50 protein-coding genes and 1 tRNA gene (1 of these 51 cut by a window edge) are annotated in these 56,659 nt (G+C 65.2%); 22 read left to right on the top strand and 29 right to left on the bottom strand.

Annotation, left to right across the window (positions count from 1 at the left end; translation table 11 throughout):
• Window positions 1–781: the 3' portion of an SDR family NAD(P)-dependent oxidoreductase gene (locus DCM79_RS22480; RefSeq protein WP_257176389.1), read on the top strand. Its footprint begins 65 nt before the window's first position; the window shows 781 of its 846 coding nt (coding positions 66–846); the start codon falls outside the window, past its left edge; it ends in the stop codon at window positions 779–781.
• A gap of 152 nt (window positions 782–933) precedes the next feature.
• Here the strand turns inward: DCM79_RS22480 and DCM79_RS22475 are convergent, their stop codons facing one another.
• From DCM79_RS22475 to DCM79_RS22465, 3 genes are all read right to left on the bottom strand, one after another.
• Window positions 934–1,140: a hypothetical protein gene (locus DCM79_RS22475; protein ID WP_257180823.1), complete on the bottom strand. Its 207-nt coding sequence runs from the start codon at window positions 1,138–1,140 to the stop codon at window positions 934–936.
• 177 nt (window positions 1,141–1,317) lie between these two features.
• Window positions 1,318–1,593, bottom strand: a complete 276-nt coding sequence (locus DCM79_RS22470) for a YiaA/YiaB family inner membrane protein (RefSeq protein WP_257176388.1) — start codon at window positions 1,591–1,593, stop codon at window positions 1,318–1,320.
• A 39-nt stretch (window positions 1,594–1,632) separates the two neighbouring features.
• Window positions 1,633–2,328, bottom strand: coding sequence for a PspA/IM30 family protein (locus tag DCM79_RS22465; RefSeq protein ID WP_257176387.1), 696 nt, complete (start codon window positions 2,326–2,328; stop codon window positions 1,633–1,635).
• A gap of 99 nt (window positions 2,329–2,427) precedes the next feature.
• On the opposite strand from DCM79_RS22465, the gene DCM79_RS22460 reads away from it, so the two are divergent.
• Window positions 2,428–3,036, top strand: a complete 609-nt coding sequence (locus tag DCM79_RS22460; RefSeq protein ID WP_257176386.1) for a TetR/AcrR family transcriptional regulator — start codon at window positions 2,428–2,430, stop codon at window positions 3,034–3,036.
• 90 nt (window positions 3,037–3,126) lie between these two features.
• Window positions 3,127–4,398, top strand: a complete 1,272-nt coding sequence (locus DCM79_RS22455) for a DUF892 family protein (RefSeq protein WP_257176385.1) — start codon at window positions 3,127–3,129, stop codon at window positions 4,396–4,398.
• Between the two features lie 60 nt (window positions 4,399–4,458).
• Here DCM79_RS22455 and DCM79_RS22450 read toward each other — a convergent pair whose 3' ends face one another.
• Window positions 4,459–5,793 carry a glycoside hydrolase family 3 N-terminal domain-containing protein gene (locus tag DCM79_RS22450; protein ID WP_257176384.1) on the bottom strand — a complete coding sequence of 445 codons (1,335 nt, stop codon included), beginning with the start codon at window positions 5,791–5,793 and terminating at the stop codon, window positions 4,459–4,461.
• Between the two features lie 188 nt (window positions 5,794–5,981).
• On the opposite strand from DCM79_RS22450, the gene DCM79_RS22445 reads away from it, so the two are divergent.
• From DCM79_RS22445 to DCM79_RS22435, 3 genes are read left to right on the top strand one after another with little or no spacing between them, the layout of a single operon-like run.
• Complete coding sequence (locus tag DCM79_RS22445) at window positions 5,982–7,490, top strand: DUF4173 domain-containing protein (protein ID WP_257180822.1); 1,509 nt, start codon at window positions 5,982–5,984, stop codon at window positions 7,488–7,490.
• 12 nt (window positions 7,491–7,502) lie between these two features.
• A complete protein-coding gene (locus DCM79_RS22440) occupies window positions 7,503–8,207 on the top strand; it encodes a response regulator (protein ID WP_257176383.1) in 705 nt (234 codons plus the stop codon).
• Window positions 8,204–9,790 (top strand): ATP-binding protein, encoded by a 1,587-nt coding sequence (locus DCM79_RS22435; protein WP_257176382.1) that lies wholly within the window; start codon window positions 8,204–8,206, stop codon window positions 9,788–9,790. Before DCM79_RS22440 ends, DCM79_RS22435 begins: the two co-directional genes overlap by 4 nt.
• On the opposite strand, the gene DCM79_RS22430 is transcribed toward DCM79_RS22435, so the two are convergent.
• Window positions 9,787–9,927 (bottom strand): hypothetical protein, encoded by a 141-nt coding sequence (locus DCM79_RS22430; RefSeq protein WP_018321489.1) that lies wholly within the window; start codon window positions 9,925–9,927, stop codon window positions 9,787–9,789. The genes DCM79_RS22435 and DCM79_RS22430 overlap by 4 nt on opposite strands.
• A gap of 81 nt (window positions 9,928–10,008) precedes the next feature.
• Between DCM79_RS22430 and DCM79_RS22425 the strand changes: the two genes are divergently transcribed.
• Both DCM79_RS22425 and DCM79_RS22420 read left to right on the top strand, forming a co-directional pair.
• Window positions 10,009–10,578 (top strand): alpha-ketoglutarate-dependent dioxygenase AlkB, encoded by a 570-nt coding sequence (locus tag DCM79_RS22425; RefSeq protein ID WP_257176381.1) that lies wholly within the window; start codon window positions 10,009–10,011, stop codon window positions 10,576–10,578.
• A 240-nt stretch (window positions 10,579–10,818) separates the two neighbouring features.
• The gene (locus DCM79_RS22420) at window positions 10,819–11,748 is read left to right on the top strand and encodes an alpha/beta hydrolase (RefSeq protein WP_257192557.1); all 930 of its coding nucleotides are present in this window, start codon (window positions 10,819–10,821) and stop codon (window positions 11,746–11,748) included.
• 251 nt (window positions 11,749–11,999) lie between these two features.
• Here DCM79_RS22420 and DCM79_RS22415 read toward each other — a convergent pair whose 3' ends face one another.
• Complete coding sequence (locus DCM79_RS22415; protein WP_257176379.1) at window positions 12,000–13,562, bottom strand: adenylate/guanylate cyclase domain-containing protein; 1,563 nt, start codon at window positions 13,560–13,562, stop codon at window positions 12,000–12,002.
• Window positions 13,563–13,751: 189 nt separating this feature from the next.
• Between DCM79_RS22415 and DCM79_RS22410 the strand changes: the two genes are divergently transcribed.
• A complete protein-coding gene (locus DCM79_RS22410; RefSeq protein WP_257176378.1) occupies window positions 13,752–14,843 on the top strand; it encodes an enolase C-terminal domain-like protein in 1,092 nt (363 codons plus the stop codon).
• Between the two features lie 85 nt (window positions 14,844–14,928).
• On the opposite strand, the gene DCM79_RS22405 is transcribed toward DCM79_RS22410, so the two are convergent.
• From DCM79_RS22405 to DCM79_RS22390, 4 genes are all read right to left on the bottom strand, one after another.
• Window positions 14,929–16,134: an efflux RND transporter periplasmic adaptor subunit gene (locus tag DCM79_RS22405; protein ID WP_306556714.1), complete on the bottom strand. Its 1,206-nt coding sequence runs from the start codon at window positions 16,132–16,134 to the stop codon at window positions 14,929–14,931.
• Window positions 16,131–18,494, bottom strand: coding sequence for an ABC transporter permease (locus tag DCM79_RS22400; RefSeq protein WP_257176377.1), 2,364 nt, complete (start codon window positions 18,492–18,494; stop codon window positions 16,131–16,133). Before DCM79_RS22400 ends, DCM79_RS22405 begins: the two co-directional genes overlap by 4 nt.
• Window positions 18,491–19,228: an ABC transporter ATP-binding protein gene (locus DCM79_RS22395; protein ID WP_257176376.1), complete on the bottom strand. Its 738-nt coding sequence runs from the start codon at window positions 19,226–19,228 to the stop codon at window positions 18,491–18,493. Before DCM79_RS22395 ends, DCM79_RS22400 begins: the two co-directional genes overlap by 4 nt.
• Before the next feature lie 266 nt (window positions 19,229–19,494).
• Window positions 19,495–19,968 (bottom strand): hypothetical protein, encoded by a 474-nt coding sequence (locus DCM79_RS22390; RefSeq protein ID WP_257176375.1) that lies wholly within the window; start codon window positions 19,966–19,968, stop codon window positions 19,495–19,497.
• A gap of 534 nt (window positions 19,969–20,502) precedes the next feature.
• Here DCM79_RS22390 and DCM79_RS22385 point away from each other — a divergent pair.
• The gene (locus DCM79_RS22385; protein WP_257176374.1) at window positions 20,503–20,691 is read left to right on the top strand and encodes a hypothetical protein; all 189 of its coding nucleotides are present in this window, start codon (window positions 20,503–20,505) and stop codon (window positions 20,689–20,691) included.
• An 89-nt stretch (window positions 20,692–20,780) separates the two neighbouring features.
• On the opposite strand, the gene DCM79_RS22380 is transcribed toward DCM79_RS22385, so the two are convergent.
• From DCM79_RS22380 to cpdR, 5 genes are all read right to left on the bottom strand, one after another.
• Window positions 20,781–21,890 carry an ABC transporter substrate-binding protein gene (locus DCM79_RS22380; protein ID WP_257180820.1) on the bottom strand — a complete coding sequence of 370 codons (1,110 nt, stop codon included), beginning with the start codon at window positions 21,888–21,890 and terminating at the stop codon, window positions 20,781–20,783.
• Between the two features lie 170 nt (window positions 21,891–22,060).
• Window positions 22,061–22,615: a DUF488 family protein gene (locus tag DCM79_RS22375; RefSeq protein WP_257180819.1), complete on the bottom strand. Its 555-nt coding sequence runs from the start codon at window positions 22,613–22,615 to the stop codon at window positions 22,061–22,063.
• 31 nt (window positions 22,616–22,646) lie between these two features.
• Window positions 22,647–22,874, bottom strand: coding sequence for a DUF2945 domain-containing protein (locus DCM79_RS22370; protein ID WP_028134241.1), 228 nt, complete (start codon window positions 22,872–22,874; stop codon window positions 22,647–22,649).
• Window positions 22,875–23,013: 139 nt separating this feature from the next.
• Window positions 23,014–23,088: transfer RNA gene (locus DCM79_RS22365), tRNA-Val, on the bottom strand.
• 75 nt (window positions 23,089–23,163) lie between these two features.
• Window positions 23,164–23,523 carry a cell cycle two-component system response regulator CpdR gene (gene cpdR, locus DCM79_RS22360; RefSeq protein ID WP_007597092.1) on the bottom strand — a complete coding sequence of 120 codons (360 nt, stop codon included), beginning with the start codon at window positions 23,521–23,523 and terminating at the stop codon, window positions 23,164–23,166.
• Window positions 23,524–23,856: 333 nt separating this feature from the next.
• On the opposite strand from cpdR, the gene DCM79_RS22355 reads away from it, so the two are divergent.
• Window positions 23,857–24,747: an N-formylglutamate amidohydrolase gene (locus tag DCM79_RS22355; protein WP_257176373.1), complete on the top strand. Its 891-nt coding sequence runs from the start codon at window positions 23,857–23,859 to the stop codon at window positions 24,745–24,747.
• Window positions 24,748–25,271: 524 nt separating this feature from the next.
• Window positions 25,272–26,054, top strand: coding sequence for a histidinol-phosphatase (gene hisN, locus DCM79_RS22350; RefSeq protein WP_257176372.1), 783 nt, complete (start codon window positions 25,272–25,274; stop codon window positions 26,052–26,054).
• Between the two features lie 88 nt (window positions 26,055–26,142).
• Here the strand turns inward: hisN and DCM79_RS22345 are convergent, their stop codons facing one another.
• The gene (locus DCM79_RS22345) at window positions 26,143–27,033 is read right to left on the bottom strand and encodes a LysR substrate-binding domain-containing protein (RefSeq protein WP_257176371.1); all 891 of its coding nucleotides are present in this window, start codon (window positions 27,031–27,033) and stop codon (window positions 26,143–26,145) included.
• Window positions 27,034–27,121: 88 nt separating this feature from the next.
• On the opposite strand from DCM79_RS22345, the gene DCM79_RS22340 reads away from it, so the two are divergent.
• Window positions 27,122–27,874 carry a sulfite exporter TauE/SafE family protein gene (locus tag DCM79_RS22340; RefSeq protein ID WP_257176370.1) on the top strand — a complete coding sequence of 251 codons (753 nt, stop codon included), beginning with the start codon at window positions 27,122–27,124 and terminating at the stop codon, window positions 27,872–27,874.
• Window positions 27,875–27,876: 2 nt separating this feature from the next.
• On the opposite strand, the gene DCM79_RS22335 is transcribed toward DCM79_RS22340, so the two are convergent.
• Both DCM79_RS22335 and DCM79_RS22330 read right to left on the bottom strand, forming a co-directional pair.
• The gene (locus tag DCM79_RS22335; RefSeq protein WP_257176369.1) at window positions 27,877–28,287 is read right to left on the bottom strand and encodes a GFA family protein; all 411 of its coding nucleotides are present in this window, start codon (window positions 28,285–28,287) and stop codon (window positions 27,877–27,879) included.
• A 171-nt stretch (window positions 28,288–28,458) separates the two neighbouring features.
• A complete protein-coding gene (locus DCM79_RS22330) occupies window positions 28,459–29,091 on the bottom strand; it encodes a LysE family translocator (protein WP_257176368.1) in 633 nt (210 codons plus the stop codon).
• A gap of 220 nt (window positions 29,092–29,311) precedes the next feature.
• Here DCM79_RS22330 and DCM79_RS22325 point away from each other — a divergent pair, with 220 nt between their 5' ends.
• Together DCM79_RS22325 and DCM79_RS22320 are read left to right on the top strand one after the other, a co-directional pair.
• The gene (locus DCM79_RS22325) at window positions 29,312–31,108 is read left to right on the top strand and encodes an adenylate/guanylate cyclase domain-containing protein (RefSeq protein ID WP_257176367.1); all 1,797 of its coding nucleotides are present in this window, start codon (window positions 29,312–29,314) and stop codon (window positions 31,106–31,108) included.
• 182 nt (window positions 31,109–31,290) lie between these two features.
• Window positions 31,291–34,050: a di-heme-cytochrome C peroxidase gene (locus DCM79_RS22320; RefSeq protein ID WP_257176366.1), complete on the top strand. Its 2,760-nt coding sequence runs from the start codon at window positions 31,291–31,293 to the stop codon at window positions 34,048–34,050.
• A 137-nt stretch (window positions 34,051–34,187) separates the two neighbouring features.
• Here DCM79_RS22320 and DCM79_RS22315 read toward each other — a convergent pair whose 3' ends face one another.
• Window positions 34,188–35,135, bottom strand: coding sequence for an alpha/beta fold hydrolase (locus DCM79_RS22315; RefSeq protein ID WP_257176365.1), 948 nt, complete (start codon window positions 35,133–35,135; stop codon window positions 34,188–34,190).
• 220 nt (window positions 35,136–35,355) lie between these two features.
• Here DCM79_RS22315 and DCM79_RS22310 point away from each other — a divergent pair, with 220 nt between their 5' ends.
• Window positions 35,356–35,829: an Hsp20 family protein gene (locus DCM79_RS22310; RefSeq protein WP_028134231.1), complete on the top strand. Its 474-nt coding sequence runs from the start codon at window positions 35,356–35,358 to the stop codon at window positions 35,827–35,829.
• A gap of 148 nt (window positions 35,830–35,977) precedes the next feature.
• On the top strand, window positions 35,978–36,748 hold the full coding sequence (locus DCM79_RS22305; protein ID WP_257176364.1) for an alpha/beta fold hydrolase: 771 nt from the start codon (window positions 35,978–35,980) through the stop codon (window positions 36,746–36,748).
• A 138-nt stretch (window positions 36,749–36,886) separates the two neighbouring features.
• Here the strand turns inward: DCM79_RS22305 and DCM79_RS22300 are convergent, their stop codons facing one another.
• Complete coding sequence (locus DCM79_RS22300; protein WP_257176363.1) at window positions 36,887–37,657, bottom strand: hypothetical protein; 771 nt, start codon at window positions 37,655–37,657, stop codon at window positions 36,887–36,889.
• A gap of 493 nt (window positions 37,658–38,150) precedes the next feature.
• Between DCM79_RS22300 and gltB the strand changes: the two genes are divergently transcribed.
• Together gltB and DCM79_RS22290 are read left to right on the top strand one after the other, a co-directional pair.
• Entirely contained in the window at window positions 38,151–42,896 is a 4,746-nt protein-coding gene (gltB, locus tag DCM79_RS22295; RefSeq protein WP_257176362.1) for a glutamate synthase large subunit, read from the top strand.
• A 144-nt stretch (window positions 42,897–43,040) separates the two neighbouring features.
• Window positions 43,041–44,492: a glutamate synthase subunit beta gene (locus tag DCM79_RS22290; RefSeq protein ID WP_257176361.1), complete on the top strand. Its 1,452-nt coding sequence runs from the start codon at window positions 43,041–43,043 to the stop codon at window positions 44,490–44,492.
• A gap of 198 nt (window positions 44,493–44,690) precedes the next feature.
• On the opposite strand, the gene DCM79_RS22285 is transcribed toward DCM79_RS22290, so the two are convergent.
• Window positions 44,691–46,448 (bottom strand): outer membrane beta-barrel protein, encoded by a 1,758-nt coding sequence (locus DCM79_RS22285; RefSeq protein ID WP_257176360.1) that lies wholly within the window; start codon window positions 46,446–46,448, stop codon window positions 44,691–44,693.
• Window positions 46,449–46,635: 187 nt separating this feature from the next.
• Between DCM79_RS22285 and DCM79_RS22280 the strand changes: the two genes are divergently transcribed.
• On the top strand, window positions 46,636–47,649 hold the full coding sequence (locus DCM79_RS22280) for an SIS domain-containing protein (RefSeq protein WP_257176359.1): 1,014 nt from the start codon (window positions 46,636–46,638) through the stop codon (window positions 47,647–47,649).
• A gap of 144 nt (window positions 47,650–47,793) precedes the next feature.
• Here the strand turns inward: DCM79_RS22280 and DCM79_RS22275 are convergent, their stop codons facing one another.
• Window positions 47,794–48,351: a carboxymuconolactone decarboxylase family protein gene (locus DCM79_RS22275; RefSeq protein ID WP_257176358.1), complete on the bottom strand. Its 558-nt coding sequence runs from the start codon at window positions 48,349–48,351 to the stop codon at window positions 47,794–47,796.
• 72 nt (window positions 48,352–48,423) lie between these two features.
• On the opposite strand from DCM79_RS22275, the gene DCM79_RS22270 reads away from it, so the two are divergent.
• On the top strand, window positions 48,424–48,750 hold the full coding sequence (locus tag DCM79_RS22270) for a helix-turn-helix domain-containing protein (protein ID WP_257176357.1): 327 nt from the start codon (window positions 48,424–48,426) through the stop codon (window positions 48,748–48,750).
• 34 nt (window positions 48,751–48,784) lie between these two features.
• On the opposite strand, the gene DCM79_RS22265 is transcribed toward DCM79_RS22270, so the two are convergent.
• The 3 genes from DCM79_RS22265 to hemH all read right to left on the bottom strand — a co-directional run bounded on the left by DCM79_RS22265 (window position 48,785) and on the right by hemH (window position 51,539).
• Window positions 48,785–49,228, bottom strand: coding sequence for an NfeD family protein (locus tag DCM79_RS22265; protein WP_257176356.1), 444 nt, complete (start codon window positions 49,226–49,228; stop codon window positions 48,785–48,787).
• A 53-nt stretch (window positions 49,229–49,281) separates the two neighbouring features.
• Window positions 49,282–50,286, bottom strand: coding sequence for an SPFH domain-containing protein (locus DCM79_RS22260; RefSeq protein ID WP_257176355.1), 1,005 nt, complete (start codon window positions 50,284–50,286; stop codon window positions 49,282–49,284).
• A 215-nt stretch (window positions 50,287–50,501) separates the two neighbouring features.
• Window positions 50,502–51,539, bottom strand: coding sequence for a ferrochelatase (gene hemH / locus DCM79_RS22255; protein ID WP_257176354.1), 1,038 nt, complete (start codon window positions 51,537–51,539; stop codon window positions 50,502–50,504).
• An 82-nt stretch (window positions 51,540–51,621) separates the two neighbouring features.
• Between hemH and DCM79_RS22250 the strand changes: the two genes are divergently transcribed.
• The gene (locus tag DCM79_RS22250) at window positions 51,622–52,020 is read left to right on the top strand and encodes an MAPEG family protein (RefSeq protein ID WP_257176353.1); all 399 of its coding nucleotides are present in this window, start codon (window positions 51,622–51,624) and stop codon (window positions 52,018–52,020) included.
• Here DCM79_RS22250 and DCM79_RS22245 read toward each other — a convergent pair.
• The 4 genes from DCM79_RS22245 to DCM79_RS22230 all read right to left on the bottom strand — a co-directional run bounded on the left by DCM79_RS22245 (window position 51,986) and on the right by DCM79_RS22230 (window position 56,525).
• Window positions 51,986–52,462 (bottom strand): thioesterase family protein, encoded by a 477-nt coding sequence (locus tag DCM79_RS22245; protein WP_257176352.1) that lies wholly within the window; start codon window positions 52,460–52,462, stop codon window positions 51,986–51,988. The genes DCM79_RS22250 and DCM79_RS22245 overlap by 35 nt on opposite strands.
• Before the next feature lie 222 nt (window positions 52,463–52,684).
• Window positions 52,685–53,803, bottom strand: coding sequence for a nickel/cobalt transporter (locus tag DCM79_RS22240; RefSeq protein ID WP_257176351.1), 1,119 nt, complete (start codon window positions 53,801–53,803; stop codon window positions 52,685–52,687).
• Window positions 53,800–54,432, bottom strand: coding sequence for a DUF1007 family protein (locus DCM79_RS22235; protein ID WP_257176350.1), 633 nt, complete (start codon window positions 54,430–54,432; stop codon window positions 53,800–53,802). The genes DCM79_RS22240 and DCM79_RS22235 overlap by 4 nt, the downstream gene beginning before the upstream one ends.
• A gap of 11 nt (window positions 54,433–54,443) precedes the next feature.
• On the bottom strand, window positions 54,444–56,525 hold the full coding sequence (locus DCM79_RS22230; protein ID WP_257176349.1) for a M3 family metallopeptidase: 2,082 nt from the start codon (window positions 56,523–56,525) through the stop codon (window positions 54,444–54,446).
• Window positions 56,526–56,659: the final 134 nt, after the last annotated feature.

Raw genomic sequence — 56,659 nt, 5'->3', positions numbered from 1 at the left:
GCTTGCCGCCGCCGCGGCGTTTGCGCGCACCGGCATGAAGGTGTGCATCGCCGATGTCGATCAGGGACGCCTGGCCGAGGCCGCAACAAAGCTGTCATCCATCGCCGGTGCCGCGAACGTGATGACGGCCGCGGTCGACGTCAGCAAGACAGAAAGCCTGACGGAACTCGAGCGTGCCGTGTGCGAGCGGTTCGGCGGCACTGACGTCCTCATGAACAATGCCGGCATCCAGCCGGGCAGCACGCTATTCGGCGAGCCCGATCATTGGCAGCGCATCATCGCCGTCAACATGTGGGGCATCATCAACGGCTCGCGCATCTTCGCACCCAACATGATCGCGCGCGGCAGGTCGGGCCTCATCATTAACACCGGTTCCAAGCAGGGCATCACCACGCCGCCGGGCGATCCCGCCTACAATGTCTCCAAGGCCGGCGTGAAAGCGTTCACCGAGGCGCTCCAGCATGAGCTGCGCAACACGAAGGATTGTCGCATCACGGCGCATCTGCTGATCCCGGGCTTCGTGTTTACCGGCCTCACCGCGAAGGGACGCACCGAAAAGCCGGCCGGCGCCTGGACGCCGGAGCAGACGGTCGATTTCATGCTGGCGCGGCTGGAGGCCGGCGACTTCTACATCCTGTGCCCGGACAACGACGTGCCGCGCGCACTCGATGAGAAGCGCATGCTGTGGGCCGCCGGCGACATCGTCGCGAACCGCCCGCCGCTGTCGCGCTGGCATCCGGATTACGCGGATGCGTTCAAGAAGTTCGTGGAGGAGGAGTAGCTGCCTTCCTTCTCCCCTTGCGGGAGAAGGTGGCGCGAAGCGCCGGATGAGGGGTTCTCTCAACTCGCGCAATTGTCCGTGAGGAGAGAACCCCTCACCCGGCTTCGCTCTCGCGAAGCCACCCTCTCCCACAAGGGGAGAGGGCGAGAAACCTACAACGTCTCTTGCTGATGGCCGCAATTCTTGCAGGCGAACTTGACGCGGCTCTGGCCCTTTTCCGCTTGCACCCGGTTCGGGGCGCCGCACTTGCCGCAAACAGAATCGATGCGGGTCGTGCCCTGCTTGACGACGATGGACTTCTTTTCCATCGATTCGCGGATCAGGCGCTCGGCCTCCTCGCGCAGCGATTGTTTCGACAAAGCTCGTCTCCGCCTCTGAACGCGCGAGAGCCATATCGCACCTGCAGCCGAAGCACAATGCGCGATGCGGGCCGCAACGATCAAGGCGTCATTCCCGATGGTTGCGGACGCGAGAGCCGCGGCGCGTATTGCTCCGCGGCTCTCCTGCTTGTCTCCCGGATCGGCTCAAGGCGCTTTTCATGCGGCCTTGGACACCTCCATCAAGAGCCGCTCGGCCTTCGCATCCTCGATGCGGTTGACCAGCCGGCTGCTCTCGTGATTGTCGCGCACGGTCTTGGTCAGGGTGATGCAGGTCTGAACCAGCATGACGATGCCCATGGTGAGATAGCCTTTCATCCAGACGTCGACCGGCAGAAAGAACACGCCGATGGCGACGAGGAAGGCGGAAGCTGCGAAGGACGCGTATGTGAAGGTCACCCAGGCGCTGCTGTGGGGCTGGCCATTCTGGTTCATGATGGTCTCCTGTGAGGACGAATGATGAAGGGGTTACGATCAGGCCGACGCCGGGCGCTTGGACTTCAGCCGCGCCAGCACGTCGTCTGCGGTGGTCTTCAGCCGCGGGCCAAAGCCCTGCTCGGCCAATCTTTCGGCGACGGCGATAGGACCGGTGGCCGCATCGAGCTCGACCAGCGCATCGTCGGCCGCCTGAGCTTCCATCTGCCGATCGCGCAAGCGCCGCAAAGTGGTTTCAGCTTCCGGCAGCGTGGATTCGTACGGACGCGCGGCCTCGATGCCGCTCCGGCGTAACGAGCGGACCGCCTCCGAGGCACGGGCAACGCGGCGACCGCGATCGAGCTCGGTGATGCGGGCCTGCGCGTTTGCGACGTGCCGCTTCAGCCGCGCGATCTCGGTCGCGAACAACGCGCGGGCCGTCATCGCGGCATCGCGGTCCGCCTCCAGGCCGGCGATGGCTTCGGCGGCACCCCTGGCGAGGTCGTCACGGCCGCCGTCGAGCGCCGCAACCGCGCGGGTCTCGAGATCGGCGATGCGGGCGAGGGTCGCCTCGAGCTTGCGGCCTTCCTGCTGGTCCTGGGCGATCGCCAGCGCCAGCGTCCGCTTGCTGCGCTCGACGGCGGCAGCCGCATCGCGCATCTGCTGGTCGAGGATCAGCAGGGCCGTCCGGTCTTCCAGCTCTTCGCCCGCGGCGGCCACGCTGCCGCGGAACAGTGTCACTACAGTCTTGAACATCTTCAGCTCCCTGTTATGAGCGTTGCTCACAGATGTTTTGTAGCAAGAAACTTGAACAAAGTTCAAGAAAAAAAGAGCAACGCTCAAGATTTGGCCAAGATGTCTAAGGCCTTGGAACGGCGAGAGAAACTCCGCTCCGATCTGATCCTCGCGGCGGAGCGGATGATTGCCGATCGCGGATTGTCGGGGGTGAAGACCCGCGATCTCGCCCGCGAGATCGGCTGCGCCAATGGCGCGGTCTACAACCTCGTGGCCGACATGGACGAGCTGATCCTGCGTGTGGGCTCGCGTACCCTGCACCGGCTCGACCAGGCGCTCAGCGCCGCGGAAAGCGCGGGCGAGCCGTCGCCGCAGGAGACGCTGGTCCGCATCGCCCTCGCCTATTGCGATTTCGCGGCCGACAATCTCCAGCTCTGGCGCGCGCTGTTCGAGCACCGCATGGAAGCCGACAAGGTCGTCCCCGACTGGTCCGTCCAGGATCAGATGCAGCTGTTCCGCCACATCTACCAGCCGCTGGCCGCGTTGTTTCCGAAGCGCAGCCGCGAGGAGCTCGGCATCACGGCGCGCAGCCTGTTCTCGGCGGTGCATGGCATGGTGGCGCTCGGACTCGAGCAGAAGCTGGTTGCCGTGCCGCTGCCGGCGCTGCGCAAGGAGATCGCGGCCCTGGTGCGCGCGATGATCGACGGATTGATCGCGCGAGAGGCGTAGAAGCGCGAATTGAATCTCAAGCTCGGTTAGGAACGAACATTCCGAGCACCGGTTGACGCGCATCGTTTCCCTCACAGCGCGAGTCATTTCATGTATCACCACGTCAAGAAGCTGATGTTCACCGTGCGCGTCGACGAGCCCGACCCGCGCTTCGGCAATATGCTGCTCGAGCAATTCGGCGGCGCCAACGGGGAACTCGCGGCTGCGATGCAATATTCGATTCAAGGGCTGAACTGCGAGGACCCCGACCGCAAGGATCTCTTGATGGACATCGGGACCGAAGAGCTCAGCCATCTCGAAGTCGTCGGCTGCCTTGCAAGGATGCATCTTGCGCCTTCGAAGAACGACCGCCAGGCAGCCGAAGCCGATCCGCTCATCGCGATCGCCGGCGGGGGCGGTGTCAACCTGTTCAATTCGCAAGGCAATCCCTGGACCGCCGACTATCTCAAGATCACCGGCGAGCTCGATGTCGATCTTCGCAGCAACATCGCCGCCGAGGCGCGGGCGAAGATCGTCTACGAACGGCTGATCAATTTCTGCGACGACGCCGGCTCCAAGGACGCGCTGCAATTCCTGATGACGCGCGAGATCACGCATATGAAGGCCTTCGCGCGCGCGCTCGAAAGCCTGTCCAAGCCTGCCTTCAGTGTCGGCAGGATCGCGCCGACGCCCGGCCTCGTGAACCAGTACTTCAACGACTCCACCGGCAGCGGCGACCACGGCGAGATCGACACCCGCGGCCCCTGGAACGAAGGAGAGGACTGGGTGTTCACCGAATCGCCCGCGCTTCAGTCCTCGGATCCCGGCACCGCCAGCCCGATTGTCGCGGAGAGTTCATCGCCCGTCGACGAGGCCGGTCTGACCGATCTCCTGCTCCACGAGCTGCGTGACATTCTCCATGCCGAGAAGCAGTTGACCAAGGCGCTGCCCAAGATGGCGCAATCCGCCCGCTTCGACCAGTTGCGTGAACTGTTCGAGCAACACCTGGCCGAGACCGAAAATCAGGTCGAACGCCTTAACGAGTGCTTCGAGCTGCTCGGCGAGACCGCTCGCGCCAAGCCTTGCAAGGGCATGATGGGCCTGATCGAGGAAGGCCAGGAGGTCATGAAGGAAGGCGAGGACAAGGAGGATGCAGCCGCCGACCTCGCGCTGATCTCGGCGGCCCAGCGCGTCGAGCACTACGAGATGTCCGGCTACACCACGGCACGCAACCTGGCGCAGCAGCTCCGGCATAGCGCGATCGTTGCCCTGCTCTCCAAATCCCTCGCCGAGGAGGAGAATTCCGATCTCCTGCTCAACCAGATCGCGCGATCGCTCATGTCGGTAGCGAAGATGCCCGCCGCGCTGGAGCAGGCGGAATAGGACAGCTGCGACGGCAGCACTCGATCGCCTCGCGCCATCTCGCGCGGGGCGATACCTCGACTAACCCCGCGTACTGCTTCTCTTGAGCGACGCGGCTCCCGTCTTCCCGGACGGAAGGCCCCTCGCCAGCCTCGTCTCACTCGCCTGCAGCATGGCCGCGTCGAGCCTGCCCTGCCGCGCCCCATCCAGGGCACAGCCGAACACGCGATAGAACTGCGCGCCGTCATAAGCGACCAGCAGCAGATCGACGCCGCCATTGATCGCCTCGACCACGGCCTTGCAGACGTCGTTCTGGTAGATCGCGCCCATCATGAGGTCGTCGGTCATCACCACTCCCTGGTAGTTCCACTTGTCGCGGATGATGCCCTGGACGACGGCTTTCGAGTGCGAGGCGGCGCGATCGGGATCGACGGCGGTGAGCGTGACGTGGCCGACCATCAGCGCGCTGCGCGAATGCGATAGCACCTCGCGGAACGGAAGCCAGTCGGTCGCTTCCAGCTCCTCGACCGGCGTGTCGAGATTGGCGCTGAAATGATGGGTGTCGGCGCGCACGCGGCCGATACCCGGAAAATGCTTGAGCGTGGCGCCGACGCCGGATGCTTCCAGCCCGCGCACATAGGCCCTCGCGATCGTGCTGACGACGGCCGGATCGCTCGCGATCGCGCGCTGGCCGATCAGCGTGTGGAAATCGAGCCGGTTGCGCCGCGCCGGCGGCTTGAGATCGAGCACCGGGGCGAGATTGAGATTGACGCCAAGCGCTGCGAGCTCGCCGCCATGGATGCGGCCGAACTCCTCAGCCTTGGCCTGCTGGTCGTCGGGCGCAAGCCCTGTGAGCGTCGCCAGGGCCGGCACTTTCGTCAGCGGTGGCGCCAGATGCCCGACGATGCCGCCCTCCTGGTCCGCGGCGACGAGCAGCGGCGGCAGGCCGGCAGCGCGCCTGATGTCCTGGAGCGCGGCGATCTCGCTCCGCAGCGTCTCGACCGTGCCGCCGCGGAGGTTGTGCCGGGTGACATAGACGCCGCCGATCAGTCCCTGCCTGGCAAGGCGCGCCACCTCCGGGAAGGAGGAATAGCCGACCATGAAGTGAGCCCCGAGCTGGCGCGCCTCGGCGGCGTTGAGAACGTCGTGCCTGCGCAACTCGAACTTCAGATGCGCAGCGGACATCAGGAGCGGCGGCAGGCACCAGAGCATGACGAGCAGCTTGCCCGCGATGCTGCGCCAACCTCCCCACCGGAGCAGAACGGCGACGATCAGCAGGCTTGCGACGACAAGCGCGATGTTTCCGGCGCCGCGCAGCACGAGCAGATAGGGATCGTTCTTGTTGACGGCCGCGAACGCGACCACAGGCGCGGCAAGCCACAGCAGAATGAGACCGAGACGACGGAGGATTTGCATGATGTGCCACATGCTATGAGGGCGAATGCTTCGCACCTATCAAAGCGATTGGCGCTGCGCGAGAGGCAAAAGCGCTCCTGCACGAAATCTGCAAAAGACTCCTGAAGCCGTGCAGACGATGGTCCCGCCTTCTGCACGAGAGCCGTTCACGATGCGTCATGCCAACCACCACGAAAGGTCTTCTGGACATGACGAGCCTGGCGTCGACGATCGCGGACGAAATCAAGCCGATCGGTCATTCCTCGATCCCGGCCAAGGTCGGCGTCGCGCTGTTGCTGGCCGCGCTCGCCGACTGGCTGTTCTACGGGCAGCGGGCCGGGCTGTCGCTGGCACTCTTTGCGATCGCGATCGCCGGCGTGTCGGTGCTCTTCAATCATGCGGCCCTGGACTTGCGCCGCGCCATGATCGGTTCGGCCGTTCTCGCCGCCGGTCTCGTGCCCGTTATCGAGGAGCTCAACACGCTGTCGTTCCTGATCCTCGTCGCCTCGCTGGCGATCGCGTTGCTGCTCGCGACCAATGCGGAAACGACCGGGCTCGCCGACCGCGGCCGCGCGCTGCGCAACCTCGTCTTGCTCGGTCCCTTCAGGTTCTTTCTCGATACGCCCCAGGCGTTCAACGCGTCGGCGCTCACCCGCGGCATCGCGCGCTGGCTGCTGCCGGCGGCGCTCAGCGCCGTCTTCGTCGCGCTCTTCGCCGCGGCCAATCCGGTGATCGAGCAATGGGTGTCCCTGTTCAATCCGAAACTCATCCTTCATTATGTCAGCATCCCGCGCGTCCTGTTCTGGGCCTTGATGCTGGCATTGGTCTGGCCGTTCATTCACGTGCGCTGGCGGCGCAAGCCGATCATCGACACCGAGGTGGCCGACGGCCTCGCGCCGCCGCCGCTCCCACCCGTTGTCGCAGCCGAATTCCTCGGTCCCTCCACCATCCTGCGCTCGCTGATCCTGTTCAACCTGCTGTTCGCGGCGCAGTCCGTTCTCGATGGCATCTATCTCTGGGGCCATTTGGCACTGCCCGACAATCTGACCTATGCGGGCTATGCGCATCGCGGGGCCTATCCGCTGATCGTAACTGCCCTGCTCGCCGCGGCCTTCGTGCTGGTGGCGATGCGCCCGGGCGGGCCGGCCGAGAAATCGACGGTGATCCGGCCGCTGGTCTACCTCTGGGTGGGACAGAACGTGCTTCTCGTCGCCTCCTCCATCTTGCGCCTCGATCTCTACGTGAACGTCTACATGCTGACCTACTGGCGCATCGCGGCTTTCATCTGGATGGGGCTGGTCGCGCTTGGACTGGTGCTGATCGTGGCCCGCATCGCCCTCCAACGGTCCAACAAATGGCTCGTCGGCGCCAATCTGATCGCGCTCGCGACCGTGCTTTATGGCTGCTCGCTGGTGAACTTCGATGCCTTCATCGCCGACTATAATGTCACGCACAGCCGGGAAGCGTCGGGCAACGGCCTGCAAATCGATATCGACTATCTCCTGACGCTCGGACCACAGGCACTGCCCGCCATCGACAGGGCCATCGCGCTCCGGCCCGGCTCGAGCGAGAGCTGCCTTGTGTCGCGACGCGACCGCCTTGTAGAACAGCAGCGCCAGGATCTGGCCTGGCGGAGCTGGGGCTTTCGGAGCTGGCGGCTTCAGCGCAGGCTGGATGCGCTGGCAAAGGATCATTCCGGCAGCCGGCCGGCGGGGTGAGCGGAGAGTCTTTTGGCGCATCGCATTCTCATCGTCGACGACGAGGGCCACATCCGCGAGGTCATCCGCGTCGCCCTGAAGAAGGCCGGCATGGACGTGATCGAGGCCCGCGACGGCAAGGAGGCGCTCGGCCGGGCGGCCGCCGACAAGCCCGACCTGATCGTGCTCGACATCGGCATGCCCGAGTTCGACGGCCTCGACGTCTGCCGCGAGATCCGCAAGACGTCCGACGTGCCGATCCTGTTCCTGTCGGCACGCGACGAGGAGATCGACCGCATCCTCGGCCTCGAGATCGGCGGCGACGATTACGTGACGAAGCCGTTCAGCCCGCGCGAGCTGGTGGCGCGAGTCAACGTCATCCTGCGTCGGCTCAACCCGCGCAACGGCGAGACCAAGGCCGGCCCCGCCGCGCTGGCCCAGGGCGGCCTGCTGATCGACCCCGAGCAGCATGTCGCGACCTTCGCCGGCACGCCGCTGAGACTGACCGCGATCGAGTTCGGCATCCTGCGCGCGTTCCTGACCCGGCCGACGTCGGTCTTCAATCGCGAGCAGCTGATGCGGGCGGCTTATCAGCTCAACATCCAGGTCTCCGACCGCACCATCGACAGCCACATCCGCAACATCCGCGCCAAACTCGCGGCGCTAGCCTGCGACAACGTGATTGAGACTATCCACGGCGTCGGCTTCAAGCTCGGCCGCTGCGAGAAAGAGGCATGAAGGCGGCGCCCGACAAATGGCGGCCGTCGCTCGGCCTCGTGATCTTCACGGTGCTGGCCACCGTCGCCGTGCTGCCGCTGGTCGGCCTGTTCTTCTTCCGCCTCTACGACAATCAGCTGATCCGCCAGACCCAGGCCGAGCTGATCGCGCAAAGCCGCGTGCTGGCGACGATCTACGCGCAGGAAGTTTTGGCGCGACTGGACAGCGGGCTGACGCTCGGGGCCGAAGTGCCGCCGAACGTGCTGCCCGATCCCGGCGACCCCGTGACGCCGATCCGGCCCGCACTCGATCTCACCGCCAACGATCTGCTGCGGCGCCGACCGGATGCGCAGCCGGCATCGCGGCCCGCACAGCCCGGCTATATCGAGATCGGCGCGAGACTGACGCCGATCATCCGCGAGACCCAGAAGGTGACACTGGCGGGCTTTCGGATCCTCGATCCGCAAGGCGTCGTCATTGCCGGGCGGCAGGAGGTGGGGCAGTCGCTCGCCCATATCGAGGAGGTCGCGGACGCGCTGCACGGGCAATACCGCGCGACCTTGCGCAACCGCGTGCCGGACAAGCCGCCGCCGCCGATCTATTCCTTCAGCCGCGGCCTCGGCATGCACGTGTTCTCGGCCATGCCCGTCATCGTCAACAACCGCGTCGCGGGCGTGATCTACACGACGCGGACGCCGAGCAACATCTTCGATCATCTCTACCAGGAGCGGGCCAAGTTCGTGCTGGCCGGTCTCGCCGTCGTCCTCGGCACCATCGCGATCGGCCTCGTGTTCTCGCGCACCATTACCCTGCCGATGCGTGAGCTGATGGACCGCGCCGCGCGAATCGGCCGTGGCGACCGCGAGGCGTTCCAGCCGCTGCGGCACTACGGCACGCGCGAGTTCGCCCAGCTCTCACACAGCTTCCTCGGCATGGCCGAGCAGCTGGCGCGGCGCTCGGACTATATCGCGACATTCTCGGCCCACCTCACCCACGAGCTGAAATCGCCGCTGACCTCGATCAAGGGCGCGGCCGAGCTGTTGCAGGATTCGGTTCAAGGCAAGGCAGGCAGCCTGACGCCGGCCGAGCAGAACACGTTCATCGCCAATATCCTGTCCGATACCCAGCGGCTGGAGGCGATGGCGCAGCGGCTGCGCGAGCTCGCCCGCGCCGAGAGCCTGCCGCAGAACGAGCGCACCGAGCTCGCGCCGGTGATCGCCGATCTCAGGAGCCGGTTTCCGGAAAGCGCGATCGCGGCCAGTGGCAGCCTCGACCGCTCCATCGCCATGTCGGGCGAGAAGGCGCTGATCGTGCTGTCGCATCTCGCCGACAATGCGATGCGGCACAAGGCGAGGGAGATCCGGCTGGAGGCGGCCTTCGAGCGCACGACCCTGCGCCTGACGGTGAGCAATGACGGCGAGCCGATCTCGGCGCCGAACCGCAACAGGATTTTCGATGCGTTCTTCACCACCCGCCGCGACCAGGGCGGCACCGGGATGGGGCTTGCGATCGCCCGCGCGGTGATGGCGAGCCATGGCGGCTCGATCAGCCTCAAGCCGACCGAGAAGGGCGCGGCCTTCGAGCTCCAGTTTCCGGTCGGCTAGATCGCAAACACCCAGGCGGCGACGATGGTCCCGATGGTGACCAGGCCGGCGATGGTCCAGCCGGCGGCGTATTCCAGTTCGGGATGACCGGTCGCCCGCATGATCTCTGCCGGATCTGCGGTATGCTTGTGTGCCATGACAGCCTCTCGCACGTTACTTCCCGCGCCCTATGTAAGTCGCTTGGGGCGGCAAAAGGTTCCGTCACGGAAATGCGAGGAATGACGCAGCTCGGATTGTTCAATGAGCCGGAAGCTGGGCCTTCCGGGCTTCGCCATGTCGACAATTTTATCGAAGCCGCCCTTGAGCAGGATCTGATCGGCCGCATCGCAGCATTGCCGCTCCAGCGCTTCCAGTTCGGGGCGTTCGAGGGCAACCGCCGGGTGGCGTCCTTCGGCTACCGCTATGACTATTCGCTGCAGCGGCTGACCGAGGCGGAGCCGATCCCGGACTGGCTGCTGCCGATCGCGCGCCGGGTCGAGGCCTGGGCGGGGCTGCCCATAGCCAGCGTCCGGCAGGTGCTCTGCACCGAATACGACATCGGCGTCGGCATCGGCTGGCACCGCGACAAGCCGCAGTTCAAGGAGGTCCTCGGGCTGTCGCTGGGCTCGGCCTGCAAGTTCCGCTTCCGCCGCCGAAGCGGCGACAAATGGCAGCGCCACACGCTCGAGGCGCAGCCGCGCTCTCTTTACATGATGCAAGGCGAGGTGCGCTCGCAATGGGAGCACAGCATCCCGCCGGTCGAGGCGCGACGTTACTCCATCACGTTCCGGACCATGAACCGGGCCTGACAGGCCCTCCAAGCTAAAATTGCGAAAACAACCCCATGCACAGTAGAGCGCAAGCGTTCTGTGCCCTCGAAGGTGCCCTTCTGGCGCGGCCGCTTGCCGCACCGGCAGCCCGTTCCGCGGCCGGCCGCGGGTCTGCCGAAGGTGCCGCGAATTCGCCTCAAGGCCGGCTGACTAATGAGGCGAATTGAAAAGACGGGCCACATCAGCGGGCCGATATGGGCCCCGAAGGCCGGCATCACCATGAAGAATTACCTGACGATTTTCCTGCTCCTGACCATGACGGCGGCGTCTGCCCATGTCGTGTCGCCGGCCAGGCTGACGGGCCCCTCAGACTTCGTCCGGGTCGGCCTCACCGATTCCGACACCACCGCCGGCGGCACCGCGCGGCTGTGCGAGCAGGTCACCTTCACGCGCGGCCTGCGCTACGGCGAGAGCGAAGCCAACGTGCTCGATGTCGCCGCCAGCGCCACCAAGGCGGACACGCCGCGGCCGGTGCTGCTGTTCGTGACCGGCGACACGTTCACCGGCGACCACGCCGCGCCGGAATTGTCGCGCCAGATCCAGGACCAGGCGATGTGCTTTGCCGCGCGCAACGACATGATCGGCGTGCGCGTCAACTACCGCCTGGCGCCATTGGCGACCTGGCCGGCCGGGGCGAGCGACGTGGCGGCGGCGCTGTCCTGGGTTCACGGCAATATCGACCTGTTCAACGGCGACGCCCGCGAGATCGTTGCGGTCGGCTACGGCGCCGGCGCCTTCCATGTCGCCACCCTGCTGGCGCATCCCGAGTTTCAGACCGACCGCGCCGATGTCGCCGCCGTTGTCCTGGTGTCCGGCATCTACCGCGCGGGCAAGGACGCGAGCGACAGCGAGAAGGCCTATCTCGGCAGCGATTCCGGCCAGTACAACAAGCGCTCGGTTTTCCCGGGCATTCTCAACGTCGATGTGCCGATCGTGCTGGCCTGGGCCGCCGACGATTCCGCTGGCACCGTGGCACAGGGCGAAACCCTGAAGAAGACGCTCTGCGGCGCCGGCCATTGCCCGCGCAGCGCGCTGCTGCGCAGCCGCGACGGCATCGCGAGCGCCTTCGGTCTCGACGGCTCCGGCGACAGCCTCGCCGAGCCGACGCTGCTGCTGGTGAAGCAGCTGGAGGCACGGGGGCTGCCGTAGGCCTCTTGGCGACGTGATCGAGACGGCGTCCACGGAAGGGGCGGCGATGTGAGGTGGCCTAGCGCGCGCGGTGACGAACCTCTTACCCTCCCCTGGAGGGGGAGGGTCGGCACGCGATCGAGCGAAGCGAGATTGCGTGACGGGGTGGGGTGATGTCTCCACGCAGACACTGCCCGTGTTGAGAGATCACCCCACCCCGCTCGCGCTGCGCGCGATCGACCCTCCCCCTCCAGGGGAGGGTAACAAGAATCTCACGCCGGCTTCAGCGAGGCCAGCGCGTTCTCCAGCAGAGAGCGGACCCGGGCAGCATCGCCTGACTTCACCACCGCGGGATCGAGATAGAGCTCGAGCCCCGGCGCGCGCTCGGTGATGATGCCGCTTCGCTCCGCCGCCCCGTCATCGAGCGCATCGACCGAATAGGGAATGACCTCGCGGCTGATCCCCTTCATCGTGATCGCCGGCAAAGCGTGGGCGCGGACGATGTCGCTGACCAGCGCGAAGGTCTCGTAGCTCAGCACGATGCCGCCGGGCTCGGCGATCGACTGCAGGCGGGCGGCGAGGTTCGCCTCGGCGCCGATGATGGTGTAGTCCATGCGGTCGGCGCTGCCGAAATTGCCGACATTGCAATAGCCCGAGTTGATGCCCATGCGCGAGCGGAACGGCTGCTCGATGCCGGACGCCCGCCATTTCGCATTGAGCTCGGCCAGGCGCTGCTGCATGCGCCAGGCCATCTGCAGGCAGGCCTGCGCATCGGCGCGATCGCCCCTGGTCTCGGGATCGCCGAAGAAGATCAGCATGGCGTCGCCGATGAACTTGTCGATGGTGCCGCCATGATCGTGGGCGATCGTCGACATCTCGGTGAAGTATTCGTTGAGGAGCTGGGTCAGCTGCTCCGGCTGCAGCCGCTCCGCGGTGGCCGTGAAATTCTGTATGTCGGAGAAGAAAATGGTGAGCTTCTTGCGCTCGGTGTGGATGGTGACGTCCTTCTGACCGGAGAAGATGCTCTTGTAGACCTGCGGCGGGATGTAGCGGGAGATCTTCATCGAGAGCGAGGCCAGGAAGTCGTTGGCGGATTCGAGCTCCTTGTTCATGCCCTTGATGCGGCGCGCCTGACGGCGCTGCAGCGACAGGAACGCGAGGCCGCTACCGGCTGCGATCACGAAGTAGGCCAGCAGGAACTTGAACGAGAAGATGTTCGCGGCGATCGGCTGCGCGATGATCACCTCCTGGATGCCTCTGACGTCGCCGACCTTCCAGTCCTTCTTCGGGCTCTCGGGGTGGCTGTTGTGGCAGCTCACGCAGGCCGGGCCCATCGTGACCGGCGCGACCAGGCGGACCTTGTCGTTGAACAGCGATGTCTCGGAGTCCACAATCTTCTGCTCGGGGTCCTTTCGAAGCGCCTCCAGCGCGTCCTTCTCGAACTTGTCGAGCTGGTGCGCCGCGCGGTTCTGGAACGGGAAGTCCGAGACGAACCGGTAGGTGATGTTCTCCTGCTGCGCGCCGATCACCCGTCCGAGCTCCAGCGACAGCGTCGCCGGGATCGGGATCGCGCCGGGGACGGATTCGTAATTGTGCACGACCTTCGTGGTCCCGTCGGGGTTGGCCAGCACGCGCCCGACCACGTTGGAGGCGTAATAGCCGCGCACGCTCGTGATCACCGAATTGAGATCGATCGCCTGCCGGCGCAACGCCGTCTTGCTGAGCTCGGTCAGGTCCAGCCACACTGCGAGCGGCAGAGCGAGCAGGAGGAAGGCGATCACGGCCCCGGTGAGGATGCCGTTCTTGCGCTGCTCTTCGGAGATCTCTCGTTTCACGCAGTGGCTCCGTTCTGTGCGATTTGCCGCAAATTGCCAGAATCCGTGGCAGGGAATGCGGCGGCACAGAGCCCATAATTGCAGGCCGGCGCAACCCCATTTTATGATGTCGCAGCAAATCGCTTTTCGTTTGATCACGGATGCTTAAGATCGGCATCGATCTGCAATCCGCCCGGCCGGGAGAAGCCCATGACCGAAACCATCCGCATCAAGCGCTTCCAGGCGCGCCCCGTGATCGTGCCGATGAACCTGCCGCTCCAGACCGCGACCGGCGCGGTCGCCAGGGCGCCGCTGGTGCTGATCGACTGCGAGACCGATCAGGGCGCGGTGGGCCATGCCTATCTGTTCTCGCTCACGCCCTCGGCCCTGAAGCCGCTGGCGGCGATGGTCACGGAGATGTCAGATCTCCTCGCCGGAGACGAGCTGCTGCCGATCGAAATCGAACGCAAGCTGGCGCAGCGCTTCACGCTGCTGGGCCTCGCCGGCTTGCAACGACTGGCCCAGTCCGGCATCGACATGGCGGTCTGGGACGCGCTCGCGCGCACACGCGGCCTGCCGCTGGCGCGCCTGCTCGGCGGCGCGCCGAAGCCGGTCAAGGCCTACAATTCGAAGGGGCTCGGCATCATGCCGGCAGGCGCCGCCGTCGAGGAGGCCCACAAGCTGCTGGCCGAAGGCTTCCAGGCTGCTAAGATCCGCGTCGGCCGTCCCGATGCGCGGGAGGATCTTGCCGTCGTTCGCGCGGTCCGCAAGGCGGTCGGCGACCAAGTGACGCTGATGTGCGACTACAATCAGGCGCTGACGGTGACCGAGGCCATCCGCCGCGGCGAGATGCTCGACGACGAGGGCCTCACCTGGATCGAGGAGCCGATCCGCCATGACGATTATGCCGGCTGCGCCCGCATTGCAGACGCGCTGCATACGCCGGTGCAGATCGGCGAAAATTTCGACAGCGCCTTTTCGATGCAGGCTGCACTGTCGGCGGAAGCGTGCGACTACGTGATGCCCGACGTCCAGCGCATCGGGGGCGTCACCGGCTGGCTGCGCGCCGCTGCGCTCGCGCATGCTGCCGGCATCGAGATGTCCTCGCATCTGTTCTCGGAAGTCAGCGCGCATTTGCTCTGCGTGACACCGACCGCGCACTGGCTGGAATATGTCGACTGGGCCGACGCGGTGCTTTCGACGCGGCTGCAAATCAAGGACGGCTTTGCGCTGCCGAGCGAGCAGCCCGGCAACGGGATCGCATGGGACGAGGCGGCGGTGAAGAAGTATCTGGCCGGGTAGGTCGAGGGCGGAGGCTCTCAATATCTCCGTCATTGCGAATGTCGGCGGATGAGGGCGACTGCATTCCCCGTCATTGGCGACCTCGTCAACGTGATCGGGGTGCGATACGCACGTCCGGCGCAACGCGGTCGCTGGGATAGACGATCACCTCTTCACCAGGGGCGAGGCCGGAAGCGACAGCCGCGAAGCGGCCGGAGCGGCGCAGGAGCTCGATTTGGCGCAGTTCGGCCCGCCCGCCCTTCGCAACATAGACATTCCAGCCTTCGCCGCGACGAAACAGCGCGCCGGATGGGACGATCGTGGCTTCGTCCCGCGCGAGGACGGTGATCTGAACGTCCACCCGATAGCCATCTCCCAGTCGGGCCCACTGCTTCGCGGGCGACAGGATGTCGACGAGGACATTGACCCTCTGCTCCTCGACTCCGAGCGTGGAGACCTTCGTGAAAGCTGCCGGCTCGACCCGGCGGACCCGACCCGTCAGCTTTTCCTCCCTACCCCAATGGTCGATGCTGACATCGGCTCCGGGACGGATCTCCACCGCATCGGTGCTGAGAACGTCGGCCACGATCTCGAGATCGCTGGCGTCGCCGACGTCAAGCAAGAGCGTACCCGGCTGCACGATCGTTTCGCTTTCCTGCGCGACCTTCAGCAACACGCCGGCGACGGGCGACACAACGTTCCAGCTATCCGGGTGACCGTTGCCATCGTTGCCGTAGCGGGCCAGCAATGCACGCATCTGGCTGATCTCATGCTCGGCGGCATGATTCTGAAATTCCGCCGCCCGCAGGTCCCGGTCGGCGAGACGCACCGCAAGCTCTGCACGTTCGAGCGCCTGCGTCGTCGCGGCTCCTTGCTGGACCAGTGTCCGCGCCCGGGTCAAATCGGTATTGGCTTGATCGCTCTGGGCTTTGGCCCGTTCGACGACCGCCCTGGCGCGCTCCAGATTGGCTTCGGCCACTCCCAATCTTTCCTCGACCTCCCGGCGAGTCCGCGAGTCCATCAGGGGAGCCGGGGATGGGGTGATCGTGGCGACGGCGTCGTCGACCTGAACTTGATCGCCAACCTTGAACCGGATCCGGCTCAGCCGCCCCGCAAGCGGTGCAGCGACCGCGTACCGCTCGCGGACGCGCGCCTTGCCATCCTCATCGACGGTGGCGGTGAACCTCCCCTTTGTCACAGCCGCCGTCTCGACCGGCACTGAGGCTGGAATCAGGAGCCATGCCGTAAATCCGGCGGCGGCCAAGAGTCCGGCAACAATTGCGGCATGACGGCCCGTGACGTGCATGTTCATTCCCTGGTCTTGAGAGCTGCGACCAAGTCGATTCGATCAACACGGCCTTTGACAATGCGAGCGCTGGCGGCAGCAGCAACGATGACGACGCCGACGGCAATGAGATTGGTCTGCGGGGCGATCACGGCAGGTATCTGGAAGCTCTCGTTGGAGTGAAATCTGGCGATCAGTCCGATAACGGCATGAGAGAGCGGCAGGCCGATCAGAATCCCCAGCACGATCTCGATAGCGAACTCGGCAAACAGGATGCTCGCAACCTCGCCGCGCGTAAAGCCCAGCACCCTGAGGCTGGCCAGCTCCCATGCGCGCTCCTGCAAGCTGATGCGCGCGCTGTTGTAGACGACCCCTACCGTGATGATGGTGGCGAAGGCCGCAAGGATGCCGGCGGTTACGAAAACGAGACTGGCGATCTTCTCCATGAATGAAGAGAGCGCATACGCCTTCATCGTCACTGATTCGATGGTGGGTAAGCTCTTGAACCTTTGCCCCAAGGCCATCATCGCAGTCGGCTCAACGTACAGGCTCGCCGCGGAAATCACGGCACCCTCGCCGGTAAAGCGATTCAGGGTCTCGATCTCCATGTAAGATGCCATTCCGATCGCCTCGTCGACGATGGCACTGACCGGCAGATCACGCTTGCGTCGTCGTCCTTCCATCGCCTCGACCGTGAGGACGTCGCCGGCCTTCGCGTCGAGCCGTTCGGCAAGCCGCCGTGTGAGCGTAATCCCGTCGGGACTTACCGCGATCGGACGCAGCATCGCATCATGCGGCCGCCGCAACTCATCTCCCGCGGATAGACCGATCACCGAGGTCAGATAGCTCTGCTGCCCGGCGCGTAGCCGCACCGGCACGATGCGCTGTCCTTCCACCGCCAAGACACCGGGCTCACGAGCCAGGTCCCGCATGATGGTCCGGTCCATGGGGTGCGGAAACGTCACCGTCGTGTTGCCGCGCTCCACCAGGTTGAACTGCAGGTCGATCATCTCGTTGATCGCGTCGCGCCAAAAGATTCCCAGCACCATCATTGGGACGGCAAAGGCCACCCCGGCGACCGTCAGCAGCGAACGAAGTGGACGTCCGGCGGTGTTCCTCAAAATCATCAGGAGGCGGGATCGGATCGCGTTGCTCGGCAGAAGTGCTTCGATCCACGAGCGGCGAAAGCCCAGCGGCGCGGCCGGCCGCATGGCGACCGCCGGCGCCAGCCGGACGACCTGCCGCAGCGCTGTCAGGACGCCAAGCGATGCTGCAGCCAAGCTGATCGCAATCCCGAGCGCCAACGACCACGGCGTCAGCCGAAACGGCAGGTCAGGCAAGCGAAAGAAGCTTTGGTAGCTTGCAATCATGGCTTTCCCGAAGCTCCAGCCGGCTCCGATGCCAAGCGCAGATCCAATCAGCACGATGACGAGAATGAGCTTGAGATAGTGCACGGTCAGCGCCGAGGTTGGAAAACCCAGCGCCTTCAACGCGGCAATCTGCTCGCGTTGGACCACCACGATCCTCCCCAGAGCGCTGTTGAGCAGGAACGCCGCAACCCCGAAGAAAATGAACGGAATCGTAATCGACATCACCTTCTGCTGGTTCAGCTCGTCCTCGAGGAAGCGGTTAGAAGGCTGATCTCGCCGCTGGACGGCGCCGACCGATCCGTACTGTTCAAGCAACCGGTCCAGTTCATCGATAACCGGCTTCGGATCGGTGCCCGGCGCCAGCGAAATGACGGCGTCATTGAAGGCTGCCTTCATATCGAAGGCGGCTTCCGCCGCACTGCGGTCGACCCAAAGGATCGCATAGAGCCGATCGTCGGGAATCGGCAGGCCCGGCTTGACGGCATAGACATATTCGGGCGAAAGCGCGATGCCGGAGACGTGGAAAGCTTCCACCTTCCCGTTGAGCAGGACGCGGACGTCGTCTCCGGGGTTCACTCCGTTGATTTCCGCGAACGCTTCGTTAATCGCCGCAGCTCTCGCAGAGCCCGGCTCGGGCGCCGCGCCCCGGCGCAAATGAAGCCGGGCGAGCCTTTCATCGCCCGCACGGCTGAGCGACACCATCCGCGCCGACACCGGCTGGGCTGCAGCCGGCCAATCGACGATGACCTCACGAACGATACGGGGCTCAACCGTGGCAACGCCGGCAATGGCTTCAAGTTGCGGGACGATCGACAGCGGTGCCCGCTTGAGACTCACGAAGACCTGCGGGAACCGCGCAGCCGCGTAGAAGCGCTCCACGGCCGCATTGAGCGATTCGTAAGTAGAGACCGACCCAATGAAGACGGCGACGCCGGCTGCGACCAGCAGCGCGATCGTCAGCACCTGGCCCCGCATCGCGCCGATGTCACGCAGCAGTTTTCGATCGAGCAGGCTCACCAGTGCACCTCGTCTGCCGAGAGCCGATGCGCATTGCGCTCCTCGCTGACGATCCGCCCGCCGCCGAGCCGCAGGACGCGATCCGCCATGCCCGCAATCGCAGCATTGTGCGTGATGATGATCGTTGTGGTGCCGAGGCGCTCGTTGGCTCGCGCAATCGCCGCCAGCACCACCTTGCCGGTCTCGTAGTCCAGCGCGCCCGTCGGCTCGTCGCACAGAAGCACATCCGGCGACTTGACGATGGCACGGGCAACCGCAACGCGCTGCTGTTCGCCGCCGGACAGCTGCGAGGGGAAGTGATCGGTCCGCTTTTCGAGCCCGACGAGCGCAAGCACCTCCCGCGGCTCGAGCGGCTTGTCCGCAATCTCGGTCACCAGCGCGACGTTCTCGAGCACCGTCAGGCTGGGAATGAGATTGTAGAACTGAAAGACGAAGCCCACGTGTTCACGCCGGTACCGGGTCAACTCCGCATCAGTCGCGCCGACCAGATTATGATCGCGCCAATGAGCCTCGCCCGACGTCGGGCTGTCCAGGCCCCCCAGGATATTCAGCAGGGTCGACTTGCCCGATCCGGACGGCCCCAGGAGTACGACGAACTCGCCTTCGAAGATGTCGAGGTCGACGTCGCGCAGCGCATGCACCTCGATCTCCCCCATTCGATAGGTCTTCGAAAGACCCCTGGCATGAAACACCGGGGATTTCTCGGTATCCTGTTCGAACGCTTGGGTGTCCATGGGCGTAACCCGCTCGCCGACTGAAGCTGCCTGAGCATATTCACGCGAGTTCCGGACAGCTTGATCTAGCTCAGAGTACCGGCGGCTTGCTCCCTGGCGCCAGACGAGAGGCTGCGGCCTGCCACGACCTTCTGCTGCGACGTCATTGCGCAGACCGGCCCAGCACCAACAGACAGGTTGGCGGAGTTGGACGCGCCTTCGCGTGCCCCAACATAGCTGTCGATGTCACAACACGTATTTCGGGAGAGGCCTTCGCCGATCTGCCTTCATTGGATATTGAAGAGCGCCCCCGGGCATTCGTTGGTTACGGTCGTTGCCACGAGCTGGGCGATGGGCGAGGTCGGCTTCGGGACTGCGACGATCTTCCAACGTCCCTGCTTGTTGAGCCAGAACCGCCCCGTCGTGGTCGCGATGCGACGATCGGTGTATTTCTTCGTCGAAATCAAGGGGACCTTCGACTTCGGCGCGGGAACTTCCTTCCAGCCGTCGAACGAATAGAACTCCTGGAAGAAATAGTGCCACTCGATTTTCTGGAATTCGTGGTGCGAAACGACGACCCTGACGAGTGAGCTTCCCGTAAGCCATTCCGAACCCATCGGGTCGGGTTCGACCTGCAAACATCTCGTGTGTAGCGGCTCCTGGACCTGAAGAAAACTCAATCGCTGGCTTTGCGAAAGCATCGCCGAGGTCACCGGTTGCCCCACATTGGGGTCGTCGGCGGGACCTGAGCAGATCGGCATCGTCGGCGGGCCTTGCCCGGTCCATGGGTTATTGCTGCAATAGATGTAGCGTGACCATGACGACCAGCCACCGATTGACGCCTTTTCCTCCGCTTTGCCCGTCGCGCGGTCCCAAACGCTGCTGTACTTGATCGTCTTGCTCGGGGGGCAGGCCGTGATGGCGGGGCCAGTCCACCAATGCGTGGTTCGAACTCATAGATGGATTGGCTCGGATACGGGTACTGCACGACTTTGGCACTGGTCAGCGCGTGGTGCGGCTGGCAGTCCACACCCTTGGTATCGATCCAGCAGAAGATCTTGAAGTTATCGCTTGGCCAGCAACCTGCATACGCCGAGGAGGAGCCGAGAACAGCGAGCACGAGAGTCAGCGCGGAAAGACAAGCACGCACGGTCAATCCTCCCGATTTGCATCTTCTCGTTGAGCTTGCCTGGTTTCGGCGCGACCACCTTGATTGAGATCAACGCGTTGATCCCGGCGACGCAGCAACAGCATCTGCAGGATTTCCGCGCAGCTCTCCCGAAAGAGGGTGCGTCATGTGTTTGCCGCTGCTGCAACCAGGCCTTGCCGAGCTGGGCCCGATCGAATCGATCGAATTCCTCGGCGTGGGACCGCAAGGGCAGGACGTCTATTCGGTCTGGCATCAGGGCGGCGCATCGCACTGGCAGATCATGCTGGACCGCGACGCCACGATCATCTCGGCGTTTGTGACCCCGGGACCGTGAGATTGGACCGGCGCAACACCACGTCAAGGATGACTGCATTGCCGAGCGCGACGCGTCGCGCAGAGCGACAAACGCCTGCTGCCCGGCTGCTACTTCATCAGCCTGAAGCGGCCTCCTTCCACCTTGATCAGAAACGCCGAGCGCTCGTCGTAGCCGTTGTGATCGGTTGCACTCATCGTGGACAGGCCGTTGTTCAGATATACGTCCTTGACTCGCTCAAGCTCGTCGCGAAGGGCGGTGCGAAACTCTGCCGTGCCGGGTTTCGCCCTCTTCAACGCGTTCGGGATCGCCGTCTGGAGAAGCGCCATCGAATCCCACAGATGCGCCGCGAAGATGTTCGGCTTCTGCCCGTTCGTCTTCTCGTAGGCGACCGCAAACTGATCCCGAACCTTGCGGAAAGGATCGTCCGCCGGCAGATCATCCGCGATCGTGAACGCCTCGCCGGTGAACACGGCGCCTTCGACGCTGGCGCCGCCGAGCTTGATGAATTCCTCGGTAGCCACACCGTGAGTCTGGTAGATCTTGCCGGAATAACCGCGCTCGCGCAGGGCCTGCTGCGGCAACACTGCCGGGGTGCCCGCCGAGGCGATGAAAACAGCGTCCGGATTCGTCGCCATGACCTTGAGAGCCTGACCGGTCACGCTGGTGTCGGCTCGCGCATAGACCTCGTGCGTGGTCACGGTCAGGCCGAAGGTAGGAGCGAGCCGGCTCACCTCCTTGTAGTAGCCCTCGCCATAGCCGTCGGACACGCCGATATAACCGAGCGTCTTGGCGCCCGACCTGGCGATGTGCTTGAGAATCGCGAGTACCATCAAATCGTCGTTGGGAACGACCTTGAAGGCCCATTTGCGCCGTTCGTCCATCGGTTGGACGATGGCTGTCGCTGCGGCCAGCGAGATGATCGGTGTCTTGGCTTCCCAGGCGACATCGAGCATCGGCATCGTCACGGGCGTGAGCGAGGAGCCGATCAGCGCGTCGACACCATCCTGGATGACGAGCCGGCGGGCGTTCTGAATGCCCTTGGTCGAATCCGATTCGTCGTCGAGAGGGATATAGACGATCTTCTCACCGCCGATCTCCCTGGGCAGGGCCGCCACCGTCCGCATCTGCGGCTGCCCAAGCGCCGAGCCCGGCCCGGTAGCAGAAACCACGATTCCCACCTTGATGTCGGCCTTGGCGCCGGGGACGGCGAGAACCATTGCGGTGCCGACGCACAAGGCGGCAAGGCAGCGCCTGATCATGATGTCCTCCATCGAGTTATATTTCGCAGACGCAATGTCGCGCCGGCCGCGGCGAATGTCTGTCCCTACCGCTAGGGACAAATCCGGGCTCAGGACGGAGCGCACTGGGCTGTCGGCCCACGCCGCGTTCACCCGCGGGATGCGGCCAGGGTCTCCGCCGGATAAGCCAGCCGCCCATCGGGCAGCGATCGCGCAGCCGGATTGATCTCGGCCGGTTTGACCTGCCCGGGTCCGAGAATGTGAAACACCGTCTCGCCGGCTGCGATCAGATAATCCGTGATGATCCGCCGGTGGCATCGCCACCACAACGTCTCCGCGCACATGATGGCGCAGCGCTGCACCTGCCCTAGAGCCAGCAGATGCGCCAGCCCTTCAGGAAAGGCCGCGCTCATGGCGTGGTCGGCATAATTGTGGAAGCTGCCGTTCTGCCAGAACGCATTGGTCTCGCGCGGCACCTCGCGCTTGCGGCTGCGCAGGCCGCCAAGCGAGGCAATGTGCTCATAACCGATCGAAACGGCCGCGAGCGACTGAGGGAGGGTCTCGCGATTGTACTGCGGGTTGGTGCGGGAGCGGGGCACGGTGCGAACGTCGGCCACGAACGTGACCGAGCTGTCCTGCAACAATCGGGCGAATTCCTCGATCGAACGGGCGGCATGACCGATGGTGAAGAACGGATGAGCCAGGGACGCCTCGCCGACTCTGCTCACGGCGCCGTCAGCTCTTCAACAGCCGCAAGGCGCGGCCCTTGTGCAGGGCGACGTGATCCGTCTTGTCGCTCTTGATCTCATATTGCGGATCGTCCGGGCTGGCGTGGTGGGTGTAGCCCTTGTAGTCGACGTCCCTCCTGTGCACGCGCTGGATATGGCCGCGCACACGGCCGGCCTCGGAATTCCAGCTGACGTGATCGCCGCGCTTGAAGGATTTTGTGGGGGGCTTTGGCATGACCGAACAATGCCTGGCGGTAGGGCGTGTTCCATACCGCGCAAGGCGCGCCAGTCCGTCTACGCTCTTCGAGCTACGCCGGACACGCTTCGCCATTTGTTGGGCGTGGCTGCGCCACGCGAAGCCTTTTGGCGAAGCGTGGTGGGCGCGACAGGGATCGAACCTGTGACCCCTACCATGTCAAGGTAGTGCTCTCCCGCTGAGCTACGCGCCCTAATAGTCCACTTGCGTCGGGTGGGGTCCCTATAACGGCTCAGGGGACCCGGCGCAAGGACGGAACGGGGCCTATTCAGGCCGCCAGCATCTTGTTCACTTCGCTGACCAATTCGCGCAAGTGCACGGGCTTGGACAGCACCTTGGCGTTCTTGGGAGCGTCCGAATCCGAGTTCAGGGCGACTGCGGCAAAGCCGGTGATGAACATGATCTTGATGTCAGGGTCGAGTTCCGAGGCCCGGCGGGCGAGCTCGATGCCGTCCATCTCCGGCATCACGATGTCGGTCAGCAGCATCTCGAACGGCTCTTCCCGCAGCCGCTGATAGGCGGCCATGCCGTTGTCATGGGACGAGACCTGAAAACCGGCGTTTTCCAGCGCCTTGACCAGGAAACGGCGCATGTCGTTGTCGTCTTCGGCGAGCAGGATCTTTGGCATGGCAGGAATCGTCGCATCCCCAGAGGATATCAGCAGAGGTCACTAAGCCCGACAGAGGGTAAATTTGGGGTGAAAATCTTTACCCTGGGCCGGCTGCGCTGCCGCACTCTTGTGAACCGGAAAGCGGCTCGAATCAATCGAGCCGCGCCGCCGCGTCCCCGCTTCCCTGCCCGCACGGTTAAGACGTGTTCCAATGGATCGGTACATCTTTTCACTTGGCAGAATGGTTGCGATTCCGGACAATGACGACACATAAGAGCCGCATCCATCGGCCGAATCGATGCGGTCTGGCTCCCTGCCAGATCCCGGCGCGAAGGGACGAAGCCTGAGAAGATGACCCGGTTTGACGGCGAGACGTCGCCAGCCTTCGAGATCGTGGAGCCCGCGCAATGGCGCGCGCCGGTCATCTTCAACTCGCCCCATTCCGGCTCGACCTATCCGGACGAATTCCTCGCGGCGTCCAGGATCGACCTGCTGACGCTGCGCCGGTCCGAAGATTCCTTCATGGACGAGCTGATCGGCCACTTGAGCGAGCGCGGCTTTCCGACCGTCAGGGTCAACTTTCCCCGCTCCTATGTCGACGTCAATCGCGAGCCCTATGAGCTCGACCCGCGCATGTTCACCGGGCGGCTGCCGAGCTTCGCAAACACCCGCTCGATGCGGGTCGCCGGCGGCCTCGGCACCATTCCGCGCGTGGTCGGCGACGGCCAGGAGATCTACCGCGACCGCATTCTGGTCGACGACGCGCTGGGGCGGATCGAGACGCTGTACAAGCCTTACCATCGTGCGCTGCGCCGGCTGATCAACAAGGTGCACCAGATGTTCGGGACCGTGGTGCTGGTCGATTGCCACTCGATGCCCTCGGTCGGCGTGGCCCGTGACGAGCCGCGCCGGCCCGACGTCGTGATCGGCGACCGCTACGGCACGAGCTGCACGCCGCTTCTGCCCGACCGGGTCGAGGAGACCTTCACCGGCCTGGGCTATTCGATCGGCCGCAACAAGCCCTATGCCGGCGGCTTCATCACCGAGCATTACGGCAATCCCGCGAGCGGCCTGCACGCGGTGCAGCTCGAGCTCAACCGCGCCATCTACATGGACGAGCGGCGGCGCGAGCGCGGTCCACGCTTTGCGCAGGTGGCGAGCGATTTCGGCGTTCTTGCCGACGTGCTGGCGACCACGATTCCGTTCGGCGATCTCGGCCCGTTCCAGGCGGCGGCGGAATAGTCGCCGGCTTCTCTCTTCAACGACGATATCCTGAGCGCGATCGCGGTTTCGCTTCGCAAGCTTGCGCGCCCGAAACGAAAACGGCGGCGGCAAGAAAAAAGGGCCGCTCGCGAATGACGCAAGCGGCCCAAGTCTAGGGAGGAAACGCCCAAGGAGGGCAGCGGTAACGCCAAGCGCTACCGCACCGCAACAATATGCGACCGCGCCGCACAAAGTGCAAGGACTTTCGAGCCATTTCCCATGCAATACGCACATGGCTCAGTTGCTTCCAGGGAAACCCAGATTCAGTTTCTTTGATAAGGGATTTCAATGGGTTGATAGATGTTTGCATACGAACGAGGCAGCGGCGGAACTAAGTTTTCAACGTTGTGATCGATATTTGCCCAGGAGATGACTGAGGAACGCGGCGCGCTGCTGCATCCAAAATACCAGGGTGCAAAACCAAGACAGCGCTGCCCGCGGGAGGCGAATTGAGTTAGGCAGGAGGCGAGCTTCATCCAACTTTCGCTTCGAGGACCTGGCCTGTGACGGTGATCGACTTCTCCGCCTTCATCGGACGGCTCGCCACCGCCTCCGGCGAAACCATCCTGCCGTTCTTCCGCACCTCGCTGTCGATCGACGACAAGAGCAACACCAAGGATTTCGATCCGGTCACCGAAGCCGACCGCGCCGCGGAGGCGGTGATGCGCCGGCTGATCAAGGCCAACTTCCCCCAGCACGGCATCGTCGGCGAGGAATTCGGCAGCGAGCGCGAGGACGCCGACTATGTCTGGGTGCTCGATCCCATCGACGGCACCAAATCCTTCATCGGCGGCTTTCCGATCTGGGGGACGCTGATCGCGCTGCTGCACAAGGGCGCGCCGGTGTTCGGCATGATGCATCAGCCCTTCATCGGCGAGCGCTTCTCCGGCGACAACGGCTCGGCCAATTACAAGGGACCCTCCGGCGAGCGCCGGCTCCAGGTCCGCCGCTGCGCCTCGCTCGCGGAAGCGACGTCCTACACCACGAGCCCCCTGCTGATGAACGAGAGCGATCGCGCCATCTTCGGCCGCATCGAAAAGGGCGCGCGGCTGTCGCGCTATGGCGGCGACTGCTATTCCTATTGCATGCTGGCCGCAGGTCACGTCGACCTCGTGGTCGAGACCGAGCTGAAGCCGTACGATATCGCGGCGCTGATCCCGATCGTGACCGGCGCCGGTGGCGTCGTCACCACCTGGGAAGGCGGGCCGGCCCAAGGCGGCGGCCGGATCATCGCGGCCGGCGACGCCAGGGTGCACGAAGAAGCGCTGAACCTTCTCAACCAGTAACAAACGCGAGCGGAAGCTTGGATCACCGACGCGGGAGCGGACGGCGCGGTAGGTGGTTCTCATCCTCCCCTGGAGGATAAGCGGCACCTCACACCGCCTCTGCCCTCAAATGCTCCACCAGCATCTTCGCCGGCCGGGGCAGCGCCTTGAAGCTGCGCGCGCAGATCACCAGGCGGCGGTTGGCGAAGGCATCGCGGAGCCGAACGACTGCGAGCGGCATCAGCTTGGCGCAGCGACGGGCGGCGGCCTCGGGCACGAGGGCGACCCCGACCTCGGCCGCCACCATCTGGCAGATCGCGTCGAAATCGCGCAGCCGCGCGCGGAAATGCGGGCGCATGCCGAGCCGGGCCGCATGCTTCGAAATGTGCATCTGCAACGCGGTGGCGCTGGTCAGCCCGACGAAGTCGCAAGCCCCCGCCTCCTGAAAATCGATCTGGCGCCGGCCGGCGAACGGGCCGCGGCGCGCAGTCACCAGCGTCAAGCGGTCTTCGCTGAACACGAAGCGCTCGATATGATCGGGCAGCGCGTGCTCGGCGGCAAAGCCGAGATCGGCCGCGCCCGCGGTGATCGCAGCCGCGATGTCGGTGCTCTCGCGCTCCTCGATGTCGACGGCGACATCGCGATGCTCGCGCAGGAAGCCGGCCAACGCCTTGGGCAGATGCTCGGACAGGCCCGACGTGTTGGCGAGAAAGTGCACGCTGGCACGCACGCCGGAGGCAAAGCCGGCGAGATCGCCGCGCATGGCCTCGATCTGGTGGATGACGAGCCTGGCATGATCGAGCAGGCTCTCGCCGGCCGCGGTCAACTCGACGCCCCGGCGGCCGCGCTTGAGCAGCGCGACGCCGAGCGCCTCCTCGAGCCCCTTGATGCGCGCGCTGGCCGAGGCCAGGGCCAGATGCGAACGTTCCGCGCCGCGGGTGATGCTGCGCTGGTCGGCGACCGCGATGAAGAGCTGAAGGTCGACGAGGTCGAAGCGCATGGCAGGTCTCCCAGCCTTCGTTTCAAGCGAAGGCTTCCTCCGTAACCTCCAGATTGTGCGCCGGCGCGGCTTCGGTCAATGTGCCCAAATGATCGACCCGCTCCTCATCCTCATCGCCGCCGTCTTCCTGATCGCCGGATTCGTCAAGGGCGTGATCGGTCTCGGCCTGCCGACGGTGTCCATGGGCCTGCTTGCGGTGAGCATGACACCGAGCCGCGCCATCGCCATCGTGATCGTACCCGCCATCGTCACCAACATCTGGCAGACCTTCGTCGGCCCGTATTTGCGCGACATCCTACGGCGGCTGTGGCCGCTGATGCTCGGCACCGTGATCGGCTGCTGGATCAATGCCGGCGCGCTGACCGGCCCGCATGCGCGCTACGGCACGATCGTGCTCGGCGTCCTGCTCGTCGTGTATGCGGTGATCGGGCTGAACAAATTCAAGTTCCACGTCGCGCCCAGAAACGAGAAATGGGTCGGCGGCGTGGTCGGTGTCGTCACCGGCGTGATCTCGGCCTCGACCGGGGTCCAGGTGATCCCCTCGATGCCGTTCATGCAGGCGATCGGCATGGAAAAGGACGAGTTGGTGCAGGCGCTCGGCGTGTTCTTCACGACGGCGACGCTCGCGCTCGCCTTCAACCTCACCGCCGTTGGGCTGTTGACGCCGAGCAATGCCGTGCCGGGCGCCGTGGGCCTCGCCATGGCCTTTGCCGGCATGTTCGTCGGCCAGTCGGTACGGACGCGGATGCCGGCCGAGGCGTTCCGTCGCTGGTTCCTGATCGCGATGATTTTGCTCGGCTTTTATCTGGCCGGCAGCGCGCTGGCCAACGAGCTCGCCTGAACCTACGATTTCGGCTCGTAGCCGGGCACCCATTTCTCGTGCTGAGGCAGATCGTCCGTGATCGTCCACCATGGCGCGCGCGAGGAGGTGAAGACGTGCAGGCGAGGCCGGACTTCCGGGTCGTCGTCGAGCAGGCCGGCGGGAACGCTGATGGTCGGAAGATAGCTCGCCTTGCCCGGCGTCGGGCAACCGCAGGTCTTGCAGCGATGGCGGAAACTGCCCGGCGAGGATTCGTAAGCCACGGTCGCGTCCTCACCCGCGACGAAACGAAACTTGTCGGCATCGACATGGGCGTAGGTCGCGAAGGCGGCGCCGGCCAGCTTGCGGCAATTGGCGCAATGGCAGTGCGTCAGCGCACGCACCTGGTCGATCTCGAAACGCACGGCACCGCACAGGCAGCTTCCACGAATCATCGAAACCTCCCGGGAAGCGGCCTCGATCGGGCCGCATCGCATCCGTTCGAACGAGAATGTGGGTGGGCAAAGCGAAGCGTGCCCACGTATCTTTTGTGACCGAGAGAGGTGGTGGGCACGGCGCAAGTGCGCCTTTGCCCACCCTACTCATCCCTCATCCATTCGAACGAGCTACCGGCTCTCCAGCATGGCGACGCGGATGCCGAGATAGATGAACAGGCCGCCGAGCGCGCGGTTGACCCAGGCGATCGCGCCCTCGGACTGGCGCAGCCGGTGGGCGGCTTTCGCCGCGAACGCCGCCAGCACCAGGCACCACAGCGTTCCCGTAAAGATGAAGATCAGTCCGAGCGTCAGGAAGGCGAGCGGCTTGTGCGGCGCATCGGCTGCGACGAATTGCGGCAGGAAGGCCAGGAAGAACAGCGCGACCTTGGGATTGAGCGCGTTGGTGAAGACGCCCTGGAGGAAGACCCGCCGCAGCGAGCTGCGCACCGGATCGTCGATCGCCGCCGCCAGCACCGGGCGCGACCAAAGCATCTGAAGCCCGGTCAGGACGAGATAGGCCGCACCGACCAGCTTCAGGATCGAGAAGGCGGTCGACGAGGCCATCAGCAGGGCCGAAAGGCCGATCGCCGCGGCCGCAACATGGACGAAACAGCCGCAACTGATGCCGAAGGCGGCGGCGGCGCCGCCCCGCCAGCCCATCTGCATGCTGCGGCCGATGACGTAGACGGAATCGGGCCCGGGCGTAACGTTGAGCAGCACCCCCGACAGGATGAACAGCCAGATCTCGTGAATGCCCAGCATGCGAAGTGTCCCTGCCGCCGTCCGGGCGGTCGCCACCACTTAGTCGGTTCGTCCCGCGCCGTCCACCGCCGGAACTGCGTGGGATTTACCTCGAATTTGCAATGCGGATCCTACTATCGCCCGGCTGCATGTGCTCTATAAAGGCAGGGTTCTTGAAATGCGGGATTCGAGGCGACTGCCACGCCGTGGCCGGTCTGTCCTCCCTTGGAGCTGCGAGAATATGGAAAGACGTCTGGCTGCCATTGTCTGCGCCGATGTCGCCGGCTATTCGCGCATGATGGGCAGCGACGAGGCCGGTACCCATGCTGCCTTCAAGGCCCATCGTGCCGCGATCCACCCCATCATCCTCAATCACGGCGGCCGCGTCGTGAAGAACACCGGCGACGGCTTCCTGCTGGAATTCGCCTCCATCGTCGGCGCCACCGAAGCCGCGATCGCGATGCAGACGGTGATGGCGGAGCGCAACCATCATCTGCCCGCCGACCGCGCCATGCAGTTCCGACTCGGCATCCACATGGGCGACGTCATCGCCGACGACGACGAGGTGTTCGGCGACGATGTCAACATCGCCGTCCGCCTGGAATCGGTGGCGAGCCCCGGCGGCTTCGCCATCTCGGCCAAAGCCTTCCGCGAGGCCAGCAAGCATCTCACCGTGCCGCTGGTCGATGCCGGCAACCACCGCTTCAAGAACATCAAGGATCCGATCGGCGTCTTTACCTGGACGCCCGAGGGCGCCCCGGCGCTCGCCCCCGAGCTCCGCGAAGCATCCGCCCTCTCGCAACAGTACCGCACCGCGATCGTCGGCGTGCTGCCCTTCGCCAATCTCAGCGACGCCCAGGACGAATATTTCTCCGACGGCCTCACCGAGGATCTGATCCACGCATTGTCGCTGCAATCCTTCTATCGCGTGCTGAGTCGCAACTCGACCTTCGCTTTCAAGGGCAAGAACACCAGCACGCGCCTGATCGCGCGCGAGATCGACGCCACCTATCTGATCCAAGGCTCGGTGCGTCGCGCCGGCGCCAAGATCCGCGTCACCGCCGAGCTGATCGCGCCGGAGACCGGCGAGCAGCTCTGGACCGGGCGCTACGACCGCGACATCGGCGACCTGTTCGCGATGCAGGACGAGATCACCACCAACCTGTCCGCCGCCATCGCCACCGAGATCGTCCGGGCCGAAGCGTCCGCGCCGGCGCGCCTGTCGACGGACGTGACCGCCTGGGACCGTTTTCTCAAGGGATTGTCGCACTATTACCGGCTGACCCAGGAAGACTCGGCCGCCGCCATCGACCTGTTTCGCGAGGCCATCCGCCTCGATCCCAAACTGTCGATCGCGCACGCTTATCTCGCCACGATCCAGATCCAGAGCATCCAGTTCGGCTGGGTCAAGGGCACCCGGGAGATGTGGGCGGAGGCGATGAACCTCGCCGAAACCAGCGTCCGGCTCGATCCGCGCTCCTCCTTCGCGTTCTCGATCCTGTCCTGGGTCCACGCCATGGAGGGCCATTACGAGGCCGCAATGGACGCCGCCAAGCGTGCCGTCGCGCTGAACCCCTACGACAACGGCGCACGCGGCGTGCTCGGCATCTGCCATTTCGTCATCGGCGAGCACCGCGAGGCGATCGAGCTGTTTTCAATGGCGTCGCAACGCGACAACAGCGACCCGCGCTACCAATGGGCGGCGCTGAACGCGTTCAGCCATTATCTGTTGCGCCAATATGACGCGACCCTGTCATGGGCGCGCGAGCAGCTCTACATCAACCCCAACCACATGCAGGCGCTGGCGATTCGTGCCGCCGCGTTGGCGCAGCTGGGGCGAAGCGACGAGGCGAGCGAAGCCGCCCACGTGCTGATGAGCAACTACCCGACCCTCAACGTCGACCGCCACCTGCGCAATTTCCATTGGAAGAAGCCCGAACATCTCGCCCATTATCGCGAGGGCCTGCTGAAGGCCGGCGTGCCGCTCGGCAAGCTGACCCTGGTGCAGAGCGACGTCAAACGCGCCGCCGAGTCCTGACGGGCGCCAGGGGACACCATTCCGGTCCTTGGCGGCCTCACGCCTGCTCTTATTGACACGACAGTGAAATCGGCCACACTTCGTCACACGCTGAAGTAGTATATTGTGCTGTCGGTTTGTTAGGACTTTCCGCGCTTGATCGGCGCGCCATTTCACGATTCGCTGTTTTCAGGATTTGGGCCATGCACGATCCCGCCTCGAAGCCTCCCTTCGATCCCTCGATCCCGGTGTCGCCGAACAATCCATGCCCGTTCCTGCGCGGCCTCGTCGGCGAAGGTTTCGTCGAGGGCGGCACTGTCCCGCTCGGCAAGCTCTCGGAGACGATCGCGAATGCGACCGGCGAGACCGGGCTGAAGAAAGCCTCTGCCCGCCTCCAGGTCCGCGGCGTTGCGCTGATCGCCAACGGCTTCAAGCACATCCTGAAGAGCATCTTCTCGGGCGCGCAGCTCGACGCGCTGCGCGACGGTCCGCTGGACAAGCACGGCGCCGGCTCGCGCATCCTCGGCGTCGACGGCAAGGTCAACGAGGACGAGATTACGCGGCTCGCGAGCTTCGGCCGGACCTACACCGATCCGAACGGCGGCTCCGAGCTCGGCCTCAACGCCTCGGACATCAAGCTCTTCATGCGCGACAATCTCAAGCGCGCCGGCAGCGCTGCGCGCTGGTACTACCCGCTGCTGATGAAGTTCGAATGGCCGATCCTCCTGAAGATCATCGGCAAGGGGACAGGCGAGAATCGCTATCTCAGCGTCGCCGACGTGCGCACGCTGTTCAACGAGCGCCAATTCCCTGCGCGCATCAACCAGCTTCTGGTCCCGCCGGTGCTGTCGACCTGCCAGCGCGTCGTGCGGGGCGCCCTCAAGCTGGCGGCCGTGCTGATCGCCATTGGTCTCGTCGCCCTCGTCGCGGTCGCCGAATTCCCCAACCAGGTCCGCGCCATGCTGCCCCAGAAGGGCATCCTCGTGAACCTTCTGCCGCCGCCCTTGCCTGCAGTGCCGGAAACGAAGGCCGCCTTCTGGCTCGAGCAAAACTGGTCGCTGAAGGACCGGCACTGGTTCCATCATGCCAGCCAGGGCACCGCGACCTTTCCGGTTCCCTATGAGTGGTTCGTGGCGCTGGAACAGCCGCGCCTGCATCTGTTCTCGAAGCCGGGCCTGATGAAAGACAGCGGCTATCTCGAAGGCTTCGGCTTCATTCCGAGTCCGCAGTCGATCCAGACCGACACGACGACATTGCGCCGCTTCGGCTACGCCAATGTCTACGAGACGACGCAGGTGCCGGACTGGTCGACCAGGTGGACGCCGGCGGAGAATGTCGACGGCCTGCCGGTCGGCTTCGCGCGGATGACCGGCGTCGTCGATCCCGCGACCGGCCGCCGCGAGAACGACATGATCGGGCTGACCTGCGCGGCCTGCCACACCGGCCAGATCCATTACCAGGGCGTGGACGTCCGCTTCGACGGCGGCCCGGCCATGACCGACCTGAAGAAGCTGGAGCTCTCCACCGGCCTGTCGATCGCCTATACGCTGTATGTCCCGTTCCGCTTCCAGCGCTTTGCCGATCGCGTGCTCGGCCCCAATGCCAGCAAGACGGACCGCGCCGCGCTCAAGCAGAAGCTCAGCGCGATCGGCACCTTCCTGATCGACTGGCAAAAGACCTACGAGGCGACGATCGAGGGCAAGAAGACCTGGGACGGCAAGGAGCAGCAAGACACCGTCGAAGGGTTCGGCCGCCTCGATGCCCTCAACCGCATCGGCAACCAGGTCTTCTCGCAGGATCTGGCGCTGAGCGGGGTCAAGGGCTTCGAGAAGAACCTGCACGCCCAGGACGCGCCGGTCAGCTACCCCGCGATCTGGACCGTGCCGTGGTTCAAGTTCGCCCAGTACGACGCCTCGATCGAGCAGCCGTTGATCCGCAACGCCGGCGAAGCGCTCGGCGTGACCGCGCTGCTCAACCTGTCCGACGCTTATCCCGAGGAGAGGATTTGGCGCTCCTCGGTGAACATCAGGACGCTCGGCTGGATCGAGGACATGCTGAGGGGCCCCGATCCGTTCAAATCGCCCGGGCCCAACAAGACGTTCGGCGGTCTGCTCGCGCCGCAATGGCCGTCGCAGATCCTCGGTGACGCCTGGAGGATCGATCAGAAGAAGGCCGACAACGGCCGCAAGATCTACGAGGAGATGTGTTCCGGATGTCACCTTCCGGCCGTCAACACCGACGCTTTCTGGTCATCGAAGCATTGGGAGCCGAGCGGCGACAGCAAGGTCCTGAACGCGGTGACGATTCCACTCAAGGAGATCAACACGGATCCCGAGCAGTCCCTGATTCTCAGCAACAGGATCGTCGACGTGCCGAGCTTCCTGAAGGTGAACACGGCCGACCTCCAGACATGGTGGCAATGCGAGGTCCCGACCGCGAGCAAATCGCCCAACGAGATGGTCTATGCGCTCGGCCTCATGACGGTGGTCGACCTGGTCGCCCGCAAATGGATGGACGACGAGAAGGTCTCGGACGCCGAGCGGGCGAGGTTGTGGAATCTGGCGCGGAAGAACTGTCTCAATCCGGCGCCCGATCCGCGCTATCGCGCGCGGCCGCTGAACGGGATCTGGGCCACGGCTCCCTATCTGCACAACGGCTCGGTGCCCTCGCTGTACTGGCTGCTGAAGCCGGCAAGCGAGCGCCCGACCAGGTTCTGCATGGGCCGCCGCGACTATGATCCCGTGACCGTCGGCTTTGCGGTCACCGCAAACGAAACGTGCAAGACGGGTGAAACGGAGTTCTCTGCGACGGGATCCGACGGCAAGCCGATCCAGGGCAACAGCGTGCTCGGCCATTCCTTCGAGCGCAAGGACGGCGAGCCGAAACGGCCGGGCGTCATCGGCCGCGCATTCAAGGACGACGCCGAGCGCTACGACCTGATCGAGTATCTGAAGACGCTTTAACGCTGCCAGAGATCTTCATCGCCGTCATGGCCGGGCTTGTCCCGGCCATCCACGCCTTGCTCCGCGGCACAAAGACCGTGGATGCCCGGGACGAGCCCGGGCATGACGGAGTTTGTGGCGCGATGACGCGCCTCTCCTCACTTGAACAGCGGCGTGCCCGGCACGAAGGCGTCGAAGGCGGCCCAGAACTGCGAGCGGTAGCGATCCTGCTCCTGCAGGATCTCGTGCTTGGCGCCGGCGATCACGAGATGGGATCCGGCGCGAAGATGATAGGCGAATTCCTCGATCGCCGCGGTCGAGACCACGGTGTCGTTGGATGCCGCCAGCATCAGGATCGGCTGCCGGATCTCGGAGGGATAGTTGGCGCGCTTGAAAGTCTGCATGGCGCGGAAGGCGGTATCGGCCCAGGCCACGGTCGGCGACGCCAGGCCGAGCGTCGGGTCCTCCTCCAGGATCGCGGCATTGCGGGCATAGCGCACGGGATCGCTGGTCACGGGATTGTTGATGAAGGGGTCGAGCCCGGTGAGGCGGTCGCTGCCGCCGGGGACATAGCGGCCGCCCTGCCCGAGCAGGCGCATCGTCTTCAGCAGCGCCCGCACCGGAAACGAGGTGGTGCGGCCGGGCAGGTCGATCATCGGAGCCGACAGCACCATGCGGTCGAACCAGCGCTTGCCGGCATGCGCCACCCGCAGCATCACCGTGCCGCCCATGGAATGGGCCAGCGCGAAGAACGGCGGCGGGCAATCCGGCAGCACCACCTGCTGCACGAAGGCCTCGACGTCGATCTCGAAATCGGAGAAATCGCGCACATAGCCCTTGCGCGGGTCGCGCAGGCGGCGCGAGGAATGGCCCTGCCCGCGCCAGTCGATCATCGCCACCGCAAAGCCGCGGTCGCGCAGGTCGCGCACGGTCTCGAAATATTTCTCGATCTGCTCGCTGCGCCCGGTGAAGACGCAGACCGTGCCCTTGCGGTTCGCCGGCGGGGCCCAGCGTGCGAAGCGCAGCTCGACGCCATCGGGGGTCTTGATGGTGCCGCTGACGACGTTTTCGGGGACGGGATTGGACGGGATCGAGACCAGCGTCATGTTTGGAGGTGCTTGGGCGCGAAGTGCTGCAAATCAAGGGGCCAAAGCGCCGAAAAGGCGCAAATGCCGCCCTCTTGAACGCCGTCTCGTTCCACCCATATCACCTTCGTGCAGGCCGCTACCAGTGTTTCGGAACCGGAACATCAGGCTGCACACAGATGAAAGCCCGGCCCGATTGGCGGGCGGGTTACCCAACAGTCGCTCAATGGAGGACTTGACTATGCGTAGCTATGATCTCACCCCGTTCTATCGTTCCACCGTCGGCTTCGACCGCCTCTTCAGCCTGCTCGACCAGGCCGGTTCGGACGGCAGCAGCCCCGGTTATCCCCCCTACAACATCGAGCGCACCGGCGAGAACGCCTACCGCATCACCGTTGCGGTTTCGGGTTTCGCCAAAGACGAGCTCTCCATCGTCGCGAAGGAAAACACGCTGACGATCAAGGGCGAAAAGGTCGCCAACGAGAACAGCAAGAACGAAGTGTTGTACCGCGGCATCGCCGCGCGTGCCTTCGAGCGCGCCTTCCAGCTCGCCGACTTCGTCCAGGTGAAGGACGCCTCGCTCGAGAACGGGCTGCTTCACGTCGACCTCGTCCGCGAGATTCCCGAGGCGAAGAAGCCGCGACAGATCGCGATCAACACCGGCGCCCCGAAGGCGCAGGTGATCGAGAACTCGGCCGCGCAAGCCGCCGCGTAAATCGCGCGTCACTTCCAGGTTACGAAACGCCCCGGTGCCCCGGGGCGTTTTATTTTGCGCTGCATCACAGAGTGGTGAGAACGCGTAACGCGGCCGCCACGCGCTCCGTCCTTTGGGCATCGACCCCAAAACAAGACGGAGAACGATCATGACTTTCTGGCGCAGCCTTTTCGTCGCCGCGAGCCTTTTGGCGGCTCCCATCAGCTTTGCCCATGCCCAGACGTCGCAGACGGTAAAGGCCAAGAACGTCGTGCTGGTGCACGGTGCCTGGGCCGACGGCTCGAGCTGGTCGGAGGTGATCCCGATCCTCCAGGCCGCAGGCCTGCACGTGACCGCGGTCCAGAATCCGCTGTCGTCGCTGAGCGACTCCGTCGAGGCGACCAAGCGCGCGCTGGCCGAGCAGGATGGTCCCACGGTGCTGGTCGCGCATTCCTGGGGCGGCACCGTGATCAGCCAGGTCGGCACCGATCCGAAAGTGACTGGGCTCGTCTATGTCGCCGCCCGCGCGCCCGATGCGAACGAGGATTTCGTCGCGCTGTCGAAGCAGTTTCCGACCGGTCCGGTCCGCGCCGGCATCGTCGAGCGCGATGGCTATACCAAGCTTTCGGAAGACGCCTTCCTGAAGTACTTTGCCAATGGCGTGAAGCCTGAGCAGGCCAAGGAGCTCTATGCCGTGCAGTGGCCGACCGCAGCCTCGATCTTCGCCGGCCGCACCACGGAAGCGGCATGGCGCAGCAAGCCGAGCTGGTACGCAGTGTCGAAGAACGACTACACCATCAACCCCGATCTCGAGCGCTTCCTCGCCAAGCGCATGAACGCCACCACGATCGAGCTCGACGCCGGCCATCTCTCGCTGGTGTCGCATCCGAAGCAGGTGGCCAATCTGATCCTGGAAGCGGCGGGATATCCGCGGAGCTGAGGTGAGGCCGCCTTTATGCCGAAGCGCCCGAAATTTTCGGGCGCTTTTTGTTTTGCTCAATCTCTCCCGGTGTCGTCCCCGCGAACGCGGGGATGACACCGTTGGTGTGGCTGGTGCCGTCGCGCCAGACTCGCAGCGCTAATCCAGCCCTTGCGCGGCCGGCATCTCCTGCGTGGGCAGGATCGCCGGGGCCGGCTTGGCTTGGCCGACGGTCGGCGCGGCGGCTTCCGGTGCGGCCTCGGCTGGCTTTGCTTGCACGGCAGCGGTCTGCTGTGCGGGAGCCTGCGGCGCGCGAGCCTGCTGCGGCGCGGGCTCGGCCGGCCTGGCGACGGCCGCCGGCCTCTCGCCGCGCCGCGGGGCGGCCTTCGGCAGCGGCACGGCGCGGCTTGCCACATGCGGGATCGCGGCCGGCGGGCGCGGCGGGCCGCTGCGGACCATGGTTGGCGGCGGCAGCGCGGTGTGCGGCCCGTAAGGGGCGACCGCGCGTTCCTCAAAGGCGGGTGCCATGCCGTAGGCGTCAGCGGCCGGCAGGAAGCGGATGATCCGGCCATCGCGGGCGTCGATCACGAGCCGGCCATCGTCGCCGCGGCGGTCGATCACCGCGATCGTGTAGACGCTGCCGCGCAGGCGCGGGATGCCGAGCGGCGAGAAGCCGTTGTCGCGCAGGACCGCATAGACCTCGGTGGCCGGCAACAGCGCAGGCGCCGGGCCGCGCTCCTCATAGCCATAACCGTAGCCGTAACGCGGCGGCGGGGGTGGCGCGGCTTCGCCCGGCCCGTACGGTCCGTCGAAATCCGACACCGCGATATAGCCCCCACCCCCGATACCGACGGCGGGAACCTGGGCCCGCGCGGTGGTTGCAGCCAGCACCAGCGCGGCAGCGGTCACACATCCTGTGAAAAACTTCATGGTCGATACGCTCCTGTCAGGCCCCCGGATGCCTAGCGTTCTTTCGCTTCTGACGGCGTGGCGCTCGGTTCGAAGGGCCAAGGCGAAGCTTCATTGAGGATTCCGGCGTCCGCAGGGCCGGATCAGGGCGCGTTCCCTTCAAAACCGCGGCTGCGCAACTTTTGGAAAGCGATCGATCGACTTGAGGGGAATCGGGACTTCCGGACGCTTGTGTGCTAGACAAAAATTTGGCAAGGTGATGGTTAGGACAGGAAGACTGTCTCAATTTTGCTCGCGATCCCGGCACAGGGATTGCAGCGAATCCTGGTGCTCTCGGGACCCAGGAAGGTACCAGGCAAAGCCGTTCTCGGGGACGAAGAACGCCTAGGCCTGAATTTAAGAAAATGCGGCTCGCTAGCGGACGAGCGGTAACCCAGAGGCGGGTGCCGCGGAACGCCCAAGGTGCGCCGAAGATGGCGGTGAGGCAGCTTGCCGCATGGAGAGGACAGGAACAATGAACGGGTCGCAATTCGAGCGCGCAAGCATCGTGGCAGAACAGCTGTCGGCGACGGCCGCCTCGAAAACGACCGATCCGATCACCTCACCGATTCAGGAGCACAATTCGCGCCCCGAAGCCGAAGGCCTGTACGATCCGAGCCTGGAGAAGGACAGCTGCGGCGTCGGCTTCATCGCCAACATCAAGGGCAAGAAGTCGCACGAGATCGTCTCGGACGCGCTGAGCATCCTCTGCAATCTCGAGCATCGCGGCGCCGTCGGCGCCGACCCGCGCGCCGGTGACGGCGCCGGCATTCTGGTGCAGATCCCGCACGCCTTCTTCAGCCGCAAGGCCAAGGAGCTCGGCTTTACGCTACCGGCGCCCGGCGAATACGCCATCGGCGCGCTGTTCATGCCGCGCGACACGGCCTGGCGCACCGTCATCAAGAGCATCATCGCCGACCAGATCAAGGAAGAGGGCCTGACCCTGCTCGGCTGGCGCGCCGTACCGACCGACAATTCCTCGCTCGGCGTCACCGTGAAGCCGACCGAGCCCGCCTGCATGCAGGTGTTCATCGGCCGCAACGGCACCGCCAAGACCGAGGACGAGTTCGAGCGCCGGCTCTACATCCTGCGCAAGTCGATCTCGCAGGCGATCTACCAGCGCCGCGACCGCGGGCTTGCGGGCTATTACCCCTGCTCGCTGTCCTGCCGCACCGTGATCTACAAGGGCATGTTCCTCGCCGACCAGCTCGGCAAGTACTATCCCGACCTGCACGAGAAGGACTTCGAGAGCGCGCTCGCGCTCGTGCACCAGCGCTTCTCGACCAACACCTTCCCGGCCTGGTCGCTGGCGCACCCCTACCGCATGATCGCGCACAACGGCGAGATCAACACGTTGCGCGGCAACACCAACTGGATGGCGGCGCGGCAGGCTTCAGTGAGCTCCGAGCTGTACGGCAAGGACATCAACCGGCTCTGGCCGATCTCCTATGAGGGACAGTCGGACACCGCCTGCTTCGACAACGCGCTCGAATTTCTGGTGCAGGGCGGCTACTCGCTGCCGCACGCGGTCATGATGATGATTCCGGAGGCGTGGGCCGGCAATCCGCTGATGGACGAGAAGCGCCGCGCCTTCTACGAATATCATGCCGCGCTGATGGAGCCGTGGGACGGCCCCGCCGCGATCGCCTTCACCGACGGCCGCCAGATCGGCGCCACACTCGACCGCAACGGCCTGCGGCCCGCGCGCTATCTCGTCACCAAGGACGACCGCATCGTGATGGCGTCCGAGATGGGCGTGCTGACCATCCCCGAGGACCAGATCGTCACCAAGTGGCGCTTGCAGCCCGGCAAGATGCTGCTGGTCGATCTCGAGCAGGGTCGCCTCATTCCCGACGACGAGATCAAGGCCGAGCTCGCCAGGAGCCATCCCTACAAGGAGTGGCTGGAGCGGACCCAGATCGTGCTGGAAGAGCTGCCGAAGGTCCCGACCACAGGCGTGCGCTCCAATCTGTCACTGCTGGATCGCCAGCAGGCGTTCGGCTACAGCCAGGAAGACATTGCTATCCTGATGACGCCGATGGCGGCCACCGGCGAGGAGGCGGCGGGCTCGATGGGCAACGACACGCCGATCTCGGCGCTGTCGGACAAGGCCAAGCCGCTGTTCACCTACTTCAAGCAGAACTTCGCCCAGGTCACCAACCCGCCGATCGACCCGATCCGCGAGGAGCTGGTGATGAGCCTCGTCTCCATCATCGGACCGCGGCCGAACCTGTTCGACCTGCAGGGCATGGCCACTACCAAGCGTCTCGAAGTGCGTCAGCCGATCCTGACCGACGCGGACCTGGAAAAGATCCGCTCGATCTCGGACGTGGCCGACACCCACTTCAAGTCGCGCACGCTGGACACGACTTTCCACGCCGGTCTCGGCGCGGCCGGCATGGACCAGGTGCTGGACGAGCTCTGCGCGCGTGCCGAGAGCGCGGTGCGCGAGGGCGTCAACATCATCATCCTGTCCGACCGCATGGTCGGCACCGACCGGGTGCCGATCCCGTCGCTGCTGGCCTGTGCCTCGGTGCATCATCACCTGATCCGCACCGGTTTGCGCACCTCGGTCGGCCTCGTCGTCGAATCCGGCGAGCCGCGCGAAGTGCACCACTTCGCTTGTCTTGCGGGCTACGGCGCGGAGGCGATCAATCCTTACCTCGCGTTCGAGACCATCATCGCGATGAAGGACCGCCTGCCCGGCTCGCTCGACGACTATGAAATCGTCAAGCGCTACATCAAGTCGATCGGCAAGGGCCTGCTCAAGGTGATGTCCAAGATGGGCATCTCGACCTACCAGTCCTATTGCGGCGCTCAGATCTTCGACGCCGTCGGCCTCAAGGCCGACTTCGTCGCCAAGTTCTTTGCCGGTACCCACACCCGCGTCGAGGGTGTCGGCCTTGCCGAGATCGCCGAGGAAGCGGTGCGACGTCATGCCGACGCGTTCGGCGAGGCGCAGGTCTACAAGAACGCGCTCGACGTCGGCGGCGAATATGCCTATCGCAGCCGCGGCGAGGACCATGCCTGGACGGCGGAGTCGGTATCGCTGCTGCAGCACGCCGCGCGCGGCAATTCGCAGGAGCGCTACCGCGCCTTCGCCAAGATACTCAACGAGCAGTCGGAGCGTTTGCTGACGCTGCGCGGCCTGTTCCGGATCAAGAGCGCGGAGGAGGAGAAGCGCAAGCCGATCCCGCTCGACCAGGTCGAGCCGGCCAAGGACATCGTCAAGCGCTTCGCCACGGGTGCGATGAGCTTCGGCTCGATCTCGCGCGAGGCGCACACCACGCTCGCGATCGCCATGAACCGGATCGGCGGCAAGTCGAACACCGGTGAAGGCGGCGAGGAAGCCGACCGCTTCAAGCCGATGCCGAACGGCGATTCCATGCGCTCGGCGATCAAGCAGGTGGCCTCGGGCCGCTTCGGCGTCACCACGGAGTATCTCGTCAACTCCGACATGATGCAGATCAAGATGGCGCAGGGTGCCAAGCCCGGCGAAGGCGGCCAGCTGCCCGGCCACAAGGTCGACGCCACCATCGCCAAGGTCCGGCACTCGACGCCGGGCGTCGGCCTGATCTCGCCGCCGCCGCACCACGACATCTACTCGATCGAGGACCTCGCGCAGCTGATCTACGACCTCAAGAACGTCAACCCGACGGGCGACGTCTCGGTCAAGCTGGTGTCCGAGATCGGTGTCGGCACGGTGGCCGCGGGCGTCGCCAAGGCACGCGCCGACCATGTCACCATCGCGGGCTTCGAGGGCGGCACCGGCGCTTCGCCGCTGACCTCGATCAAGCATGCCGGCTCGCCATGGGAGATCGGCCTCGCCGAAACCCACCAGACCCTGGTGCGCGAGCGGCTCCGCAGCCGCATCGTGGTCCAGGTCGACGGCGGCTTCCGCACCGGCCGTGACGTCGTGATCGGCGCACTGCTCGGGGCCGACGAGTTCGGCTTCGCCACCGCGCCCCTGATCGCGGCCGGCTGCATCATGATGCGCAAGTGCCATCTCAACACCTGCCCGGTCGGCGTCGCGACCCAGGATCCCGTCCTGCGCAAGCGCTTCACCGGCCAGCCCGAGCACGTGATCAACTACTTCTTCTTCGTTGCGGAGGAAGTGCGGGAGATCATGGCGAGCCTCGGCTTCCGCACCTTCAACGAGATGGTCGGCCAGGTGCAGCTGCTCGACCAGACCAAGCTGGTCGCGCATTGGAAGGCCAAGGGCCTCGACTTCTCCAAGCTGTTCGTCAAGCAGAAGGAAGAGAAGGGCCAGAAGATCTATCACTCCGAGCGCCAGAACCATCATCTGGAGGCGGTGCTCGACCGCTCGCTGATCGAGCAGGCCCAGCCTGCGCTCGACCGCGGCGCGCCGGTGAAGATCGAGGCCAGCATCAACAGCACCAACCGCTCCGCGGGCGCGATGCTGTCCGGTGCCGTCGCCAAGATCTACGGCCATGCCGGCCTTCCTCACGACACCATCCATGTCAGCCTCAAGGGCACCGCCGGCCAGGCCTTCGGCGCCTGGCTCGCCCACGGCGTCACCTTCGAGCTCGAAGGCGAAGGCAACGACTATGTCGGCAAGGGCCTGTCGGGCGGCAAGATCATCGTCAAGCCGCCGAGGAACTCCGGCATCGTGCCGGAGGAGAGCATCATCGTCGGCAACACCGTGATGTACGGCGCGATCGAGGGCGAGTGCTACTTCCGCGGCATCGCCGGCGAGCGCTTTGCCGTGCGCAATTCGGGCGCGGTCGCCGTGGTCGAGGGCGCGGGCGATCATTGCTGCGAATACATGACCGGCGGCATCGTGGTCGTGCTCGGCAAGACCGGGCGCAACTTCGCGGCCGGCATGTCCGGCGGCATCGCCTACGTGCTCGACGAGACCGGCGACTTCGACAAGCTGTGCAACCTCAGCATGGTCGAGCTCGAGCCGGTGCTGTCCGAAGAGCTGATCAACGCCGGCACCTATCATCATGCCGGCGATCTCGAGGCGCATGGCCGGGTCGACGTGTTCAAGAACCTGCTCGCCTCCGACGTCGAGCGGCTGCACGTCCTGATCTCGCGCCACGCGAAGGCCACCGGCTCCAAGCGCGCCGCCGACATCCTCGCCAATTGGAAGGAATGGCTGCCCAAATTCCGCAAGGTGATGCCGGTCGAGTACCGGCGCGCGCTGCGCGAAATGGCCGCCAACGCGGACGCCGAGCCGAAAATCGCGATCGGGGCGTAAGGCATCACACCCCGTCATTGCGAGCGCAGCGAAGCAATCCAGACTTTCTCCTCAGTAGCAGACTGGATTGCTTCGTCGCTTCGCTCCTCGCAATGACGGTTGAGGAAACAACAGACGAATTAGCCGGCAGGGACTTCGGGTTTAATGGGCAAGATCACGGGTTTTCTCGAAATCGAACGGCGCGACCGCAAGTACACCCCGGTCGCCGAGCGCGTGAAGCATTACAAGGAATTCGTCGTTCCCCTCTCCGAGAAGGAGGTGCGCGACCAGGCGGCGCGCTGCATGAATTGCGGCATTCCCTATTGCCACGGCACCGGCTCGGTGGCGCCCGGCACGCCCGGCTGCCCGGTCAACAACCAGATCCCCGACTGGAACGACCTCGTCTATCAGGGCAATTGGGAAGAAGCCTCGCGCAACCTGCACTCCACCAACAATTTCCCGGAGTTCACGGGCCGCATCTGCCCGGCGCCGTGCGAAGCCTCCTGCACGCTCAACATCGACGACAACCCGGTCACCATCAAGACCATCGAATGCGCCATCGTCGACCGCGCCTGGGACAATGGCTGGCTCAAGCCTGAGGTCGCCGCGCACAAGACCGGCAAGAAGGTCGCCGTGATCGGCGCAGGACCGGCCGGCATGGCCTGCGCCCAACAGCTGGCGCGTGCCGGCCACGACGTCCACGTCTACGAGAAGTACGCCAAGGCCGGCGGACTGCTGCGCTACGGCATCCCCGACTTCAAGATGGAGAAGGGCGTCATCGACCGCCGCGTCACCCAAATGGAGGCCGAAGGCGTCACCTTCCATTACGGCAGCCATGTCGGCGCGGACGGCAATGTCGATCCGCGCGAGATGCTCAACGAGTACGACGCGGTGGCGCTGACCGGCGGCGCGGAAGCCCCGCGCGACCTGCCGATCCCCGGCCGCGAGCTCGCCGGCATCCACTACGCCATGGATTTCCTGCCGCAGCAGAACCGCCGCGTCTCGAATGAGCCGCTCGGCGGCGTCCAGGAGATTCTGGCCGGCGGCAAGCACGTCGTCGTCATCGGCGGCGGCGACACCGGATCTGACTGCATCGGCACCTCGCTGCGCCAGGGCGCGCTCTCGGTGACCCAGCTCGAGATCATGCCGGCTCCGCCCGAGCGCGAGAACAAGGGCCTGACCTGGCCGAACTGGCCGCTGAAGATGCGGACCTCCTCCAGCCAGGCCGAAGGCGCGGTGCGCGAATACGCCGTGCTGACCCAGAAGTTTTCCGGCGAGGACGGCCAAGTCAAGAAGCTGCACTGCGTGCACGTCGACGACAAGTTCAAGCCGATCCCCGGCACCGAGTTCGAGCTCCAGGCCGATCTCGTCCTGCTCGCGATGGGCTTCGTCCATCCCGTGCACGAAGGCCTCTTGAAGCTGCTCTCGGTCGAGCTCGACCCCCGCGGCAACGTCAAGGCCAACACGCTGGACTACCAGACCTCGCGCCCCAACGTGTTCACCGCCGGCGACATGCGGCGTGGCCAGTCGCTGGTGGTGTGGGCCATTCGAGAGGGCCGGCTGTGTGCAAGGTCGATCGATACGTTTTTGACGGGGAAGACGGATCTGCCGCGCTGAGTTTTTGCGTCGCCGCCAAACCAGCAAACAGTGTCGTCGCCCGGCTTGACCGGGCGATCCAGTATAGAGACATCAAACGTATACGGATAGGCCGCGGCGTACTGGATGCCCCGGTCAAGCCGGGGCATGACAGCGGAGTGAGCAGCGAGAGCAAAGCCCGGAACAGCTCCATGCGCTCAGACGCGGGTAACGCCCGCCCTAGTTCTGCAACCTCACCCCGACCAGCACCACCGTCCCCTGCGAGCTCGAGCCCGCCACGCTCGACTCCAGGATGTCGTGACGCAGCGTGCCCTTCACCCAGATGTTGCGGTTGAGCTTGTATATCAAGTTGCTTTCGAACGAGTAGGTCTTGTCGTTGCGGTTCTGACCCTGGTAGTCGAGCGTGCCGTAGGTAAACTTGCCGATGCCGGTGAGCCAGCGGCGGAAGTCGTGGTCGACTTCGGCGGAGTAAGTGCGCACCAGAACGCCGGAGGAGCCGGCGACCGTGGTCTCCGCGATCTGCGTGTCGGTGAAGAACTTCACCGTGGTCAGCCCGCTCGCATTCCAGATCAGCGAGCCCGTGGTGAGGAAGCCTGCGAGCTGGCTGAGGCGCGGGTCGGTGTAGTTGCGCGCGGCATAGCCGACCGAGATCTCGCCGGTGAGGATGCGCGAGAACTCGAAGGACGAGCCGACCTTGGCGTAGCCGCCGTTTGAATCGCGGAAGTAGCCGTTGCGGTCGGCGGCCTGGTCGTGGACGCGGGTGTCGCCCTGGATCTCGACGAACGGCTTCAGCCCCGGCTTCAGATCGTAAGAGAAACGCCCGACGCCGCCATACTGGTTGAAGTTACGGTCGTCGTTGCTGAAGGTCGACCCGTCGGTGAGCTTCGAGTCCGTGTAGGCGGTGCGATCGACGGTGGCGCCGGCGGCAACCTGGAAACGATTGAAGGTCTGGTCGAAGCCGACCGTGGTGCCGTAGGCGGCATAAACGGGATATCTCTGCAGGCCGGCCTGCACGTTCGGGCTGCCGGGGTTGTCGGTGGCGAGGCGCAGGCGCAGCTGCGAGGTCAGCTTGAGGTCGCGGTCGACGTCGAGCCGGCCGTCGACATGGCCGGTGAAATCCGGGCGGTTGGCCTCGACCGGCGAAGGCGAGGCAAGACCGTTGATCGTCGCCGGCATGTTGTTGGTGTAGCCGGAGAACGAGCCGCGCAGGTCGGCCACCAGCGCGTGGCGCTCCCAGTCGGACATCACCAGGAGATCCGGTGCAACGACGTAGACCGGCGATCCGACCGGCCTGTTGAGGCGCGTCGGATTGGTGTCGTAGCCGGTGGAGAGCTCGAGCCCGCCCTTGATCAGGAAGCTGCCGGCATAGTCGCCGACGGCTCCGAACGGATCGTCATCGGCCTTGAGACGGCGCCGCAGCGGCTGGCCGGGCACGGTGCCCGCCATCGCCGCCGGCACCGGCGCCTTGTTGGCGGACGCAGACGGAGGCGGTGCAATCTTCGGCAGGCCGAGTGTGGCCGGCGGCGGCGCTGTGGTCGGCACCGGCGAGCCGGGACCGGCCGCGCGCTTCGGCTTCGGCTGGCCGGGATACAGCTTGGGCTGCTGCCGCTTGCGGTTGAGCGAGTCGTAGCCGGAGCCGCTCGCGCCGGTGGCGGCGGGAAGGCCATAGGTCGGGACCTGGCCGATGCGGGAGGCCGCCGGCTTCTCGCGCGCCTTGCGCGGATCGGCACTGGGATCGGGCAGCGCCGGCAACGCGTCCGACGGCGCCTGCGGCACACCCGCCGTGCGACGGGTCGGCAGCGTCTCGGGCGAGGCGAAGCCGCCGCGGTTGGGATTGAACAGATCGGGCGTGAGGCTCTGGGCCGCCGCGGGGGTAGTTTCGAGGGCCGTCAGCACAAGGCAGGGGACAAGACACGGCAAAGCCGCGCGCAGGAATTGCGCGCGTTTGCTCCGGCCGGTGCCAGGAGACGACCCCACGATGGAATAACTCCAACGAAATCAAACACTTTCACGATCGCGCCCACCGGCTGGCGGGAACCATCGTTAATGGAGTTAAACAATTATGGTTAATGACCGGTTGAGGGCCGAGGCCGGCGCGTCGCCTCCGGAGCCCCGGCGTGCTAATGAGGCGCCGACGGGCGACCCCTCCTCCCTGGACCAGAGCATGCCGAGTTCGAAACCGCTGATGACCGCATCATCCGGCCCCCTCCCCGACAGCGTCGAATCCGCGCTCCGCACCCTGGAGACGGAGAGCGGCGGCATCAACGCGCTCGCAGCCGCCCTGCGCGGCCCGCTGGGCGAGACCTTTGCCAAAGCGGTCGAGATGATCCGCAACGCCAAGGGCCGCGTCATCGTCACCGGGCTCGGCAAATCCGGCCATATGGGGCGCAAGATCGCCGCGACGCTGGCCTCGACCGGGACGCCCGCCTTTTTCGTGCACGCCGCCGAGGCCGGCCATGGCGATCTCGGCATGATCACCACCGACGACGTCATCATGGCGCTGTCCTGGTCCGGCGAGCAGCCGGAGATGAAGAACCTCGTCAACTATTCGGCGCGCTTCGCCATTCCGATGATCGCGGTGACCTCGAACGCGTCGTCGTCGCTGGGCCAGGCCGCCGACATCGTCATCGAGTTGCCGAAGGCGCGCGAGGCCTGCCCGCACAATCTGGCGCCGACCACCTCGACGCTGATGCAGGCCGCGATCGGCGACGCGATCGCGATCGCGCTGCTCGAAGGCCGCGGCTTCACCGCGCTGGAGTTCGCGCATTTCCACCCCGGCGGCAAGCTGGGTGCGATGCTGAAATTCGTCCGCGACTACATGCGCACCGGCGCGGAAATCCCGGTCAAGCCGCTCGGCACCAAGATGTCGGACGCGGTGATCGAGATGTCGGCCAAGGGCCTCGGCTGCGTCTGCATCGTCAATGAGGCCGGCGGCATCGCGGGCATCATCACCGACGGCGATCTGCGCCGCCACATCAACATGCGGCCCGACCTGCTGACGATGGCGGTCGACGACATCATGACCAGGCAGCCGAAGACGGTGCCGCCCTCGATGCTCGCCACCGAGATGATCGAGGTGCTGAACACCCGCAAGATCACGACGCTGGTCGTCACCGAGGCGGGCAAGGTGGTCGGCATCGTGCATCTGCACGACCTGCTGCGGGCGGGCGTGGCCTGATCCGTCATCCCGGGGCATCGCGAAGCGATGAGCCCGGGATCCATTGGGCCGCAGAGTTTGTCTCTCGATGGATTCCGGGCTCGCGCCAAGTGGCGCGCCCCGGAATGACGAGAGAGTGAAGTACGCCGCTCGCAATGACGGCGGTTAGAGTGCGGCCGGAAATCTTGCCGCCTTGTCCTCCAGCGGCAAATGCAGCCCGTTCGCCAGGTACGACACTGTGCGATAGAATCCGCACAGCAGCATGATCTCCAGGATCTGCGCCTCGTCGTAATGCGTCGACAGCGCGGCGAATTCCTCGTCACCCAGCGTCGCTCGATGATGTAGTGCGTCGACGGCTGCGATCAGGGCCTGCTCCGCCGCTGACCAGCAGGCCGACATCGCATCGCCTTGGACGGTCGCGCGCACTTCCTCCTCGGTGAGCTTCGCCGGCCCGGCGAAGACGGCGACATGCACACCCCATTCATACTCGCACTTGTTCAGCGCACAGGTGCGGTCGATGACGATCTCGCGCTGGCGCAGCGAGAGCGGGCCGGGATCGAGCAAGCCGCCGGCGCGAAACTTGTCCCAAGCGCGGCCGTGGCCCGCCATCACCCGGAACAGCAGCAGCGGCGGCGCGCCGCGCATGATGCGGTCGAACTGCCCCTGGATCTCCGGGGGATAAGGCGGGGTGAGCGGCGCAATGCGCGGCATGGATGGGGACATGAGCCGTCTTTCGTTGCTACAATTAACGTAGCATGACGCTACATTATTTGTAGCAAACCGCAAGAGGGCAGGATGGCCAAGCAGGCAGACACGAGGACGCCCCGGGTCCGGGGATCGCGCACCGGACGGCCGATCATGGCGCTGCTCGACCTGCTCGGCCGGCGCTGGAGCCTGCGGATATTGTGGGAATTGCGCGGCGGGCCCCTCACCTCCCGCGCATTGCGCACCGCCTGCGACGAGGCCTCGCCGACGGTGCTGCAGGCACGGCTGACGGAGCTGCGCGAGGCGGGATTCGTCGAGCTTGGCGAAGGCGGAGGTTATGGACTGACGGCGCTGGGACGGGACCTCTGCGAGATGGTCATGCCGCTGCACCGCTTTGCGGAGCGGTGGAAGAGGTAGTGCCTCGCTTACCCCCCTTGGAGGGTAAGCGAGGCTACGCCGCGGCGACCGTCAGGTTGGCACCATCCACCTGCACCACCTTCACCCGCGTTCCCGCGGGCGTGTCGGGGCCTGCCACGCGCCACACGGTGTCGCCGATGCGCATGGTGCCGCTGCCGTCGATGATCGGCTTCTCCAGCGTGAACTCACGCCCGAGTAAGGCCTCGGCGCGCTTGTTGAGGAAGGGGCTGGCGCTCGCATCCGGCTTCGGCCGGGCCAGGCGGCGCCACACCGGCACGGCGGCCGCGGCGAACAAAGCGAACATCACCAGCTGCAGCTGCCAGGACGTGGGCACGGCGAACGAGATCAACCCCACCAGCAGGGCGGCGAGCCCAAGCCAGAGCAGGAATATGCCCGGCGCCAACACCTCCAGCGCCATCAGGATGAAGCCGAAGATCAGCCAGTTCCAGGTGCCGAGCGATACGAACATGTCGGTCATGACGCGACCTTCCATCATTGGCGCAGGCCTGGCGAAGGGCCATGAGCCGGTGACTATCCCTGCCGCGGCGGCACCGCCGGCGGCGTGCTCCCGGTCGGGGGCACCGAGCCGGGGCGGCGAGCGGCGGCGGACCCGGAGGCCGCGCTCTCACCGAACGTCGCCTTGGCGATCTCGCCGATGCCGGCGAGCGAACCGAGCATGCTCGTGGCCTCGATCGGCAGCATGATGATCTTCTGGTTCGGCGCCTCCGCAAACTGTCCGAACGCCTTGATATATTTGTCGGCGATGAAATAGTTCAACGCGGCGACGTCGCCCTTGGCAATGGCTTCGCTCACCATCTGCGTGGCCTTCGCTTCCGCCTCCGCCGAACGTTCGCGTGCCTCGGCGTCGCGGAACGCGGCTTCCTTGCGGCCTTCGGCCTGCAGGATCTGGCCCTGCTTGGCGCCCTCGGCGCGCAGGATCTCGGACTGGCGCTGGCCTTCGGCCGCCAGGATGTCGGCGCGCTTGACGCGCTCGGCCTTCATCTGCCGGCCCATGGCCTCGACGAGGTCGGCGGGCGGCACGATATCCTTGATCTCGATGCGGTTGACCTTGACGCCCCAGGGCGACACCGCGGCATCGACAACGCGGAGCAGGCGCTCGTTGATCTCGTCACGATGCGACAGCACCTGGTCGAGGTCCATCGAGCCCATCACCGAGCGGATGTTGGTCATGGTCAGGACGGTGATGGCTTGGGTCAGGTTGGAGACCTCGTAGCTGGCTTTCGCGGCGTCGAACACCTGGTAGAAGGCAACACCGTCCACCGTCACGGTGGCGTTGTCCTTGGTGATCACCTCCTGCTCGGGAATGTCGATCACCTGCTCCATCATGTTGATCTTGCGCCCGACACGATCGAAATAGGGCACGATCAGATTGAGGCCGGGGCTCAGGGTCTGCGTGTATTTGCCGAACCGCTCGATGGTCCAGTCATAGCCCTGCGGCACCGTCTTCACGCCGGCCACCAGCGTGACGATGACGAGCAGGACCAGAACAATCGCGAAGATATCGAAACCGCTCATATTTCCTCCAAGGCAGGAAAAGGCCTTTCCCGCGCTGTCATTGGTCGGGAACACGACCATACCGGTTCAGCGGTCGCGCGTAACGTTCGCATCAGTGCAATCTGCACAAGACGGACGGAGGGGAATGGCGGCGATTATGTAGTTTGGAGGAAGGCTCCTGAAGGAGGCGGAAGCGAACCTAGCGGCAAGGGTTGATATTGCGGTGCAGGCGCCTGTCATATCCAGCCCTGGAGCTCGCGCAGCACCAGGCTGCGGATCACGTCCATGCCGGGCTGGCTGTCGTTGAGGCAGGGAATCGCCGAAAACTGCTCGCCGCCATTGTGCTTGAATATCTCGGCGTTCTCCTGCGCGATCTCCTCCAGCGTCTCCAGGCAGTCGGCGGAAAAGCCCGGCGTCACCACCGCGATGCGGCGCACGCCTTCCTTGGCGAGCCGCTCCATGGTCTTGTCGGTATAGGGCTGTAGCCACTCGGCATTGCCGAAGCGCGACTGGAAGGTCAGCAGCAGCTTCGTCTCGTCCATGCCGAGCCGGCGGCGCAGCGCCTCGGTGGTGGCGATGCAGTGCTGCTGATAGGGGTCGCCCTTCTCTACATAGGATTTCGGCATGCCGTGGAAGGAGGCCACGATCAGCTCTGGCTTGAACGGCAGGCTCGCCAGATGGGTCTCGATCGAGCTCGCGAGCGCCTCGATATAGGCCGCGTCCTCATAATAAGGCGGCGTCACCCGCAGCGTCGGCTGGTTGCGCAGCTGTGCGAGCACGCGGAACACTTCGTCGCAGACGGTCGCCGAGGTCGAGGCGGAGTATTGCGGATACAGGGGCACCGCCAGGATGCGCTCGCAGCCTCTCGCGATCAGCGCGTCGATGCCTGACTTGATGGACGGATTGCCGTAGCGCATCGCCCAGTCCACCACGACGTGGGCGTAGTCGGACAGCGAGGCCGCCAACTTGTCGGCTTGCGACCGCGTGATGGTCTTCAGCGGCGACTCGTTCTTCTCGGTGTTCCAGATCTTCTGGTAGTCGAGCGCCTTGGTGCGGGGGCGGCTGCGCAGGATGATGCCGTTCAGCACGGCCTTCCAGATCAGGCCCTGGTCCTCGATGACGCGGGCGTCACTGAGGAATTCCTTGAGGTAAACCCGCACGCCCGGCGCATCGGCGGTATCAGGCGTGCCGAGATTGACCAGCAGCACGCCGACGCGCGGCAAGGCGGATTGAGCGGCTGGTCTTCCGGTCTCGATGGGGACGACGCTGGTCATGGCTGTGTGGGTCGCGCTTTGGTTCGAACTTGTCAAGATGAGGCCGATTTCGTTAGGGTCGCACCCAGGCCGAGGAACGACGATGACACTCGCGGAATGGTGCGTCTTTGGAGCGCTGCTGCTCTATCTATCTACGATCGCCGCGGTCAAATGGATCAGGTTTCGCCGCTTCGACAATTCCCGGCCGCGCGACCCTGCCTTCTACGAGGACCCTCTCTCGCAGCGCGCGCTCGGCGCGCACCAGAACGGCATCGAGACCTTCCCTTTCTTCGCCATCGCGGTGCTGCTCGCCGAATACCGAGAGTCGCCGCAACGCCTCGTCGACGAACTCGCAGCCCTCTTCCTCATCGTCCGCCTCGCCTATGTGCTGACCTATCTCGGCAACCGACCGACGCTGCGCTCGATCCTCTGGACCGTCGGCTTTGCGATCAATCTCGGGATCTTCTTCATGCCGGCCCTGAAGCGGTTCCTGCCGGTGTGAGGTCTCTCGCCGCCAGATGCCGCTCCCGCGTCGCAATCAGCGCCCGCATGGATGCCGGGATCGTGACGGGACGGTGGGTCTCCTGGTTGGTGTAGACCCAGACGATCTCGCCGGTCACCAGCGCCTCCGTGCCGCCCTTCAGGAAGATGGCAAGCTCGAAGACGAGACTGGAATTGCCGATCCGCGCCACGCGCACGCCGACATCCAGCTCCCAGTCGAAGCGGACCGGCGCCTTGTATTCGATGACGGACTTGACGACGTGGAAATCGATGCCGCTCGCCTGAGCGTCGGCATATTGGTCGAAACCGAGCGCGCGGAAATATTCGGTGATGGCGGTGTCGAAATAGGTCAGGTAATGCGCGTTGAAGACGACGCCTTGGCCATCAATCTCGGAATAGCGCACCCGGAACGGATGGAAGAACCAGAAATTTTCCCGCGACATGGAGACTCCCGAGATGTTCTTGTTGGTTTGGCGAACTCAATAGCGGATCGAAGGGAGTTCGCAAAGGCGCCGCTCTCGTGTCCCGGACGCGCTGCAACGCTCTTGGCGTTGCTGCGCAGAGCCGGGACCTAGAAGGCCGCGTCCTGCCGTAGGGAGGGATGGGCCCCGGCTCTGCAGCGCATCGCTACGCGCTGCGCTGCGTCCGGGGCACGAGAGCTCAGCCTAGAAACACATCGTCCGCTCGGCGGCGATGTAGCCGAACAGCAGGCCCGCGCCGAACAGCAGCACGACGCCGGCCGCCGCGAATTCGATGCCGCGCATGAACAGTGCGCCGCCGCCGTCGCGCCCGGCGCTGAGGCGCGCGGCGATGTCCTTGGCGGAGACGGCGACGACCGCGATGGCCGCGACCGTGATCGCGGTGCCGAGCCCCATCAGGAAGGTCGCGGCGATACCGGCCCAGAACAGGCCCTGGGCGAGCGCGAACACCAGCACCAGGATGGCGCCGGAGCAGGGACGGATGCCGACAGTGAGGATCGCGGCAAATCCACGCTGCCAGCCGCCGGGGCCGGAGAGCTCGCTCGGCGTGGGGCCGTGGGAATGGCCGCAATGCTCGTCATGGACATGGTCATGACCGTGATGGGCATGGGCGTGCGCATGGCCGTGATCGTGGTGATGATCGTGACCGTGATCGTGATGATCGTGGGCATCATGATGATGGTGATGATCATGATGGTGCGGCACGCCGGCGATCGCCGGCACCGGCTGGGCCGCCTGCAGCGCCCGGATGAAGGTGCGACCCTTGAGCCAGACCAGGCGCAGCCCGAACAGCGCGATCAGGGCGTAGCTCGCGATTTCGATCACCCCTTCCGCCTTGCACATGGTCTTGGCGGTCGCATTCAGGACCCGGGCCGAGATGCCGACGATGAGGATCGCCACCAGCGACTGCATCAGCGCCGAGGCGAACGACAGCGCGATGCCGCGCCGTGCGGTCTCGCGGTTGGCGACGAGATAGGACGCGATCACCGCCTTGCCGTGGCCGGGACCGGCGGCGTGGAAGATGCCGTAGGCGAACGAGATGAAGAGCAGCGTCCACACCGCCGAGCCGTCGGACTTCGCGGCGCGGATCGTGGACGACATCTGCCGATAGAATTCCGACTGCTTGGCCAGCAGCCAGCCGATGATGCCGCTGGCTTCGGGCTGGGCCGCCTGCGCCGGACGCGGCGCACCGAACGGATTCTGCGCGAGGACGTCGTGGAGCGCGGCATCGGCCACGCTGATCGCCAGCAGGACGGCGGCGCCGGCGAACAGCCAGCGGGCAAGCGGAGGGAGTGGCGGCTTCAAGGGCAATCCACCGTGATCTTGTTGGCGAACATCATGCCGAAATTGGTGTTCTCGCCGTTCATGAAGGTCTGCTCGTTGAGCTTCTGCGCGGTCGCGGTGCCGTCGCCCGGCCGGTCAAGCTTCATCTGGCAGCCGGCGGGCGCGCCGACCAGCTTGACCGGGTGGTCCTTGGCCATCTTGAAGTCGATGAAGAAGGAACGGTCGTACACTTCGAGCACCAGCTGCTTGGGCTTGACCGGGTTCTTCAGCGGCAGCGTGAAGTGCAGGGTCAGGACCGTATCCTTGTAGTCGAGGTAATAGTCGACCGGCTCCTGGAATCGCTCCTTCTTGCCGTCCGCTCGCGCGAAGGTGAAGTAGGCATATTCCTTCAGCGACTCCACATTGGTCTGCGCCAACGGCCCCAGCTCCTCGCGCGTATAGGCGCCCTTGGTCTTGCTCTCGAGCCCCTGCACCGCATAGGTCGAGAACATGTCGTCGAAGGTCCAGGCGTGGCGGACGCCGGTGATGGTGCCGTCCGCAGCATAGAGCAGCTCGCTGGTCGCGGTGATCCAGACATGCGGATGCGCGCTCGCCGCGCCGGCGGCGAGCGAGAGGCCAGCGGCCAGCAGCAGTCCAGACAGACGGCGCATCGTCGTTCTCATCAGGCAGCCTTGGCGTTGTCGAGCAGGCCGCGCCGGCGCAGCAGCGCGTCGGGTTCCGGCGGGCGGCCGCGGAAGGCCTCATAGGCGGCTTCCGGATCGAGCGATCCGCCCGAGGCGTAGATGTCGTCGTGCAGGCGCTTTGCCACGGCGGGATCGAAGATGTCCCCGGCCTCCTCGAATGCGCCAAAGGCGTCGGCGTCCATCACCTCGGACCACATGTAGCTGTAATAGCCGGCGGCGTAATGATCGCCGGTGAAGATGTGGCCGAACTGCGTGGGACGGTGACGCAGCGCGATCTCCTCGGGCATGCCGATCTTCTCCAGCTCGCGTCGCTCGAAGGCACGGACATCCTGCGCGGCCGCGGCCGGCTGGGTGTGGAATTCGAGGTCGATCAGCGCCGAGGAGACGAACTCGACCGTGGCGAAGCCCTGGTTGAATTTGCGCGCGGCAAGGAAGCGCTGGAGCAGGTCGTCCGGCAGCGGCTCGCCGGTCTGGTAGTGGCGGGCGAATTTCTGCAGCACCTCGGGCCGCTCCTGCCAGTGCTCGTAGAGCTGCGACGGCAGCTCGACGAAATCGGTGAACACGGAGGTGCCCGACAGCGACGGATAGGTCACGTTGGAGAGCATGCCGTGCAGGCCGTGGCCGAACTCGTGGAACAGGGTGCGGGCATCGTCGGGCGACAGCAGCGAGGGCTCGCCATCGGCGCCCTTGGCGAAATTGCAGATGTTGAGAACCAGCGGCGCGACTTCGCCGTCGAGCTTCTGCTGGTCGCGCAGCGAGGTCATCCAGGCGCCGGAGCGCTTCGACGGCCGGGCGAAGTAGTCGCCGTAGAACAGTGCCTTGTGCTTGCCGTCCCTGTCCTTCATCTCCCAGACCCGGACGTCGGGGTGCCAGACCGGAACGTCCTTGCGCTCCTCGAAGGTGACGCCGAACAGGCGCGTGGCGCAGTCGAAGGCGGCTTCGATCATGTGGTGGAGCGCGAGGTACGGCTTGATCGCGGAATCGTCGAAATTGGCGCGCTGAAGGCGCAGTTTCTCGGCATAGAAGCGCCAGTCCCAGGGGGCGAGCTTGAAATTGCCGCCCTCCGCCGTGATCAGCGCCTGCATCTCGTCGCGGTCGGCAAGCGCCCGGGCGCGCGCCGGCTTCCAGACCCGCTCCAAGAGGCCCCGCACCGCGTCGGGCGTCTTGGCCATGGAATCCTCGAGCCGGTAGGCGGCATAGGTCGGATAGCCCAGGAGGTTCGCGCTCTCCTCGCGCAGCTTCAGGATCTCGACGATGGTTGCGTTGTTGTCGTTGGCGTTGCCGTTGTCGCCGCGGGCGATGAAGGCCTTGTAGACCTTCTCGCGCAGGTCGCGCCGGGCCGAGCTCTTCAGGAACTGCTCGACCGAGGAACGCGACAGCGTGACGATGGCCTTGCCGTCCATGCCGCGCTCTTCCGCCGCAGCCTTGGCGGCGGCGACGAAGCTCTCCGGCAGGCCCTGGCGGTCGGCCTCGCCAAGCTCCATGACCCAGTCCTGCTCGTCGCCGAGCAGATGATGGCTGAAGCCGGTGCCGAGCTGGGCGAGCCTCTCGTTGATCTCGGCCATCCGCGTCTTGGCCTCCTCGGACAGGCCGGCGCCGGCGCGGTGGAAGCGGGTGTAGGTGCGCTCCAGCAGGCGGAGCTGCTCGGGCGAAAGGCCGAGATTGGCGCGGTTCTCATGCAGCTGGGCGATGCGACCAAACAGCACGGCATTCATCATGATCGGATTCCAGTGCCGCGCCATCCGCAAGGAGACCTCCTTGTCGATCTCCAGGATGGCCGGATTGGAATGCGCCGAAACGAGGTCGTAGAACACCGCCGCGACCTTGCTCAGCAGCTTGCCCGAGCGCTCCAGCGCCGTGATGGTGTTGGCGAAGTCGGGCGCGGCCGGATCGTTGGTGATCGCCGCGATCTCGGCGGAGTGGTCGGCGAAGGCCTGCTCGAACGCGGGCAGGAAGTGCTCCGTCCTGATCTGGTCGAAGGGCGGGGTCGCAAACGGCGTCACCCAGGCCTTCAGCAGCGGATTGGTCTCGGAGTCCGTAATTTGGCGGGGTTCTGACATCGCAAGTCCCGGTTTTCATGGCTCGATTGTTGCGGCCAGCTATAGCACGCGATGGGGCTTTTTTGGGCCATTTGGCCTTGCTCCCGGCCGCCTTTTCGAGGAGATTGCGGCCCTCGATGGACCACGGACCCCTT

It is taken from the genome of Bradyrhizobium sp. WBOS07, assembly GCF_024585165.1.
Taxonomy (GTDB): Bacteria; Pseudomonadota; Alphaproteobacteria; order Rhizobiales; family Xanthobacteraceae; genus Bradyrhizobium; species Bradyrhizobium japonicum_B.
This window is presented reverse-complemented; position numbering and strand designations above follow the sequence as displayed.

Excerpts from the sequence above, each read along its gene's own strand:
- DCM79_RS22470 (WP_257176388.1), bottom strand. The coding sequence starts at position 1,593 with ATGAACCAGAATGGCCAGCCCCACAGCAGCGCCTGGGTGACCTTCACA.
- DCM79_RS22465 (WP_257176387.1), bottom strand. The coding sequence starts at position 2,328 with ATGTTCAAGACTGTAGTGACACTGTTCCGCGGCAGCGTGGCCGCCGCG.
- DCM79_RS22460 (WP_257176386.1), top strand. The coding sequence starts at position 2,428 with ATGTCTAAGGCCTTGGAACGGCGAGAGAAACTCCGCTCCGATCTGATC.
- DCM79_RS22455 (WP_257176385.1), top strand. The coding sequence starts at position 3,127 with ATGTATCACCACGTCAAGAAGCTGATGTTCACCGTGCGCGTCGACGAG.
- DCM79_RS22450 (WP_257176384.1), bottom strand. The coding sequence starts at position 5,793 with ATGCAAATCCTCCGTCGTCTCGGTCTCATTCTGCTGTGGCTTGCCGCG.
- DCM79_RS22445 (WP_257180822.1), top strand. The coding sequence starts at position 5,982 with ATGACGAGCCTGGCGTCGACGATCGCGGACGAAATCAAGCCGATCGGT.
- DCM79_RS22435 (WP_257176382.1), top strand. The coding sequence starts at position 8,204 with ATGAAGGCGGCGCCCGACAAATGGCGGCCGTCGCTCGGCCTCGTGATC.
- DCM79_RS22430 (WP_018321489.1), bottom strand. The coding sequence starts at position 9,927 with ATGGCACACAAGCATACCGCAGATCCGGCAGAGATCATGCGGGCGACC.
- DCM79_RS22425 (WP_257176381.1), top strand. The coding sequence starts at position 10,009 with ATGACGCAGCTCGGATTGTTCAATGAGCCGGAAGCTGGGCCTTCCGGG.
- DCM79_RS22420 (WP_257192557.1), top strand. The coding sequence starts at position 10,819 with ATGAAGAATTACCTGACGATTTTCCTGCTCCTGACCATGACGGCGGCG.
- DCM79_RS22410 (WP_257176378.1), top strand. The coding sequence starts at position 13,752 with ATGACCGAAACCATCCGCATCAAGCGCTTCCAGGCGCGCCCCGTGATC.
- DCM79_RS22405 (WP_306556714.1), bottom strand. The coding sequence starts at position 16,134 with ATGAACATGCACGTCACGGGCCGTCATGCCGCAATTGTTGCCGGACTC.
- DCM79_RS22395 (WP_257176376.1), bottom strand. The coding sequence starts at position 19,228 with ATGGACACCCAAGCGTTCGAACAGGATACCGAGAAATCCCCGGTGTTT.
- DCM79_RS22390 (WP_257176375.1), bottom strand. The coding sequence starts at position 19,968 with ATGCCGATCTGCTCAGGTCCCGCCGACGACCCCAATGTGGGGCAACCG.
- DCM79_RS22385 (WP_257176374.1), top strand. The coding sequence starts at position 20,503 with ATGTGTTTGCCGCTGCTGCAACCAGGCCTTGCCGAGCTGGGCCCGATC.
- DCM79_RS22380 (WP_257180820.1), bottom strand. The coding sequence starts at position 21,890 with ATGGTTCTCGCCGTCCCCGGCGCCAAGGCCGACATCAAGGTGGGAATC.
- DCM79_RS22370 (WP_028134241.1), bottom strand. The coding sequence starts at position 22,874 with ATGCCAAAGCCCCCCACAAAATCCTTCAAGCGCGGCGATCACGTCAGC.
- cpdR (WP_007597092.1), bottom strand. The coding sequence starts at position 23,523 with ATGCCAAAGATCCTGCTCGCCGAAGACGACAACGACATGCGCCGTTTC.
- DCM79_RS22355 (WP_257176373.1), top strand. The coding sequence starts at position 23,857 with ATGACCCGGTTTGACGGCGAGACGTCGCCAGCCTTCGAGATCGTGGAG.
- DCM79_RS22345 (WP_257176371.1), bottom strand. The coding sequence starts at position 27,033 with ATGCGCTTCGACCTCGTCGACCTTCAGCTCTTCATCGCGGTCGCCGAC.
- DCM79_RS22340 (WP_257176370.1), top strand. The coding sequence starts at position 27,122 with ATGATCGACCCGCTCCTCATCCTCATCGCCGCCGTCTTCCTGATCGCC.
- DCM79_RS22335 (WP_257176369.1), bottom strand. The coding sequence starts at position 28,287 with ATGATTCGTGGAAGCTGCCTGTGCGGTGCCGTGCGTTTCGAGATCGAC.
- DCM79_RS22330 (WP_257176368.1), bottom strand. The coding sequence starts at position 29,091 with ATGCTGGGCATTCACGAGATCTGGCTGTTCATCCTGTCGGGGGTGCTG.
- DCM79_RS22325 (WP_257176367.1), top strand. The coding sequence starts at position 29,312 with ATGGAAAGACGTCTGGCTGCCATTGTCTGCGCCGATGTCGCCGGCTAT.
- DCM79_RS22320 (WP_257176366.1), top strand. The coding sequence starts at position 31,291 with ATGCACGATCCCGCCTCGAAGCCTCCCTTCGATCCCTCGATCCCGGTG.
- DCM79_RS22315 (WP_257176365.1), bottom strand. The coding sequence starts at position 35,135 with ATGACGCTGGTCTCGATCCCGTCCAATCCCGTCCCCGAAAACGTCGTC.
- DCM79_RS22310 (WP_028134231.1), top strand. The coding sequence starts at position 35,356 with ATGCGTAGCTATGATCTCACCCCGTTCTATCGTTCCACCGTCGGCTTC.
- DCM79_RS22305 (WP_257176364.1), top strand. The coding sequence starts at position 35,978 with ATGACTTTCTGGCGCAGCCTTTTCGTCGCCGCGAGCCTTTTGGCGGCT.
- DCM79_RS22300 (WP_257176363.1), bottom strand. The coding sequence starts at position 37,657 with ATGAAGTTTTTCACAGGATGTGTGACCGCTGCCGCGCTGGTGCTGGCT.
- gltB (WP_257176362.1), top strand. The coding sequence starts at position 38,151 with ATGAACGGGTCGCAATTCGAGCGCGCAAGCATCGTGGCAGAACAGCTG.
- DCM79_RS22290 (WP_257176361.1), top strand. The coding sequence starts at position 43,041 with ATGGGCAAGATCACGGGTTTTCTCGAAATCGAACGGCGCGACCGCAAG.
- DCM79_RS22280 (WP_257176359.1), top strand. The coding sequence starts at position 46,636 with ATGCCGAGTTCGAAACCGCTGATGACCGCATCATCCGGCCCCCTCCCC.
- DCM79_RS22275 (WP_257176358.1), bottom strand. The coding sequence starts at position 48,351 with ATGTCCCCATCCATGCCGCGCATTGCGCCGCTCACCCCGCCTTATCCC.
- DCM79_RS22270 (WP_257176357.1), top strand. The coding sequence starts at position 48,424 with ATGGCCAAGCAGGCAGACACGAGGACGCCCCGGGTCCGGGGATCGCGC.
- DCM79_RS22265 (WP_257176356.1), bottom strand. The coding sequence starts at position 49,228 with ATGACCGACATGTTCGTATCGCTCGGCACCTGGAACTGGCTGATCTTC.
- DCM79_RS22260 (WP_257176355.1), bottom strand. The coding sequence starts at position 50,286 with ATGAGCGGTTTCGATATCTTCGCGATTGTTCTGGTCCTGCTCGTCATC.
- hemH (WP_257176354.1), bottom strand. The coding sequence starts at position 51,539 with ATGACCAGCGTCGTCCCCATCGAGACCGGAAGACCAGCCGCTCAATCC.
- DCM79_RS22250 (WP_257176353.1), top strand. The coding sequence starts at position 51,622 with ATGACACTCGCGGAATGGTGCGTCTTTGGAGCGCTGCTGCTCTATCTA.
- DCM79_RS22245 (WP_257176352.1), bottom strand. The coding sequence starts at position 52,462 with ATGTCGCGGGAAAATTTCTGGTTCTTCCATCCGTTCCGGGTGCGCTAT.
- DCM79_RS22235 (WP_257176350.1), bottom strand. The coding sequence starts at position 54,432 with ATGCGCCGTCTGTCTGGACTGCTGCTGGCCGCTGGCCTCTCGCTCGCC.
- DCM79_RS22230 (WP_257176349.1), bottom strand. The coding sequence starts at position 56,525 with ATGTCAGAACCCCGCCAAATTACGGACTCCGAGACCAATCCGCTGCTG.